Below are 57,671 nucleotides of genomic sequence, written 5' to 3'. Positions count from 1 at the left end.
CAGCAATAATCAGCCTAAGCACTTTGCAACCCAAGTCAAACAACACGGTGCGCTTCTTGCCAAGGGGCGCGTGATTAGTGTGCAGTTTGATCAATTCTTTACGAATAATCTTTATCTCAAGATTGGTCAAGAAGCCCTTAATTATGCAGAACAGCTTAAAACTATACTGAGAGAAAAAGGTTATCAGTTCTATTATGAATCACCAACTAATCAGCAGTTTGTCATTGTGGAAAATGAGCAGCTTAAGACCTTAGCAAAAAAAGTGGTCTATAGCTTTTGGGAAAAATATGACGATGATCACACGGTAATTCGCCTGGCAACCAGCTGGTCAACGACGCAAGAAGATATTGACCGATTAAAAGAAATTTTATAGAAAAAATGGGTGACTGACTCAGCCACTCTTTTTAAATTTGAAATAGGGGAAAGGCTTGTATCAAAATAGAAGAAAAAGCAGCCGCTAGGGCTGCAAAGGGTTAAATAAGAAGAATTATGAGATAATTATAATCAAAATCACTAAAAGCATACTTAAGAAAAACTGTTAGAAAACTTAATATCATACTTGTTTAAGAAGGTAGTCATACTGTTCTCTAGTAGTGGGGACTACCGGCAACCCAACCGGTACAGAGGGCAGCAGTGATGTTAAAGCCTCCAGTATGAGCATTGATATCGAGAACTTCTCCAGCAAAGTGTAGTCCTGCTACTTTTTTGCTTTCAAGGGTTTTAGGACTAATCTCTTTGAGGTTTACCCCGCCTTTGGTGACAAAGGATTTGGTTAGGGACATTTTACCCGTTATTTTGATGGGCATATCCTTGATAGATGTCAATAAGGATTCTAGTTTTTTAGGGTTGAGCTGTTTAACTTTGTCTGGCTGATCCTGTGCTAGAAATTCTGCTAGTCGCTCAGGGAGTAGTAGTTTAAGAGCATTTTTAATGGTTTTTTCACGATTTTTCTCAAGAAAGGCGCTCAGCTGCTCTTGATTCATAGCTGGCAAAAGATCCAAGTGGGCGGTTTCGCCACCCGAGACAAAGCTCGAGAGTCTCAAGGCGGCTGGGCCAGATAAACCAAAGTGAGTGAAGAGTAAATCATGGGTGATACTGTGCTTGTCATAGGTGAGATTGACATCGTCCAGAGAAATCCCCTGCAGTAGTTTGTGAGGAAAATCAGTTAATAGCGGACTTTCAGCTGCTTCTAAGGGCGTAACCTCCAGCTTAAAGTGTCTGGCAATGTCGTGACCAAACCCAGTCGATCCTGTTGACGGATAGGATTTACCTCCCGTTGTGACGATGAGTTTATCGCAAGTAAGGGACTGATCGGCTGATTTAAGTACAAAGCGATCATGATCCTTTTTGACAGATACGACCTCAGTTTCAGTCAAAATGCGGCCGCCTAACTCCTTTATTTTATCCTCCAAGGCTTGGATGATGGTGCGTGACTTATTGGTCGTAGGGAACATCCGACCGTGGTCCTCCTCCTTGAGGGCAACCCCATTATCTTTGAAAAAGTTAATAATATCGTGATTATCAAACTGGGCAAAGACGCTGTAGAGGAAGCGGCCATTGCCTGGGATACCAGCCATGAGATCATCTAGGTTTCCACTATTAGTAACGTTGCAGCGGCCGCCACCAGTTCCTGCTAATTTTTTACCCAAGCGCTTATTCTTTTCAATCAGGAGGGTGGAGAAGCCGTAGTAACTGCTGGCAATGGCTGCCATCATACCGGCTGGTCCCCCTCCGATAATAATTGTGTGATAATGTGTCATAGCTTTATTATAGCATGGGATTGTTGCTGGAACCAGTTTTGATGATTACTGTTAATGTTAATAGTTGGATGAGTTGTTATCTAAATTTTAGTAAAATTGCTGAAAAGGAGCAACTAGTTCAAATCTATCAACTACCCATATTATCCTATCTTACAGAGGTAAGCATAGTTAAGTAGATAGAAATAAAAATACTAGAGACTAACTTTTCAGAAAACAACCTTTTATTTTGTCCATTAATTTTCACGCTGAAATGCGCACAATGACATCTTATGATGTCTATTTTCTTTGCGTACTTGTGGGGGGATTCCCTGTAGATTGACAGCAAAGGCCTATTATGATACTATTTTATAAGAATTTTCGGATAAAAAGAGGACTTTATGGCTATTGAAAAGACTGTCAGCGAATTAGCTGAAATTCTTGGTGTCAGTCGCCAAGCAGTAAATAATCGTGTCAAGACTCTGCCTGAGGAGTTTGTCGATAAAAATGAGAAGGGCGTTACAGTTGTCAATCGCGACGGTTTAATTAAGCTCGAGGAAATCTATAAGAAGACGATTTTTGAAGATGAACCTGTTAGTGAAGAAACTAAGCAGCGCGAGTTAATGGAAATCTTGGTTGATGAGAAGAATGCTGAAATTGAGCGTCTCTATAATCAGCTTAAAGCCAAAGATGTTCAGCTGTCTTCTATGAATGAGCAGCTCAGTATCAAGGATGTCCAGATTGCCCAGAAAGATAAGCAGCTGGATCAGCAGCAACAGCTGACTTTAACGGCTATGCAGGACAGTGAAAATCTTAAATTGGAATTGGATGAGGCTCGTACACAAGTTGAAGAGATTCAAATTCAGCAAGCTCGTGCACAAAAGAAAGGATTTTTTGCTCGGGTGTTTGGTGGCAAGTAATTGAAAATACAGAGGCTGTCTTAGGACAGTTTTTTTATTGAAAAGAAGGATATATCATGAAAAAATTAGACGCTTATATTGCTTTTGATCTAGAATTTAATAGGGTAGAGGATGTCAGTCATATTATTCAAATATCGGCCGTGAGGATCCTAAATCATGAGGAGGTCAGTCATTTTGATCGTTATGTGTATACGGATGTACCTTTGCAAAGTTTTATTAATGGTTTAACAGGGATTACAGCAGATAAGATTGCCTCAGCACCAAAGTTAGAAGTAGTTCTGGCTGAATTTAAATCATTTATCGGTGAGCTCCCCTTGATCGGCTATAATGCTGAAAAATCAGACCTGCCCATTCTGGCTGAGAATGATTTGGATTTGAGTAAGCAGTATGCCCTTGATATTTTTGATGAGGCTTATGAGCGCCGTTCGACTGATTTAAACGGTATTGTCAACCTTAAATTAACAAGTGTAGCTGACTTTTTGGGTATCAAGGGACGTGGGCATGATAGCTTAGAGGATGCTCGAATGACAGCGCGTGTTTACGAAGCCTTTTTAGAACTGGATAGTAACAAGGATTACCTTAGTCAGCAGGAAGAAGCGCATGGCGACAATCCGTTTGCAGCTTTGGGGGATTTATTCGATTAATAAATACTAAAAAAGTGATGTTTTGGCTTGCATGTAACGCAGCGTCATTTGCTAGGATATAGGAGAACAGGGGGTAAATGGAAGAAAGTTCAGCTTGGCTTGATCCGCGGTCGCCCCTTGTATCTTAGTAACTTAAACACGGGCCTAATTTCCTCGGGAAAAAGATCGACCTCCTCGTGTGTTAAGCACATGTCGTCGATCTCCTATGAGATTTTGGTCCAGCGAACCGGCCCTTTGTATCTTATATAAGGAGATAAAAGAGATGTCTCAGACTTATTCGACTGGTGAATTAGCTAAGTTGGTTGGTGTTTCGGTGCGGACAGTGCAATATTACGATCAACGTGGTATTTTGAAACCGTCGCAATTAACCGAAGGTGGGCGTCGCATCTACACAGAACATGATGCTGAACAGCTCAAACTGATTTGTTTTCTAAGGGAGATGGATTTTTCCATTGAAGACATTAAAAAGGTTTTGGTTGAAGATAATGTCAGTCAGATCTTGCAGATGCTATTAAACGACCGTATTACAGAGCTAAAGGCAGAAATCAGCGATAGACAGGGCAAACTTGACACTGCTGTCAATTTGCTTGACAGGCTTAAGAAGAAACAGGATAATCAGTCTCTTAAAGCTCTTTCAGACATTTCGCTAAGCATGAAAAATCAAAAACACTGGCGTCGATTGCAATGGCAATTATGGGGCAGTCTAGTGCTGATGATGGCAGTTACCATTGTCTATGCAAGTTTTGTTGATGGTAGCAACTATGAATGGACGATTGTGCTTGCTTTACCAATCATTTTTTTCATCGTGACAGGGATTATGTACGGATATCATCGACGCGTCATTTATCTATGCCCGAACTGTCATCGAATCTTTAATGTTTCGCTTAAAGCCTTTATTTTCGCTTCGCATACGCCGAGGACACGAAAACTAACCTGCCCTCATTGCCAGCAAAAATCGTTTTGCTTAGAATTAGCTAAGGAGGTGGACCAATGATAAAACCCATTTTAAGCTGTCAACAAGTAACAAAAAATTTCAAACATAAGTCGGTACTTAAGGGTGTTGAATTAAATATAGAAGCGGGTCGCATTGTTGCCCTCTTAGGTCCTAATGGGACAGGGAAAACTACCTTGATACGGACTATTTTAGGAATGCTAAAAGCAGATAGCGGAAGGATTGAGCTTTTTGGGGAATCACTAACAACAAGGAATCGTGCTGATTTATTAAAGCATATTGGGGTTCAAAATGATGGTAATCTTTATGAGCAGCTATCTGTCAAAGAAAATCTAAGAATCTGGGGTCAGCTTTATGGTCTTGATGATTCTGATATTGAACAAGCGATCAGTGAAGTGGTGGAACGCTTGGATTTAGAGACTTATCTGGACGAACCAGTTGGGAAACTCAGCAAAGGAAATCGCCAGAAAGCTGCTCTAGCTAGAGCGATTTTACATCAGCCAAAGCTTTTGATTTTGGATGAACCTACTACAGGATTAGATCCGCAAATGGTAGAATCTTTCCTCAGTTACTTAAAGGAACTCGTTGCCAGTCGTGGAACGACCGTTTTGATGTGTACACACCAGTTACACGGCTTAGAGGAGATAGTAGATGAGGTGGCTATTATGTCAGAAGGAAAGATTTTATTAGCTGGGGACTTGCAACCCCTACTAGCTAGTTATGATGATGGGCAGCCCTTGCACTTGGAAGTGGAACCATTAGCAATAGGGAAGACACTAGCTCAACTATATGGTGAAGCATCTGCTGAAAAGGGCTATCTCCTTGTTAAAAACATCACACGTCAGGGGATTCCTCACCTAGTGCGAGATTTGACGACTCAAGGCTGTCAAATCTATAGCCTAGTCCGTGAATCTGTTAGTTTAACCGACCTTTATTTAGAGGTCATAGGAGGTGCAAAAGATGAATAAGAGACAAATTCTAGTAATTGTCCGTAAGGATTTGCAGGATTTTTTCTCAGATAAGAGTATTCTAGGGCTTTTCATTTTTCTCCCTCTACTCTTTAGCCTTATCCTTCCCGGATTATTGTTATCGCTTGGAACCAACGAAGCTCTCCTTAGCTCTATCAATGGTATGAAGAGTTTCATTGATCATCTCCCGATGTCAATTCTTCCCAAGACTATTGATAGTCAGCTAGCACCACTTTATGCCATCTTGGTATTTTTTATGCTTCCTCTTTTTATGATGCTACCGATTATTTTTTCCAATTTGATGGCTAGTTTTAGCTTTATTGGAGAAAAGGAACATAAGACCTTGGAAGGCTTGCTCAGCACCCCTATCAGTACCCGTAATCTTATCATTGGGAAAATGCTAGCCTCTATGATTCCAGCTATTTTAGTGACTTGGATGGCCATGTTCGTTTATGCTGTGGTTGTCGATGTGATGGGCTATCATATCTTTAAGCAGTTGCTTTTTCCTAATATGACTTGGTTAATGAGCGGACTCTTGGTTTCTCCTTTGCTTGTGATGTTATCGAGTTTTTTGGTCTTAGGGGTCTCCCAGTATATCAAAACCAGCAAGTCAGCTCAGTCAGTTTCTATGTTATTGGTTCTGCCCTTAGTGACTCTAATGATTTCACAGAGTACAGGTGTGATGTTAATTGGTGTTGAATTAACGCTGATGATCGTGGGAGCGCTGGTTTTGCTCAATGGACTTACTTTTTATATCCTAACTAAGATTTTTAATATGGAGATCTATATCACCCAATAAAATCGGTTGATAAGATTAAAAAAGCGCTTGGAAAAATATCCAAGCGATTCTTTTTAAAACGGCAATTTACCAGCGAAAGCTCCCATAGATTTCTTGGTTGCTTCTTCAATTTGAGTCAGCGCATCATTGACAGCTTGGGTTGTCATATCAGATAGGGTTTCAAGATCTTCCGGATCAACGACGGCTTCTTGAAAGTCAATAGAGACTAATTTTTTATCGCCTGTAAAAGTTGCAACAACTAGATCTTGAGCTGACTTGCCGATAAATTCTTGGGCAGCTAGCTCGCCTTGTTTTTGTTCCATCTGTTTTTGCAGTTTTTGGGCTTGCTTCATCATGTTTTGCATATTCATCATAGGTCTAGATGTCTCCTTAAATATAGTACATTGTCATTATATCACGTTTATCAATGATTTAAAAATGCTACTGCAGTCATGTTTATTAGTTTTACAGTATTCGTTGTTCTCTATTTTTTTTTGGTTTTATCACAATTTGCAAATTCTCAGACAAGTATTATAATGAAGTGTAGAAGAGTAAATTAGAAGGAAGTACCCTATGTCAAAAATTGATCAAGCTTTTACAGATAAATTATTTGAGAATTATCAAGCCAATGCTAAATATCGCGCACTTGAAAATGCTATCACTCACGCTGGTTTGCTAAAAAGTTTAGAAGATCGTCAGCTTGCAAGCCGCCACGATTTCTCCTTTTCTATTGATCTAACTGAGGATGAGGTGTCTAATCAAAAGCAGTCGGGACGATGCTGGATGTTTGCCGCCCTCAATACCTTTCGTCACAAATTAATTTCTGAGTTTAAACTGGAAAATTTTGAATTATCACAAGCTCACACTTTTTTCTGGGATAAGTATGAGAAATCCAATTGGTTTTTAGAGCAGATTATTGCAACGGCCGATCAGGAGTTGGGTAGTCGCAAAGTGAAATTTCTACTGGATGTTCCTCAGCAAGATGGCGGCCAATGGGATATGGTTGTAGCCCTCTTTGAAAAATATGGAGTTGTTCCAAAATCGGTTTATCCGGAATCTGTTTCATCTAGTAGTAGTCGGGAGTTAAACCAGTATTTGAATAAACTTCTACGGCAGGACGCTCAAATTTTGCGAGAGTTAGTGGCTTCTGGTGCCGGTGATAAGACTGTTCAGGACAAGAAGGCAGAGTTGCTGCAAGAGGTCTTTAATTTCTTGGCGGTTAATCTGGGACTGCCTCCTCGTCACTTTGATTTTGCTTATCGCGATGAGGACAATCACTATCACAAGGATAGTCAAATTAGTCCTCAGGCCTTCTATGAAAAGTATGTAGGCTTGAAATTGGAGGACTATGTGTCTATTATTAATGCACCAACGACAGATAAACCCTATGGTAAATCCTATACTGTTGAATTGCTTGGTAATGTTGTTGGCAGCCGCCCCGTGCGTTATCTTAATCTCGATATGAAACGATTTAAAGAATTAGCGATTGCTCAGATGCAGGCAGGAGAAACTGTTTGGTTCGGGTCAGATGTTGGTCAGTCCAGTAATCGTCAGTCGGGTGTTATGGCGGCTAAGCTTTATGATTTTGAGACTGCGTTAGATATCGCTCTGACGCAAGATAAGGCTAGTCGCTTGGATTATAGTGAAAGCCTCATGACTCACGCGATGGTATTGACTGGTGTTGACTTAGATGAACAAGGTCAACCAATTAGATGGAAAGTTGAGAATTCTTGGGGGGACAAAGTCGGTAAAGATGGTTATTTTGTAGCCTCTGATGACTGGATGGATGAATATACCTACCAAATTGTTGTTCGTAAGGACTTTTTAACTCAGGAAGAACTGGCGGCCTATGAGGCAGACCCCATTATCTTGGCACCTTGGGATCCGATGGGAGCTCTGGCATCTAAATAGTCAGACTTTCCAAGAAGCTTAAAACAGGTCGCTGATAGTAGCTTTACATAAAGAATTATTATTGTTGACATCATCTTAGTAATTCTTAATTTGTTATACCGCAGATTTTTATCAGTCTGTTGAACTTGCCAGCCATTGCACTAACTAAGAGGGCTTTTCGCCAATACCGTTGTGTTTTTTGGGATTTCCTATGCTATACTTAAGGGGAGATTAGGAGATGAACACGCCCATACTCTAGCGGAATTCGGCAAATGCTCTTATTTTTAGTGAATCGTTTTCATTTCCTAAATTCTTTTGGAGGACTTAAGACTTTGTATCTTGACTACGAGGAGGACGACCATGATTGATGTAGAAGATATCTTATCTCGAATGAACCCTAATCAGAAGGTAAATTATGATCGTGTGATGCAGCAAATGGTCAAAAAATGGCAATCAGAACAAACACGCCCACGTGTTTTGATGCATGTTTGCTGTGCTCCTTGCAGTACTTACACTCTTGAGTACATAACCCAGTACTGCGATGTAACTATTTATTTTGCCAACTCTAATATTCACCCCAAGGCTGAATATGAACGCCGCAGCTATGTAACACAGAAGTTTGTTCATGACTTTAATGAAAATACTGGGGCTCAGGTGGAATTTTTAGCAGCGCCGTATGAGCCGAGTGAATTTTTCAGGACTGTTCATGGTTTGGAAGATGAGCCGGAAGGTGGTGATCGCTGCCGTGTTTGCTATGATTATCGCCTTGATAAGACAGCGCAAAAAGCTGTGGAATTGGATTTTGACTACTTTGGCAGTGCCTTAACCATCAGTCCGCATAAAAACTCACAAACCATCAATGCTGTTGGCCTCGAGGTCCAAAAAATTTATGATGCTCAGTATTTACCAAGTGATTTTAAGAAGAATAGCGGTTACCAACGTTCTGTTGAAATGTGTGAGGAATATGACATCTATAGACAGTGTTATTGCGGCTGTGTTTTCGGAGCACAGGCTCAGGGTATTGATCTTACTCAGGTGCGTAAGGAAGCTAAGGCTTTTATGCAAGGTAAGGATTTAGAACACGATTATCCCCATATTCGTTTTGTCTATAATGGAAAAGAAGCCTAAATAGGGGCAATAGCGATTGCTAGAAATATAAGTACCCTGTTCATATTGAAGCCAGTTAAAAAGTTGATTAGGGATTGACATGAACTAACCTTCATAGAATTGGATACCCTCCAACAGTTTCCCGAACTGTTGGGGCTATCGCTTGCGTGGTCGTTAAACAGTCCAGTGGACTGTTTAAGGGGGCGCCTAAAGATAGGAAAGTGCCCCAAGATAAGTAGAACCGCCAATCAGCAGTGGTTCATTGGTGCTAAAGCACCTAATGAACTGTTCAGGGGTAAGACTTCTTGGCTTAGCCAACAAGTTTTACTCCCAATCACTGCGCTTCGATCTGGTAAATCTAGAATAATGCTAACGAGTCTGGACTTTTGTCCCAGACTCTTTTTGATGCAGTGACCACCTTTTATATTATAGTCGAATGCCACACTACAGAAAAAGAACTTCGGAATTTTGATCCGAAGTTCTTTTGACTTGTTGAATTATTCACTATCATCTTCATCGGGCTCGTCATCTTGGTCATCCTGTCCATTAGCAGAGGAGGCACCAGGTTGGCTATTGCCGCTGCCATTAGAATCTTGAATTTGGCTATCCGAACTGCTTGATGCACCGTAAGCAGATGATGATGAACTACTGCTGTAACTATAATTTGCACTATAACCGCTCTTAGCTAGATAAGAGCCCTTGCGATATACGCCGTCAGGCATCGTCCAATCTGTAGAACCACTGCCATTAGATTGAAGAAGGTAACTACTCATAGCCTGATAAACTTCAGCTGCGACATCAAGTCCTGTACCATAAACAGGAGTTAGACGGCTCTTATAGCCTGTCCAAACAGCCATTGAGTACATTGGTGTAATACCGACGAAGGACTCATCTGGAGCCATGGTGCCGACTGAACTATTGTAGAGACCCGTATTGGCTTCTACTTGGGTTAGTTCATCATCAGCATAGTTAGATGTCCCAGTCTTACCAGCGTTGAAGGCACCTGAAACAGCAGCTTTAGTGCCTGTCCCAGAAGCTAAGACGGATTTCAGCATATCTACCATCATATAAGCAGTTTCTGGAGACATAGCCTGCTTACCAGAAGATGAGAATGTTTGATCTGTACCGTTACTAAATTCTACTTTATTAATATAAAGAGGCTCATAATAGGTACCACCGTTGGCAAAGGCTGCATAAGCTGCGGCCATTTTTTCAGAGCTAGCACCATATTTTTTATCAGAACTGCTGGTATTGCTTGAGATAGCATTGGAGTACTGCAGTTCTGGGTAATTGATGCCCAGGCCACTGAGGAAGCTTTGGGCCTTTTCTAGTCCAACGGCTGCTAAGGATTTAACAGCTGGGACATTACGTGACTGCTGGATAGCAGTCTGAATTGACATACCACCCATGTATTTTCTGTCCCAGTTATAAACAGGAGTTGAAGTACCAGGGAAGCTGTAAGGAGCATCGGTTACTGGATCTCCTGTTGAGTTGTAAACTCCGTTTTCGAGAGCAGGGGCATAATCGGTAATAGGTTTCATGGTTGAACCCCAGTCACGGTCAGTCAGAGTGGCTTGGTTGGTCCCCATAGAAACTCCGTCATCCTGATGGCGGACTCCAATTTGGGCAATAACATTACCATTAGTGACGTCAATAACAGTTGTTGCTACCTGCATTTGATCATCAGGATAGGGTACGTAGTCATCAGAATTAACAATATTGAACAATTGTTGTTGAGCTGCTGAGTCGACGTTGGTGTAGACTTTCAGGCCTGCACTGTAAACATCAGCTCCAGTCTTTTCAGAAACTTGAGCGACAACCTCTTTGATGTAGTTATCAAGGTAGGCATCGTAGCTTGATTTCTCAGTTTGCGGGATTAGTCCATCAGCTACGTCGGTTGCTACAGCATCGTCGTAAGTTTTCTTATCAATGCTGCCAACTTCGTACATTTCTGAAAGGACGGTATCGCGCCGTTTTTTAGCTTGCTCAGGGTTGGTATAAGGATCGTAAAGGGTTGGGGCATTTGGAAGTCCAGCTAAGAGAGCCAGCTGGGGGATAGACAAATCCGTCAAGGTTTTGCCGTAATACCCTTGGGCTGCTGTCTGCATGCCGTAATAACCATTGCCCATATAGACCTTATTGACATAGAAGGTCATGATTTCTTCTTTACTGTATTTTTTCTCTAATTGAATGGCCAGCCAGGCCTCTTGCGCTTTACGCTTTAAAGTTTTATCGGAGTTATTGGTTGAAAAATAGGCTAACTTGATCAGCTGCTGATCAAGAGTAGATCCCCCTTGCGTGCTAGAACGCGTCAGGTTGTGCCAAGCAGCCCCAATAATCCGGTAGACATCAACTCCACGGTGTTTGTAGAAGCGGTGGTCTTCGATGGCCGTAACAGCATTAACCAAGTTGACTGGGATAGAATCTGTCTTGGCACTGATACGCTTTTCTGCACCCAAGTCAGCGATTTCAGTACCATTCTTATCATAAAGAATACTCGAATTTGTAGCCACCAGCTGCTTCTCATTAAGACTAGGCGAGCTGCTGACATAATAAGCAAATAAAAGGCCGCCAGCAATCAAACCGACAATCATGAGGGAGGCCAAAACAGCCAAGAAATATTTGAAGAATTTCCAAGCCCTCTGCTTGGGAGTTAACTTTTGTCCGTGCTCGCCGGTACTTTGTCGAAATGATTTGAAGCGGTCGGATAGTTTGTTACCCATGCCCTTCCAATCAGGAGATTTGAAATTAAAATTTTTCATAAGTTTTTACTTCCGTTCAGAAAATGATAGTCAATAACATCTAAATAAGGAACTTGCGGATAGGCACTCTCTTCAATTCTAATGCCGTTTTTTTTGATATAATGAAGAGGCATAGATTTGCCCCCTTTATCAATCTGATAGAAATCAATCAGCGCTCTTGCGGGTAAGAGGTAGGTCTCTTTTAAGCTGGAAAAATGTAAGAGAACAAAGCAGATACCGCTTTGGCCGAGGACCTGCTCCATGTGTTCAACCTGATGCGCATGGAAATTTTTCATGGGCATTGCTGTCTTCTGGCGGGTTTCCTTAGCTTCAAAATCGATATAATGTCCTTTGTAAACACCAGAGTAATCTGTTGTAGAAGCTTGCCTAAAATAGGCCTCTACAATCTTGGCGCGGCTACGTTTAGGATAGTCTACCTTGACAATTTGGACCGGTGTTGGTTTTTTGTGAATGACAGCCATATGATGTGACAAATAATATTCGTTTGTTTTGTTGATAGCTGCTTCGAAAGACATCCCCCGATTGGCAAAGTCGATTTTTTTCTGCGACTGTCCTATCTTTGGAGAGGGTCTTCGAATAAGGTTATGTGGGTACTTAACCATATTTCTCCTAACTTAAATGGACTTATTTCCATAAGCCATCCCATTATACCATAAATTAAAAAAGGAATACAGTCTATGACGTCGATTCTCATAACGGGTTATAAAAATTTTGAATTAGGAATATTTAAGGACAAGGATCCCAAGGTAGCTATTATTAAAAAGGTCATAGAAAAAGCTATCCGACGTTACTGTGAGGAAGGTTTGGATTGGCTGATTTTTACTGGTAATTTAGGATTTGAGTTTTGGGCTTTTGAGGTTGCAAGGTCGCTAAAGGGAGAGTATGGTTTCCAAACCGCTGTTGTATTTCCCTTTCAGACGCATGGGCAAAATTGGAATGAGTCTAATCAAAATAAGCTTGCCCATTTTAAGCAGGCAGATTTTGTTAAATACTGTTATGAGGAATATGACAATCCCAGTCAATTCAGGCATTATCAGCAATTTTTGATCGATAATACGGACAGTGCCTATGTTTTTTACGATCCAGAAGCCGAAACGAATTTGAAATATTTTATTAGCCAAATGACCTCAAATCCACATTATTCTGTTGACTTCTTAACCTTTGAAAAACTGAATGAAATTTTATCAGATGACGAGTGGTAAAGACTTGATTTTTGATATTTTTGTCTGTATAATTATTATTTGCTAGGGCTTGGCCCTGACAAGAATTACAGATAGGTATGGAGAATAGAATGGCAAGTATTATTTTTAGTCCTAAGGACATTTACGAACAAGATTTTAAAACTAGCATGCGTGGTTACGACAAGAATGAAGTTGATGAGTTTTTGGATGATGTCATCAAAGATTATGAGACCTATGCGGCTCAGATCTCAGCCTTGCGTAAGGAAAATGAAAAACTCAAGGCTGACGTTAAAAAGGCAGCTTCTCAGCCTAGCAGTGTAGCCCCTTCTTATGGTAGTGACGGTGTGCGTACGGCTAGTGTAGCTTCTGCTCAGGCTAGTAATATCGATCTTTTGAAGCGTGTTAGTCGCTTAGAAAAAGAGGTCTTCGGCAAGCAGCTTGCGGACTAACCGAGAGTCAGTATGCAATTTTTGGATAATCGCATGTTGCCAAGAGCAGCATGAGGAAAGTCCATGCTAGCACTGGCTGTGATGCCAGTAGTGTTTGTGCTAGGTGAATTCATAAGCCTAGGGATGTTTAATTGACATTACGGCGGATAAGGAGAGCTAAGTCCTGTGATAAGCTCTCTGATCCTGAAAGTGCCACAGTGACGGAGCTCTTGCGGAAACGCAAGAGGTGGAACGCGGTAAACCCCTCAAGCTAGCAACCCAAATTTTGGTCGGGGCATGGGATAGCTGGAAAACGAACGGACTATCCCGACTGTACAAACAGTAGACAGATGATTATCGAAGGGGGCAGCACCTAGTGTCTCTGGAACAAAACATGGCTTATAGAAAATTGCATAATAGGTTTTAGAGCTAGCTCAGGCTAGCTTTTATTTTATAGTAGGAAGTCCATAAGGAGATAGAGAAGTTGAGCCTTCCTTTTTCTGCATGGAAATGAGTAAGGATGAAACAAAAATTTAATTTACTAGCAACAGCAGCGGCTGGTCTAGAGGCTGTGGTCGGACGTGAAATTAGAGATTTAGGACTTGACTGTCAGGTCGAAAATGGTAGGGTGCGCTTGCAAGGAGATATCCGCACAATCGCGGAAACAAACCTCTGGCTTCGAGCAGCTGACCGTATTAAAATTGTCGTTGGGGAATTCCCGGTACGAACGTTTGAAGAGCTTTTTCAGGGCGTTTTTGCTCTCGATTGGGAAAATTATCTACCTTTAGATGCCGCCTTTCCTGTTACCAAAGCGAAATGCGTACGCTCAAAACTGCATAATGAACCCAGTGTTCAAGCTGTTACTAAAAAGGCTATTGTAAAGAAATTGCAGCAGCATTTTCACCGTCCAGACAGTGTCCCTTTGCAGGAAACTGGAGCAACTTTTGCGATTGAAATAGCGATTCGTAAGGATAAGGCTATGGTCATGATTGATACGACAGGCGAAAGTCTTTTTAAACGTGGTTATAGGACTGATAAAGGCGGGGCTCCTATTAAGGAAAATATGGCGGCAGCGATTATTATGTTGTCCAATTGGTATCCTGATAAACCTTTTGTCGATCCAACCTGCGGCTCTGGGACTTTTTGTATTGAAGCCGCAATGATTGGCATGAATATTGCACCAGGATTTAATCGGGATTTTGCCTTTGAAGCTTGGCCCTGGGTTGATAAAGAGCTGGTTGAGGCTGTCCGTGAGGAAGCTGACAGTAAGGCTAACTACGATATAGAATTGGATATTATGGGGACAGATATTGACTCCCGCATGATTGAAGTTGCTAAAAATAACGCCTTAGAGGCTGGCCTTGCAGATGTTATCAAATTGAAACAAATGCGCCTGCAAGACCTAAAAACAGATAAAATCAATGGTGTCATCATTTCAAATCCGCCTTATGGGGAGCGACTGCTGGATGACAAAGCGGTGGACATCTTGTATAATGAGATGGGTAAAAGCTTTGAATCGCTCAAAACGTGGAGTAAATTTATTTTGACGAGCGATGAAGCATTTGAAAGTAAGTATGGGCGACCTGCTGATAAGAAGCGCAAACTTTACAATGGAACCTTACGGGTTGATTTATATCAGTACTTTGGTCAGCGTGTCAAACGATCAGAAATGTAGAGAGGACTTTTATGGCTAAGGAAAATGAAAACGGGAAGCTGGATTTTGAAGATGCTAAAGATTTAACTGTTCAGGAAGCCTTGCGCAAGCATAAGGAAATTGAAGCGGGTGTTACTGATGATGATGGCGTCCTTGATAAATATATTAAGCAGCACCGCGATCAAGTGGTAGCTGAAAAATATGAGACACAGACGTCTGACTTTGAAAATATTGATACGTCATCTTTGGACAGTTTCATCCAAAAACAAAGGGAAGAATTGGCTAATCAAGGCTTATTAGCTAAGGATGAGGAAACTCCAGAAGCATCTGAAACATCGCAGGAAGGCAGTGAAAGTCAAACTGAAGATGAATTTGTTGATGAAACCCGTGTTTTTGCGCCTGTTAAGAATGATAACTTAAAATCTGATATTGATCTGGCTATTGAGGAAGAGGAGCCGTCCTCACCTGTTGAAAGTGTCGCAGAAGATGAAGAGGCGGTAGATGATCTTGCTCCTTCAAAAAAGCATAGGTCTCTGATTATTGGGAGTTTAGTCGCACTTCTAGTCTTGATTTTGGGGGTTGGTTTTGGTATCAACCACTGGACAAAGCAATCGCGGACGACTGTTTCATCGAAGGCTCCTTCTAAGTCAGCAAAATCTGGGAAGTCTGATTACCAAGCTTTTGAAAAATTGTATAAGGCTTTCTTCATTGATAAAAAGCGAACGCAGCTTAAAAATAGTCAATTTTCTAAGTTGTCTGATCTTAATACTAGTTTGAAAAAGCTGGATGGTACTAGTTATTACAAGACAGCTAAAAGGGATTATAATAGTTTGAACAAACAGATTACAGCTATTCAGACAGTAAATAAACTCTTTGAAAAAGCCGTTATTGTAGATGGTAAGTTAGTTAGCGATGCTAAGGCTAAAAAAGACGCTGACTTTGATAAGTTGACAGATGATACCCTGAAAACAGGTAATGCGACTCTGGATAAGCTGATTCAAGAAGCTATTTCTAAGGGAAAAGCGCAACAAGAAACAGATAAATCGTCATCAAGTAATGAAGCGTCATCGGATGATAACTCTGATAACTCTGATAACGCTGGTGGAGATACCAATGCTGGTTCATCCGCTAATACTGGTGCGATTCCATCTGGGGGGAATATTCGTCAAGCAGGAATTACCAATTATGATCCAGGTACCCTGCAAAGAGATCGAAGCCGTGTTCCTTATGATGCTGCAAAGGTTCAAGATGTTAATAATTCTGCTTGGGTCTTTGGTGATGGCATCTTGGAGAAGGTGGTTTCGACATCGCAGTCACGTGGGTATTTCTCTGGTGATGATTATATTTTGGAGCCAGTTAATATCATTAATGGTAATGGCTACTATAATATGTATAAGTCAGATGGAACTTATCTCTTTTCTATCAATTGTAAGACGGGTTACTTCTTTGGAAATGCTTCCGGACGTCCGACAGATTTTTAAGACATAAAAAATAAGCTGGGCAGGAACTGTTTAAAAATATAAAAATCACACAATCATTCTTAACTTGAAACGAATCAAGATGAGAAAAAATTGTGTGGTTTTTATTATGGACTCGTTCTTGCTCAGCCCGGATTTTTATGATTTAAACAATATGGCGTTCAAAAGCATTGTCTGAGATCCCTTGGGAAAGGATCAGTTTAGCCCACTCCTTAGCCGAATGCAGGCTGTGGTCTTTATAGTTTCCGCAGGACTCAATAGTTGTTCCTGGAACGTCGTTCCAAGTAATGCTGCTAACAATCTCTTCAAGACTGGACTTGACAGCTTTCGCGATTTCTGTCGGATTTTGCTTACCCCAAAAAATCATATGAAATCCTGTTCTGCAGCCAAAAGGCGAACAATCAATAAGGCCATCAACGCGCTGGCGAATGAGTTTAGCTAGCAGGTGTTCAATAGTGTGAAGGCCTGCTGTATCAATAGCATTTTCGTTAGGCTGAACTAGACGGAGGTCGAAGTTGGTAATGATGTCTCCGACAGGGCCTTGTTCTTCAGAAATCAAGCGGACGTAAGGTGCTTTGACTATGGTATGATCCAATTCAAAACTTTCTACTACAACATCTTTTGGCATAGGTAAACCTCCCTTTCAAAAGTTTTACTAGTCTTATCATACCATAAATGTTAGGAATAAATAAAAACAAATGATAACTGTTCTGTAAAATGCAGCGTGTCGGGGATTTGTCATGTAAGAAATATAATTGAGATATTCTTTAAAATATGCTAGACTTAAAGTTAGCCTTTTGGTAAAAAGGGTATTAGATTTGAGGTGAAACATGCTAGATATTATTTTAGTGATTGTTGCTATCCTCATTGGTTTAGGTATCGGTTATGGAGCCATGGTTGCTAAGACAAAAGCTGACCGTGAAGCTGCAGAACTAGCGCTTTTAAATGCTGAACAAGAAGCGGTTACGATTCGGGAAAAGGCTCAAGATGATGCTGTCCATATCAAAAAGACGGCTGAGTTAGATATGAAGGCTGAGCGTAAGGAGATGCTTCTTGAGGCTAAGGAAGACGCCAGAAAATATCGCGAAGAAGTTGATAAAGAATTTAAGTCTGAAAAACAAGAATTGAAGCAGATGGAGACGCGTTTAACCGAACGTGCTTCAAGTCTTGATCGTAAAGATGAGAATTTATCAAGTAAGGAAAAAACACTTGATAGTAAAGAACAAAGTCTTTCTGATAAATCTAAACACATTGATGAGCGAGAAGCAAAGATCGCACAGTTAGAAGAAGAAAAACATGCCGAGTTGCAACGAGTTGCCAACATGACTATTGCTGAGGCGCGTGATGTTATTTTGACAGAGACTGAAAGTGATTTGAGTCAGGACATCGCCAATCGGATTAAGGATGCTGATGACGAGGTCAAGCGAACGGTCGATAAGAGGGCCAAGAACTTGTTGGCTCAGGCCATGCAGCGCTTGGCTGGTGATTACGTTACCGAGCAGACCATTACGACTGTTCATTTACCTGATGACAGTATGAAGGGGCGGATTATTGGACGCGAGGGGCGTAATATCCGTACTTTAGAAAGCTTAACTGGGATTGATATCATCATTGATGACACGCCAGAGGTTGTTGTCCTTTCCGGTTTTGATCCCATCCGCCGTGAGATTGCCCGCATGACTCTGGAAGCCTTGATTCAAGACGGTCGTATTCATCCAGCTCGCATTGAGGAATTGGTTGAAAAGAACCGACAGGAAATTGACAATCGCATTCGTGAGGCTGGTGAAGCAGCTGCTTACGAAATTGGTGCTCCTAATCTTCATCCCGATTTGATTAAGATTATGGGTCGCTTGCAGTATCGGACGTCTTATGGCCAAAACGTTTTGCGTCACTCGGTTGAGGTCGGTAAACTAGCAGGTATTTTAGCTGGTGAGGTTGGCGAAAATGTTGCTTTAGCCCGCAGGGCAGGTTTTCTCCACGATATGGGGAAGGCGCTCGACCGCGATGTTGAAGGCAGCCACGTTGAAATCGGTACAGAATTTGCTCGTAAGTATAAGGAGCACCCTGTAGTCGTTAATACGATTGCTAGCCACCATGGTGATGTAGAGCCAGAGAGCGTCATTGCTGTTCTGGTTGCGGCGGCTGACGCTCTCAGTTCAGCGCGTCCGGGAGCTCGTAATGAATCTATTGAGAATTATATCAAGCGTCTGCGCGATCTGGAAGAGATTGCTTCCGGTTTCGATGGTGTTCAGAATAGTTTTGCTCTGCAGGCGGGTCGTGAGATCCGTATCATGGTACAGCCTCAGAAAATTTCTGATGATCAGGTAACTATTTTGGCTCACAAGGTTCGTAAAAAAATTGAAGATAATCTAGATTACCCAGGGAATATCAAGGTAACAGTTATCCGTGAACTGCGTGCCATTGATTATGCCAAATAAAAGTTATAAAGTCGCTAGGCAACTTAGCGGCTTTTTTGGTGCACTTTTTGTTAGCGGCCGTGACAGAAGTTGTACCTAAAAAACATTGAAACGCTTATATTTCTTGCTTATAATGATGGTAACAAGGAAATAAGGAAGGAGGCCCGTATGATATCGCGATTCTTAACCCGGGATTGTGTACGCTTTTCTGATAAAAAAATATCTTGGGAAGATGCTATAAGGTTGTCTGCCCAGCCGCTGCTTGATCAAGGTAAAATTGACGAAGTTTACATTGAGGCCATGGTCAATAAGGTAAAAGAGTTTGGTCCTTTTATTAATTTGGGGCAGGGAGTGGCTCTCCCACATGCTCGACCGGAGGAAGGTGTCAAGGATTTTGGAATGTCCGTTTTAAAATTGCAAGAGCCGGTGTTTTTATTGAATGATGAACAGCAAAAAGTGGATTTACTTTTTTGTTTAGCGGCTAGTGATAATGACAAGCACTTAGAAGCTTTGTCCTCTTTAACGAAACTTTTGTCCAATAAACAGACCTTGAAGCGGTTAAAAGAGGCCAAAACTAGTCAGGAATTTATTGCTATTATAAAGATGGAGGAAGGATCATGAAAATTTATGCTGTATGCCAAAGTGGTTTAGGAACTAGTTTTATGGTTCAAATGAATATTGAAGCAGCTTTAGAAGCAGCTGGGGTTGATAGGAATGATTTTCAGGTTGATCATGCCGATTCTGGTAGTATCAGTGGAGATATGGCAGATTATTTCTTTGCGGAAAAAACACTGGTACCAGCTTTAAATAATCTACCAGATGAAAAAATAATCCCTCTGGATTCTATTATTGATGCTGACGAAATTAAAGAAAAAGTTTTGCAGCTCTTAGACGATAATGGGATTGCGCACAGTTAATTCTGGAGATTAAAGGAGGGTCTCGGTTATGGAAAGTATCCTGAATTTATTTGTTTCGATTGTTACGCAGCCGGCGATTCTTGTTGCGCTGATTGCTCTGATTGGTTTGATTTTGCAGAAGAAAAAGATTTCTGATGTTGTTTCGGGAACGATTAAAACAGCTGTCGGTTTCCTTGTTCTGACAGGCGGAGCTGGCATTCTTCAATCAGCATTGGAACCTTTCGCGAAAATGTTTCAAGTTGCTCTTCAAGCTCAAGGAGTCGTTCCGAGTAATGAAGCTGTTGTGGCTATTGCCTTAAAAGATTATGGCAGCCAGACTGCCCTGATTATGCTGGTAGGGATGATCGTCAATATATTATTAGCCCGCTTTACAAGATTTAAATATATCTTTTTGACAGGACAAGCAATGATGTATGTTTCCTGTATTACCGCCGTTATTCTGATTAGCTCTGGTATGAAGACCAGTCCTCTGATGATTATTTTAGGCGGCATTTTTGAAGGGACACTTTTAACAATTACACCAGCCCTTTGTCAGCCATTCATGAGAAAGATAACTGGCAATGATAAGGTAGCAATGGGGCACACTGGCAATATTGGCTATGCAGTCTCTGGCTGGATTGGAAAATTTTTTGGTGATGAAACAAAGTCAACAGAGGATTTAAATGTTCCATCATCGTTTGGTTTTTTGAGGGACTCGACTGTTTCTATTATGATTCTAATGAGCTTGGTTTATTTAGTTTTAACCTTCTTTACAGGTCTTGGTTATGTGGAAAATAAATTAAGTGATGGAACCAGTGCTATCGTCTTTGCTCTTGTTCAAGCCGGAACTTTTACAGCTGGCTTTGTCGTTGTTCTCCAAGGTGTTCGGATGGTTTTGGCTGAAATTGTTCCAGCCTTTCAAGGGATCGCTAAAAAGTGGGTTCCTGATTCTAAGCCAGCCTTGGATGTTCCGATCATTTTCTCATATGCTCCCAATGCTGTGCTGATTGGCTTCTTCGTTAGCTTTATCGTGGGTACCCTATCGATGTTTGTCATGATTGCTCTTCACACGACAGTGATTATTCCGGGGGTTGTCGGACACTTCTTCTGTGGAGCAGCAGCGGGCATCTATGGGAATGCTACAGGAGGTCGCCGAGGAGCTGTCTTAGGCTCGGCAGTCAATAGTCTCTTACTCAGCTGGTTGCCCCTAACTATTTTGCCGCTTCTAGGCTCTTTAAAATTGGCGGCTTCAACCTTTGCCGATACGGACTACTTAATTCCAGGATGGATTTTAGGTACGTTGGGTCAAGCCGGTCCTGTGGTTTTAGTAGCTAGCATTGTTGCTTTTGTACTACTTGTTATCATGGCTAGTTTTCTTTTGGGAAGGAAGGTAAGATCTGTCAGCGGTGAATAAATAAGTCAACTATCGTCCTAACCAATTCGGGCGGTAGTTTTTGATTTCGAAATAAGGTATCAGTAGGTTAGAATGATTATATATACTGACTAGTACTAATGATTGATTTGCACCAAAGGTTGGAGGACAAGTATGCTTGATAAGCGGTTAAGAGATCTGGCTAATTTTTTTATCAGGGAGAGACGAAGCAGCCTAGCTGTTTTAGAAAATTATTTAGGCTTGTCGCGTCGGCAAATTACATACGTACTCGATCGCTTAAATGAACTCTTTCGAGAAAATCAAATTTCACCGATTTCTTATCTAGGACGGGAGCTCGAACTCACAGATAGGCAGTTGGATTTTCTGTCACAACTGCTTACTACCTCTCAAACGAAGAATTATATTATGAACACTGAAGAGAGGCAGAAGTTCCTTTATTTGATGCTAGTTGCCGTTGATTTGGACTACATTTCTTTAGCAGATATTGTAGACGACTTACGGGTTAGTAAAACAACTGCTCTGGCTGATTTAAAGAATTTGGAAAAGTATTTAAAGATCAAGGGTGTCACTTTGGCTTATTCCAGAGATAAGGGCTACCATCTCTTGGGTGATGAATTAGTTTTGAGAAACCTACTTTTGGAGTGGTTAACACAAGATATTGAAGAGGATAATAGTATTATCTACGATGTCTACATTTCAATATTTAAGGCGGAGAATGTTGAAACCCTTGTCCAAAAAATCCGTTTATTGAAGCAGTCCTATCGTCTCCAGTTGGTAGAAAGCCGGATGGTTGAGCTGTCCTATTTTATTGTTTTGACTTTGAATCGTTTAAAAGGGAGATTTTATCGAGGGGACGATTTTTCAGAGATTGAGCTCTCAGATTTTGAGGAATACCATTTTGTTCAAGCCTTGCTAAAAAGTCTGAACATAAATAGTAGCAAAGAAAGTTCATTTTTATCCGCCTTAGTTTTGGGAGAATCAGTAGGCGATATTAATTGTGCTTCACCAGATAGGGCAAAAATTTCAAAACTAACAGAGGCAATGGTCACTCATTTTAAGACCTTATCTGGAATTTACTTTACGGAAGGGTACGATATCGTAGGGCAAATTTATAGCCATTTAAGGCCAACTTATTACCGCCTACTGTTTCATCTACCCATCAATAATATATTAGTTGATAAGGTAAAGTCGGAGTACCCTAGTATTTTTTATCTCGTTGAAAAGGCTTTGCAAGAGACAGAAGGTCTAAAAATGTTTGTGGTTCCAGATGAAGAATTAGCCTTTTTGACGATGCACTTTGCCTCCATCTTGACGAAGAACCAGCAAAGGGGTCCTCATCGATCAGTCAGAGCGTTGGTTGTTTGTACGAATGGTGTAGGCAGTTCGGCTATCCTGTTTGAAGAATTAGACCATTTATTTACCGAAATAGATTTGCTGGGGCCGATGACTATGGAGAAAATGATGACAATGGCTGATGATGATTTTGATATTATTTTTTCTACAGCTAGTAACCTTTCGATTTATCAAATGCATAAGCCTGTTTTTATTGTTAATCCTGTTATGACTGCCGATGAAGAGTATCGTCTGGTCAAGCGGGTTTATGAGACTGTAGGAAATTCTTATTTTAAGCTGCCTAATGTAGACGACTTGATGGCGATTATCGAAAAATATACGATTATTCAAAACAACTCATCTTTGCGGCAGGAACTGTCTCAATACCTTTCTCCTCAATCGAGAGATAGCAAGCGTCTTTCCGAAGAATTAGGTTTAAATGATGTGTTAAAAAAGGAGTTTATAGCTGTTCTTGAGAATGTATCCAGTTTGCATGAGGCAGTTGAAATGGTGGCTCAGCCATTAGTGGAAAAAAATGTCATTGAGGTGAGTTACACTAATCAGGTTTTAGAAAATCTGGATCAAAACTTGCAAAATTTTTTAATCGCTCCAGAAGTGTTATTGCCCCATGCCTATCCTAATGGTGTTAATGCTATAGGGGTAGGTTTAGCTGCATTGCCGAAGCCACTTGAGACGACTTTTGGTCAGATTAACCTGATTATTTTTCTTGCCGCTGTAGATAATGAGAGCCATCTGCAGGTCATGAAAGACCTGCTTAAGCTCCTTTCAAATCAAACACTTATCAGTGAGCTGAAGGGATTAAGGTCTCAGGAAGAAATTTATGACTTGCTTCAAAAGACGTTCAAGTAAACATAGCTGGTTTTAGGTTAGCCAATCCAATGTTATTAAGTTAAGTAAATCCTAGATTGTATGCCCCATCTGAGTGTAGGAAATTTTGCAGTTTCAGCACTCAGATGGTTTTTTGTGTGCACTAAACGCCATGTTTGAGCAATTTTAGCAGTAAGGACCCGAGGATATTCATAGAAAGTCTCAGACTAGATTGTTGTTTTTGAATAAAGGCTATATTGGAGACCGACAGGATTTGACTAAGAATTTTCTTAGGTAAGAGGCTTCTACTCATGCTAAGGATGGTGGAACTAGCAGTCTTTATAGATGAACCTCGCGTACGGGTAAGGGGAAGTTTAGAATGGCAATTTACCAGTATTTTGACTAGTTAGGATATCTAAAAAGTGAGTTTTTAGAGCTGCTCTTTATAGTGATTATTAAGGTTATGATTTTGCAGCAACATTACATAGCTAATAGAAACTTGTTGCAAGAAGATGTTATTTTCAAAGGTAATTTTTCTCTATATAATGTAAGCGTAAACAATCGAGAGCTAGAAAGGAGGGATAAGGTGTTAAATAAGCGTCAAGAAGATATTCTCCACTATATTGAAGACGGCAGGGAATACGTAACAATCGAAACAATTGCTAATAATTGTGGCTTATCCAAGCGGACAATCCATTCAGAGTTGCAAGCTGTTTCGAATTATCTTGAACAAGAAGGAAGGCATCTAGAGAAAAAACGCGGTGTCGGAATCACTATAAAAGATAATCTGGAAAAAAGTTTTGACCGAAAAAGTGAGACTATTTCGCCTGATGTTAGTGATGTCTTGGAACGCCGTATGGAAATCATGCGATGTCTGCTTTTTGATAATAAATATCTTACTTATCAATACCTGTCTGATTTATTTTTCGTCAGTAAAACCTCTATTGTCAAAGATTTTGAATTTATTATGTCAGTTTTAGGTGCAGACTCGGCAGTTTCTTTGACCAGCAATCGCCATGGTACCAAGTTACAGGGTACAGAAGCTGATTTTCAAACGGCTATGCTTCAGTTTAATCGCTTTGTCATGTCACATGCTGAAATTTATGCAGACGACATGCTGCATAAAAATATTGATATTTTGTCCATCTACTATGGCGATGATATTGTAAAAACTTGTAAAAATATTTTCTATTCCTATATCAGGAAGTACTCAAACGTTATATCTGATCACTATGTTCAAAATGTTTTGAGTATCTTTATTATCTTAACTTACCGCAGCAGTGAGGATAATCATCACTTGGCAGCGGACAATCCCAACAAAGTATCCGAAAAATTTTTTGAAGACAGTGCAGAGGCTATTTTAGATAAGGTGACACTGAGACTGGGGATTCATTTTACGAGCGAGGATAAGCAATTCTTTTCTAAACATTTAGTTTTAAATCGTTTTGAAGGAGTAACAGGCGGTTCGCAGTTTGCGGAGTTTGCAGATAGATTATTGCAAAGAATGACCGATAGCCTAAAAATCGATTTTTTAAGCGATGAAAAACTAGTCAAACAGTTAAAGGATCACATTCCGGCCATGATGTACCGCCTGCAGTCTAATATGACAGTGGAAAACCCATTTACTTCTCAGATTAAACGAGAATTCTCTTTGATGTTTAATCTTATTTCGATGGTGATTGTTGAGATTGAAAGTGATTATCAGGTTGTTTTTAATGAAAATGAAATTGCTTTTTTGACAACTTACTTCCAATCGGCTATTGAGCGAGCCAAAATCAACAAAAGAATTTTAGTTGTCTGCCAGATGGGGATTGCCACATCGGAATTGCTAGTCAATAGAATCAAGAAGGCTTTACCTTCTATAGATACGATTGAACTATCTTCTGTAGCAGAATTGGAGTATCTTGATATTACTGTCTATGATTTTGTCATCTCCACGGTGCATTTGGACATTCCTGATAAGAATATTATCTTCGTCTCACCCTTTTTAACAAAAAATGATATTGAAAGAATTAAGGGAGCGGGGTATACGCCAAGCCTTCTTCCCTACAGTCAGGCTGTTAGTCAGTTTCATCATCTATTTGGAAAGTTATCAGAAGACAGCATTCTATTGAATACAGCTTTTGAAGACCGAAAGGGCCTTTTTAAAGAGTTTGGTCGTTATCTGGTAGAGAAGGGATACGTAGCTCCAGAATTTATTGGGGATTTATTTCATAGAGAGCAATTAGGTGCTACGGATTTACCTGTTGGTGTCGCTATTCCTCACGGAAACCCTCAACATATTAAACAAACCCAGATTTTCCTGCTGCGAAATAAGAAAAAAATTAGGTGGGATAAGTATCAAGTAGATATTATTTTTATGATTTGCGTGTGTAAAGATGATCTTATACTAACAAGGGGAATCTTGACTGATATTTATAACATTATTGATAATCCCAAATTATTAAAATTAATTCGGCATGAGAATCAGTCATCTAAATTATTGAAACATTTGCAGGGAGGACATTAAAATGAGTGAAATTCAAGCATCTTTAAAAGATGTTGTCAGTAAAAATCTAATCTTTTTAGATGATGATTTTCAAAAACCATATCAGGTTTTAGATTATATTAGTACTCAGGCAAAAAAACATGGTTATATTGATAACCGAGACAGCTTTTTGACAGCTGTTCAAGAGCGAGAAAGAGAAGTCGCAACAGCGATTGGTTATCTTGTTGCAATCCCGCACGGGAAAACCAGTGCAGTCACCTCTCCCTTTATTGCCTTTATGCGTTTAAAGCACATGATCCATTGGGGAGATGAGCCAGTCAGATTAGTTTTCTTGATTGGAGTGCCTGAATCTGAGGCAGGCAAGCTTCATTTAAGATTTATCTCTCAGCTGAGTAAAAGGTTATTGGATGAGGAATTTAGAAATCGGTTGCTTGAGCAAGATACATTGGAAAATGTATATAAGCAATTAACATCTATTGATATTTAAGGAGGTGGTCCATATGAAAGTTGTGGCCGTAACAGCTTGTCCAACAGGTGTCGCTCATACCTATATGGCTCAAGAGGCTATTGAAAAAGAGTGTAGAAAACGTGGTTATGATGTCAAGGTTGAGACGCAAGGCAGTATGGGGATAGAAAACGAACTTGATCAGGATGACGTAGCCAATGCTGATGTTGTTATTTTGGCAGTAGCTATTGGGATTGATGGACTGGAACGTTTTGAAGAAAAGGAGGATAAGGGGAAAGTTCTTAATATTGATCCAAGTGAGGTCATTAAACATCCTGCTGAAGCGCTTGATACCGCAGAAAAACTATAAAAGTACTAGGAGGAGGCTAGTATGAGTAAAGAAAACAAATTGTGGAAGGACTTACAAAAAGCTTTTAATACTGGGGTGTCCTACATGTTACCTGCGGTAGTCGTAGGCGGTATTTTCTTAGCTATTGCTCTTGGGACAGGGAAAACCGGAGATTCTGGGATAGAAGTGTCTAATCAATTTATGAAGAATCTCAATGATCTAGGTAGTGCAGGTTTTGCCATGATGATTCCGATTTTATCAGGCTATATTGCTTATTCTATTGCGGGAAAGCCTGGTCTAGCTCCGGCTATGATCCTAGGTTATGTGGCTAATAATCCTATCGGGTCGGAACAGGTCCAAACGGGATTCTTAGGAGCTATGCTAATGGGGGTAGCTTCGGGTTATTTTGTCAAATGGTGTAAAACGTGGAAGGTACCAAGTACGATAAAAACTATTATGCCCATTTTGATTGTTCCCGTTATTACAACCTTTGTATTGGGGATGATTTATATCTACATTGTTTCAGTGCCTATAGGTATAGCAATGGATTGGCTGGTTGATACTTTAAGTAGTCTTCAGGGGGGCAGTGCCCTTATCCTTGGGCTAATCCTTGGCGCCATGACAGCAGTGGATATGGGCGGACCAATCAATAAGACAGCGACTGCTTTCACCCTCGCTCTTATGGCAGAAGGTGTGTACGCACCCAATGGTGCTCACCGCATAGCAGTGGCCATTCCACCCTTGGCTTTGGCGATCTCAACTATTGTCGATCGTAAAAAATATACAGCTGAGGATAAAGATCTTGGTATTTCTGCCTTGTTCATGGGAGTAATTGGTATCACTGAAGGTGCCATTCCTTTTGCTATTAAAGACATTAAGCGTGTTTTACCTGCTATTATTGCGGGGAGCGCTGTAGGAGGTGCTCTTGGAATGGTCAATGGTGTTGAAGCTTTAGTGCCTCACGGTGGCCTTATCATTTTACCTGTTGTCAATGGGAAGCTTTGGTATGTGCTTGCTATGTTGATTGGAACTTTGGTATCAGTTCTTATCTTACATTTTGTGAAACCCAATTTAGAAGAAACGGAGAAGAAAAATGGATAAATTACCTATTAAAACAGTTGTTCAAGGACTTTTAGACTTACAAGCTACTGGTGATAGTGCCACAATTTTAGGAGTTGGCCCAATGTCAAAAAATTGTGTACAGGCGACTCTTGAACTCTCACAGGAAGATGACTACCCGGTTATGTTTATTGCTAGTCGTAATCAGGTAGATGCAGATGCGCTGGGAGGAGGCTATGTTAATGGCTGGAATCAGTTTACATTTGCTCAAGCAGTGGCCGAAGTAGCTGAGGAAATAAAATATGACAATCTTTATTATCTTTGCCGTGATCATGGTGGACCATGGCAGCGAGATAAAGAGCGTAATGATCATCTTCCCGTTGATGAAGCTATGGAACTTGGTAAAAAATCATATATAGCTGATATTGAAGCAGGTTTTGATCTTCTGATGACTGATCCTACTAAGGATCCATTTGAAATCGGTAAGGTCATCCCACTTGATGTTGTTTTGAAACGAACAGTTGAACTTATTGAATTCTGCGAACAGGAACGAAAGGCTCGCCATTTGCCAGAAATCGGTTATGAGGTTGGTACTGAAGAGACAAATGGAGGTTTGACCTCTACGGAAACATATGAAACTTTTATCATTCAGCTTCGCGAAGAATTGAATAAGCGCCAATTACCGATGCCTACCTTTATAGTTGGTCAAACTGGGACCCTAACACGTAAAACAGAACAGGTTGGTCACTTCAACTTTAAAAATGCTGTTGATCTATCACAGATGGCCAAAAAGTACGGCGTAGGATTGAAGGAACATAACGGAGACTACCTTGACGATGTCACTCTTCTTGAACATATTCCTTCTCATGTGACAGCTACCAATGTTGCGCCACAATACGGGACAGAAGAAACACGCGCTTATTTGAATTTGGCTAAAGTTGAAGCAAAATTAGTTGAGTATGGCCTAGTTAAGGAAGCTTCTAATACCCGTGAAGTTCTTCTTGTTCATGCTATTAAGAGCGAACGTTGGAGAAAATGGATGGTTGGGGATCAAACAAAGTTAACTGTTGACGAAATCTTAAAAGGTGATAAGGAGCTTCAAGAGGAGATTCTTGATATTGCGGGACACTATACCTTTAATGATGATGAAGTTAAGGCTGAGATTGATAAATTATATGCTAATTTATCGGCCCATGATATTGATGGCAAGCGCTATGTTATCGATCATATTAAACGTCCAATACGGGACTATGCAGAATGTTACAATCTAAAAGGTGTAACAAGCCGTATTAGAAATTTGTCAAAATAGTGGGGGAAGATTATGAAGTTTTTCCTAGATACTGCGAATGTTGAACAGATCAAACAGATTGATGAGCTTGGTGTTGTTGATGGTGTCACAACCAATCCAACTATTATTTCGCGAGAAGGTCGTGATTTTGAAGAAGTTATTAAGGAAATTTGTGGTATCGTTTCTGGTCCAGTAAGTGCCGAAGTCACAAGTATAAGAGCTGATGACATGATTTTAGAAGCCAGGACCCTCTCCCAGTGGGCTCCTAATGTGGTTGTTAAAATACCGATGACGGCAGAAGGACTAAAAGCGGCTAAAGTTTTGTCCAAAGAGAAGATCAAAACTAATCTTACTCTGATTTTCACAGTTTCACAAGGATTGATGGCTATGAAAGCGGGGGCAACTTTTATTAGTCCTTTTGTCGGACGTTTAGAAGATACCGGAGCCGACGCCTATCAGTTAATCGCTGATTTACGCTCCATTATTGATCGTTACGATTTTAAAACTGAGATTATTGCGGCTAGTATTAGGAATACCAAGCATGTGGAATCAGTAGCAAAATTGGGGGCTCATATAGCGACTATTCCAGATAATTTGTTTATAAAAATGACGGAGCATCCTTTAACTAAGAGCGGACTTGAAACGTTTTTGAATGATTGGAAATTATTTAAAAGGAAGTAAGACCATGCTCGCTTTGTATTTTGATGTAGATGATACTTTATATGATCAGTCTGTCCCTTTTCAGCGTGCCTTTTGTAAAAATTTTTCCTTTGATATTTCAATTGAAAGCTTGTATAAAGTCAGCCGAAGGTTAAGTGATACTGTTTTTGAACTATCAGAAAACGGGCAAATATCAATGCAAGAGATGCATATTTATCGTATCAAAGAGGCTCTAAAGAAATTTGGCTATCGTATTTCAGATGAAGAGGCGCTTAGATTTCAAAAAGATTATGAAAATTATCAAAAAAAGATTACGCTCTCTCCTCAAATCAAAGCTATGCTGGCTCAGTTAGCTGAAAGTGGTGTCACACTTGGGGTTATTACAAATGGTCCTAAAGGGCATCAGCAACAAAAGATTAAACAATTGGGCCTACAAGAATGGTTTTTATCGGAGCATATTATTATTTCGTCAGACGTGGGTGTTGCAAAACCTGATCAGGCTATTTTTGCTTTAGCTTATCATGCCATTTCTTTGCCCCTATCTCAATGTTATTATATTGGGGATTCTTTTGAAAATGATGTTAAAGGAGCCAAGGGGGCTGGCTGGAAATCGATCTGGTTTAACAGAAGGGACAATTCTTTTTCTGAAGGTGACCTAAGACCTGATAAGATTGTTTCAAGTGAGGAAGAATTGGCTAAAACAATCCTAGGATTGGTGCTATAGCAGCCTTTTGAAGTTTTTTACAACCGTTTTCAGAATATTTGATTTATTTATGATACAATAACGATATAGATTCTTATTCTTTTTTATATAGAAAGGTCGTTCCAGTCATGTCGTTTGATAATATTGATCAATTGGCGGTCAATACCGTCCGTTCACTGTCGATTGAAGCTATCCAAGCTGCTAATTCAGGTCACCCTGGTCTGCCAATGGGTGCTGCACCAATGGCTTATGTTTTGTGGAATCGCGTGATGAATGTTAATCCTAAGACCAGCCGTTCATGGAGCAATCGCGACCGCTTTGTTTTATCTGCTGGTCACGGTAGCGCCCTACTCTACAGTCTCTTGCACTTATCCGGTTATGATGTCAGCATGGATGATCTGAAAAATTTCCGACAATGGGGTTCTAAGACGCCAGGTCACCCAGAAGTGGGACATACCGATGGTGTTGAAGCGACCACCGGTCCGCTCGGTCAGGGGATTGCTAACGCTGTTGGTATGGCTATGGCAGAAGCCCATCTAGCTGCTAAATTTAATAAGCCTGATTTTGATATTGTTGATCATTACACCTATGCTCTTAATGGTGATGGCTGCCTGATGGAAGGGGTTAGTCAGGAAGCAGCAAGTTTGGCAGGTCACCTCAAACTAGGTAAGCTGATCTTGCTCTACGATTCCAATGATATTTCTCTCGATGGCCCAACTTCAATGACTTTTACGGATGATATTAAGGGCAAATTTGAAGCTTATGGCTGGCAGCATATTTTAGTAGAAGATGGCAATGATCTTGAAGCTATCGCGACTGCTATTGAAGCTGCTAAGGCTGAAAAGGATAAGCCATCAATCATTGAAGTCAAAACAGTTATCGGGTTCGGTGCTGAAAAACAAGGAACGTCAGCTGTACATGGGGCACCGCTAGGACAAGAAGGTATTGACTATGCTAAGAAAGCATGGGGCTATGATTATCCTGCCTTTACTGTACCTGATGAGGTTAAACGTCGCTTTGAAGTTGGAATCCAATTCCGCGGTGAAGCGGCTGAAAATGCTTGGGCTACCAAGTTCAGTGAATATGAAAAAGCTTATCCAGAACTGGCAGCTGAGTATAAGGCAGCTTTTGCCGGTCAGCCAGAGTCCGTTGAGCTGGAAGCTCATGAGCTTGGTACAGCAGTGGCTAGCCGGGTTTCTAGTCAGTCCGCAATTCAGCAAATCTCAGCGCAGCTTCCTAATTTCTGGGGTGGTTCGGCTGATTTATCGGCTTCTAACAATACCATGGTTAAGGTTGAAACTGATTTTCAGGTAGATAACTATGCTGGTCGGAACATCTGGTTTGGTGTACGGGAATTTGCCATGGCGGCAGCTATGAATGGGATTGCTCTGCATGGCGGTACGCGTGTTTATGGCGGCACTTTCTTTGTCTTCTCAAACTATCTCCTGCCTGCTGTTCGGATGGCGGCCCTACAAAACCTGCCGACTGTCTATGTGATGACGCATGATTCAGTTGCCGTTGGTGAAGATGGCCCTACCCATGAGCCAGTTGAACAATTGGCTAGTGTCCGCTCCATGCCAAATCTCAATGTGATCCGGCCAGCTGATGGTAACGAGACCAACGCTGCTTGGCAGCGAGCTTTGGCTGAAACTGACCGTCCAACCATGTTGGTTCTGACCCGTCAAGGCTTGCCTGTCTTAGAGGGTACCAAAGAAAAGGCAGCAGACGGTATCAACAAGGGGGCTTATGTTCTGTCAGAAGCCAAGGGTGATTTGGATGGTATCATCATTGCGACAGGTTCTGAAGTGAAGTTGGCTTTGGATACACAGGCAGCTCTAGAAGCTGAAGGCAAACACGTGCGTGTGGTTTCCATGCCGGTACAAAATATTTTTGATGAACAAGATGCCATCTACAAAGAAAGTGTTCTCCCAGCGGCTGTAACCAAACGTTTGGCGATTGAAGCTGGTGCGAGCTTGGGCTGGGGTAAATATGTCGGCCTAGCAGGCAAGACCTTGACCATTGATACTTGGGGAGCTTCGGCACCAGGTGGCAAAATCTTTGAGGAGTATGGTTTTACAGTTGATAATGCCAAAAAACTCTACGATTCCTTGTAAAATAAGCTTTTTATCCTAACATATGGTAAAAAACTAATATTTGAAAGAGAGTGGGACTTAATCAGTAAATCGTGGTAAAATCACGATTTTGATTTTCCTCACTCTCTTATTTTAAGGCTCAGGCCTCTGCCACTTTCTTGATTTTAGGTGGCAGGCTTTGGCAGTCTATCCCCAGACTGCCAAAGTCCACTGGAGCAGGAGCATTTTGACCCTTGTTTTACAAGCTTTATTTCTCAGTTAAACAGGTCTACTAGACCTGTTTAACCTACCTCCGAACAGCTCCAAAGGTCTGGGAGACCTTTGGAGGTTGGAGATAAGATGAACCGCGTTCATCACATAAGGTCTGGGAGACCTTTGGAGGTTGGAAATAAGATGACCTAACGTTCATAGAATTGGCTATCCAACCAACCACTGCGCCTAGCAAATAAAATTGACCAAATAAATAAGGCTGAGAACTTTTGTCTCAACCTCTTTTTTGGTTGACAAAAATCTGTAACGAATTATAATAGATATTGTAATATTTCTATAGTACAATATTTGAAGTGTAAAATTAACTTGGTCAAATTCTTAAAAGTCTGAGGGAAAAACTATGACTATGTGACTGGCTTTAATGAGACTATAGGGGTGATTGATCTGCAGTAGACACTGTTTTATCTGCAAATGGATTGCCCTTGTATTGTTATAGATTTAGCATCAAAAGGAGACTGTTATGATTGAATTCCAGCATGTATCAAAAGTATATGGTGATAAAGAAGCATTGGGTGACTTGAACTTGACCATCAATAATGGCGAAATTTTTGGTCTAATCGGCCATAATGGAGCGGGAAAAACAACGACAATCAGTATTTTAACCTCTATTATTGAAGCAAGCTATGGTGATGTCCTAGTAGATGGGCAGCTTTTGTCGGCAAACCGTGATGCTATCAAGCGTAAGATTGCCTATGTTCCAGATTCACCGGATATCTTTCTCAACCTCTCGGCCAAGGAATACTGGCATTTTTTAGGTAAAGTCTATGGATTGGAGTATGCTCAGGTAGAAGAGAGAATTGCTGAATTAGCGCAGTTATTTGACTTGACTGAGCAGCAAAATGATATTATTGATAGCTTTTCACACGGTATGCGTCAGAAGGTCATTGTTATAGGGGCTCTGGTTGTTCGTCCGGAGATTTGGATTTTAGATGAGCCTCTGACAGGTCTCGATCCGCAGGCATCTTTTGATCTTAAAGAGATGATGAAAAAGCATGCGACTGATGGGAAGACAGTCCTCTTTTCAACCCATGTCTTGCAGGTAGCTGAACAGCTGTGCGATCGTATCGGCATTCTTAAGCAGGGTAAGCTTATCTTTGTTGGAACCTTGGATGAGCTCAAAGCTAACCATCCCGATAAGAATTTGGAGACGATTTATTTAGAGATGGCTGGCCGTCATACAGAAGAGGAGGAATAGGGATGTCTTGGTCAACAATATGGGAACTGATAAAAATCAATATTCTTTATTCTAATCCGCAATCTATGACCCAGATTAAAAAGAAGCGGGAGAAAAATCCAAATAAAACTTACTCTTCTTACAAAACGGTAATTCGCCAGCAGTTGCTTTTGATAGTAGTTTTTACTTTTATTTTTCTTCTCAATTTTGCGACGGTCAATTTCAAGGATTATCCGGGCCTTTTTAGCCAATATGTAGCTTCCTTTTTTGTCATGGCTGTTTTCTATGGCTTTTCAGCTATGTATTCCATCTTTTATGACAGCAAGGATTTGGTGCTCTATGCGCCGTTGCCTATCAGACAATCCGAGATTTATGTTGCCAAGGTTATCTCGTCATTGGGCATGGGAGGTATGTTTTTGGTGCCTATGCTGGCCTTGTTTGGCATTGCCTATTGGGAAATAATAGGTCCCTTGGGGATTATTTTAGCCTTATGTAATTTTTTACTTTTATTTGCTAGCTGTATCACTCTTTCTCTTGTTATCAATCATTTGATAGGACGTTTAGCTGTTCGAAGTGCTCGCCGCAAACTCTTTTCGAGCCTACTAATGGTTATTACAACGGTTGGTTGGCTGGCCATCTGGATTTTTCTAAACTTTAGCTCAACTCATTACGAGGTAGGCTCTAGTCGATCGGACAGTTCCTTGTGGCCATATTTTCGGGGATTTTATGATATTGCTGTCCGGCCATTCAGTTTGGAGAGCTTTTTAAATTTTTATCTGCCAATCGTGTTGGTCTTGCTTTTGCTCTTAGGTCTTGTCAAGGTAATGGTTCCGCGCTTTTATCAGGAAACTCTCTATAGCGGTGCTATTCAGGCTTCCAGTCGCAAGAAAAAAGCTTATCAGGATCGTAGTCTGACCAAACTGCTTGTGAGGCATCATTTAGCTACCTTGCAAAATGGTCCTTTAATTATCCAGACTTATCTTTTGCCCCTGCTCTATCCTCTTATGCTACTAGTTCCGATGATGATTAGTGGCAAGGGGCCTCTGCGTCATATCCCTCTGACTTTTTTTGGTGTTGTTTGGCTGGCTGGAATGATTATGGGCTTGATGTCAGTTAATCCCACAAGTTTTATAGGAGTTGCTCTGTCTTTGGAAAAGGAAGATTATTTTATGTTTAGGGCTCTGCCTTTAAATTTCAAGGCTTTTGCTAGGCAAAAGTATTTGGTTCTGGCAGCCGTGCAAGTCTGCCTGCCAGCTTTCGTCCTCCTTGTTGTTAGTTTGTTAGCTGGTCTTTCTCTAGGGCTATTGCTCAGTTTTCTTGCGGCTTACCTCCTGACAGCTTTTGTTGCGGGACAAATTTTTTACAGCAGGGATTACAGGTTACTGGTCTTGAACTGGCAAGACATCACCCAGCTTTTTCAGCGTGGAGGCGGACAGATTTTGGTCGCTACCTTGATTTTTGGTGCTATACTGCTAGGTATTCCTTTGGTAATTATAGCTTATATCCTAGCACAGTACACCAATCCAGCCATCGTTAGTCTGATATTGGTTATTATTGGTTTAGGCCTGCTGGGAATTGCACAGTTGATTATGAATCGTAGATTTTGGAAAAACTTAACTTAGTTTATTAAAAAATAAAGAGAAGCCTTGGTTCAGGGCTTCTTTTTGGCTTTTTCTATCACTTGTCGAGACTACCAATCTTTTTCAAAAAATATTTTCTAAGGTAACTATTAATTTAGAGGAAGGCTTTGATTTTCTTGGTGTATGAGAGGGGGTGGCGTGCTCGATATGTGAGATTTGTGGATGAATGGACTGAAGCCACTATGTCAGACAACAAAAGATTATTGGGGCACATCTGTGTAATTTATGGTAAAATAAAAGTTATGACAAATGAATTTCATCATGTGACGGTACTCCTTCATGAAGCCGTAGATATGTTAGATATTAAACCTGACGGGATTTATGTCGATGCAACCTTGGGTGGCGCTGGACACAGTTCTTACTTGCTGTCAAAGTTAAGCTCCAAGGGACATCTCTACTGTTTTGATCAGGACCAAAAGGCAATTAATCATGCTAAAACCAGTCTGAAAGAGTACACTGAGAAGGGCATGGTGACTTTCATCAAAGATAATTTCCGTCATTTAAAAACTCGCTTAAATCAGCAAGGGGTGGAAGAAATTGACGGAATTTTATATGACCTAGGGGTTTCCAGTCCTCAACTTGACGAGCGTGAGCGTGGCTTTTCCTATAAGAAGGCAGCGCCTCTGGACATGCGGATGAATCAGGAAGCCAGTCTCACAGCTTATGATGTGGTTAATACCTATGATTATCGAGAGCTGGTGCGAATCTTTTTTCGATATGGTGAAGATAAATTCTCTAAACAAGTTGCCCGTAAGATTGAACAAGCGCGTGCAATCAAGCCCATAGAGACCACGACTGAGCTGGCTGAGGTGATTAGATCAGCCAAACCAGCTAAGGAACTGAAAAAAAAGGGACATCCGGCCAAGCAAATTTTTCAGGCCATTCGCATTGAGGTCAATGATGAGCTGGGGGCGGCTGAAGAGTCACTTCAAGCGGCACTAGAACTCTTGAGTGTTGGTGGAAGAATTTCAGTGATTACTTTCCATTCTTTAGAAGATCGTCTGACTAAGCAGCTTTTTAAAGAGGCGGCGACGGTAGACGTCCCTAAGGGACTGCCCTTTATTCCGGATGACTTGCAGCCCACTGTCGAGTTGGTTAATCGCAAGCCTATTTTACCGTCAAAGGCAGAGATGACTGATAATAATCGTGCGCATTCGGCTAAGCTACGAGTTGCTCAAAAAATTCGAAAGTAGAGAGATAAATATGGCTAATAACAATCAGGAAGAAAGGGCTGTCAAAGAGGCTTTTCAGCGGCGTTTTCGTAAATTTTCCCGTCTAGAGGTTGCTTTTTACGGCTCTATCATTTTGACAGCTGTTTTGATGGCAGTGGGGATTATTTATTTGCAAAGCCGCAATCTCCAAGTCAAACAGCAGATCACTGAAATCAACAGTCAGATTAGTGATGCTGAAACTGATTTAAATAATGCCAAACAGGAAGTTAATGAATTGACCCGTTCAGAGCGGATTTCAGAGATTGCACAAAAGGCAGGTCTGACTATTGATAATTCTAATCTTGGGAATGTTGGGAGTAACGAATAGGACATGAAAAATCTGATCAATCGATTTCTGTCTTTTGTAACCAGGGATCGCCGTGGCCCTAGGGCTAATCGTGAGCGTGTCGGTCAAAATTTGATGATTACGACAGTTTTCATCTTTTTTGTCTTTATTATTAATTTTGCCATTATTATTGGAACGGATCGAAAGTTTGGTGTCGACCTGTCCAAAAAGGCTAGGGATGTCTACCAGATGACAGTGACGAAGGCAGCTAAACGCGGGACTATCTATGACCGTAATGGCAATGTCATTGCCGAAAATTCGACGACCTATACGGTCTATGCTATTATTGATAAGAAATATGTCTCGGCTTCTGATGAAAAGCTTTATGTCCAAGATGATAAATTTGATGCTTTGGCTGACATATTGAATCAGCAGATTGGCATTGATAAAGACTATGTTGAAAAGCAACTGAATCAGAAAGATCTTACTCAGGTCTATTTTGGTTCCAAGGGAAGTAATCTTTCCTACAGTACTATGAAAGCTATCCAAGATGAGGCTAAAAAAGCAGGTATTAAAGGAATTGATTTTGATTCTAGTGCCAGTCGCCTTTACCCGAATGGAACTTTCGCTTCGGAGTTCATTGGAATTGCACAGAGCCATAATGGTAATAAGGGTGACGCGACCTTGGTAGGAACCACTGGTCTGGAAGCTTCGATGAATGATATTTTGTCAGGGACAGATGGCAAGGTTACCTATGAAAAGGACGAGAATGGTAATATCTTGTTTGGAACTGGTAAAAATGTCAAAAAGACAGTCGATGGGCGTGATGTTTATACAACGCTGGACGCTACCTTGCAAAACTATCTAGAAACCCAGATGAATACCTTTATGGATGAGGTTGGACATGCGACTGATGCCGGTGCGACCTTGGTCAATGCTGAGACTGGTGAGATTTTAGCGACTACTCAGCGCCCCACTTATAATGCAGATACTCTACAGGGAATGAGTAAAGATGAGGGGTATAATTGGCTTAACTTGCTCTATGGTACTAACTATGAGCCAGGCTCGACGATGAAGGTTATGCTATTGGCTTCGGCGCTCAATGAAGGAGCTTTCAATCCTAATCAAACCTACTATAATGGTGATGGAATTACTATCGCTGATACAACTATTAATGACTGGGCTGTCAATAATGGAACATCAGCTGGTCAGACCATGACCTTAGCACAAGGCTTTTCTTACTCCTCTAACGTTGGTATGACAATTTTGGAGCAGCAATTAGGAAATTCAACCTGGGGAAGTTATCTTTCTAAGTTCCGTTTTGGTCTACCGACACGGTTTGGAATGGCTGATGAGGAGTCAGGTTCTGTTTCATTGAATAATGAGGTGACAGCAGCTATGTCGGCCTTTGGTCAAGGGGTTTCGGTAACTGAAACCCAGATGCTACGGGCTTTTTCGGCAGTGGCTAATGATGGGGTCATGTTAGAGCCGCGTTTTATCAGTCAAATTTATAATTCGGATAACAATACTAGTCGAGTTGGTTCAACTGAAGTTGTTGGGAATCCTGTATCCGCTGAGGCTGCTAGTCAAACACGTGATTATATGGTTAATGTTGGAACGGATCCAGACTATGGTACGCTTTATTCAGCTACAACTGGCGGACCGGTGATTAAGGTCGGTGATTATCCTGTAGCTGTGAAATCAGGTACCGCTCAATATGCTGCTGAAAACGGTGGTTATGAACAAGGGGAATTTAGTTATATTTACTCCGTTGTAGCCATGGTGCCATCGGATAATCCTAAATTTATCATGTATGTTACCCTGAAAAAGCCAGAAAGATTTAGCGCAGTTTACTGGGCAGATGTGGTGAATCCAGTATTAGAACAGGCCATGCTTATGCAGGACGAATTAGCTTCTCCATCAATGACTTCTCAAGCCCCTAAAGAAACGGGTTATAAAATGCCCAATTTCAACGGCAAAAATGCTGGTGATGCAGCAGTGACCCTGAGGCAGAACCTTGTCCATGTTGTGTCATTAGGAACGGGCAGCAAGGTCAAGAAGACCTCGGCAAGTACTGGCGCCAGCCTTGATGCCGGCAGTCAGGTGCTTATTTTGACTGATAAGATTAAGGAACTGCCCGATATGTATGGTTGGACTAAAGAAAATGTAAAAACCTTTGCCGACTGGATGGGGATCAAGGTGTCCTTTAAAGGCTCAGATTCGGGCACAGTGACTCAGCAGAACATTGATACTGGAACTAAGCTAAAAAAAGTTAAAAAATTAACCATTACACTAGGAGACTAATATGTTAACCATTTTATTAGCAGGCCTTATCGCTTTTGTCTTGACAGTGATTGCCATGCCCTTCTTTATTAAATTTTATCAAGCCAAGAAGATTGCCGGTCAGCAGATGCATGAGGATGTTAAGCAGCATTTAGCTAAGGCTGGAACCCCGACTATGGGTGGAACGGTTTTTATCGTGACAGCGACACTGGTCACCCTGTGTTTTTCAAGTATCAGTCCCTTTAAGGAAGCTCCCTTTGGGGCGACAGCTGGTATTCTATCAGTAGTTGTTATTTATGGTATTATCGGTTTTTTAGACGATTTTTTGAAGATCTTTAAAAAAATTAATGAGGGACTAACTCCTTGGCAAAAGATGGCCTTGCAAATTATTGCTGGTTTGATTTTCTATTTCGTTCATGTCCGTCCGAGCGGTACGAATGCTATCAATATTTTTGGCTATCACCTCCATGTTGGTATCCTCTACTTAGCTTTTGTTCTCTTTTGGGTTGTTGGCTTCTCTAATGCAGTCAACCTCACTGACGGTATTGATGGTTTAGCTTCCGTATCGGTTGCTATCAGTTTAGCAGCGTATGGTGTAATTGCTTATGTCCAAAGACAGCCAGATATTCTTCTCCTAATTGTGGTTATGATTGGAGCCTTAATTGGTTTCTTCGTTTTCAATCATAAGCCGGCCAAGGTCTTTATGGGAGATGTAGGCAGTTTGGCCCTCGGCGCTATGCTGGCATCTATTTCTATCGCTTTGCGTCAAGAGTGGACCCTGTTGTTGATCGGTTTTGTTTATGTATTTGAAACCGCCTCTGTGATGTTGCAAGTAGCTTATTTCAAATACACTAAGAAGAAATACGGTGAAGGCCGCCGAATTTTTCGTATGACTCCGTTCCATCATCATCTAGAGCTTGGCGGTCTTTCTGGCAAGTCAGGTCAGTGGAGTGAATGGAAGGTTGATGCCTTCTTATGGAGTGTTGGTGCCTGCTTCAGTCTAGCAGCCCTTTTGATCTGGCTGGTGATTAAATGATATCAGAGATTTGTTATATAACTGCAGTTTATTACTGGAGTGAGTTGCTGAGCTAAAATCAAATTTTTGTTTTAGATAGTATGAAATCCTTGCTTGCAAATATTGATTTCATGCTATTTTTTTGCTATGAATTTTATTTTTAAGATGGAGGATAGATAAAATATTACAAAAAAATGACAAAATTACAATTATATATTGAAAACGTTTTCCCTTATTGTTATAATAAACCTAGATATTGACCTAGAATACTAATGGAGGCATATCTTAGTAAGAAAGGAGATTAATCCATGAAAAGGAATTCAATTTGGAATGAAAGACAGCGCTTTTCCATTCGTAAATATTCCTTTGGTACGGCCTCGGTCCTAATCGGTATCAGTTTATTCTTCGGCGGCCAAGTACTGGCCGATGAACAAGCAGTGCCAGCGGGCCAGCCACAAGACCAAACGGTTCAAACGCTTGCTACTGATCAGCCGGTTCAAAATGGGAATAACGCACTCTCTCCGGAAGCAGTCGGTGGCACTGCAGTCCTTTCGGACAAGGCCCCTGTGTCTCAGCAAGCCGGTCAGGATTCAGCTCAGGCTACGGCAGAAACATCTGATGTGACCCCAACAGATGCTAGGACAAGTGCTGCTGTGGCTTCAGCTATGGTTGACACTGCTACTCAGACGGATGCCGCACTCGATAAAGTTGAAACACAATCAACGGTTCAAATGGTTAGTGTCACCCCTCAACAGAGTGAAAGTCCAGCACCGGCTCAAGCAAGTTCAGTAGTGAGTAGGGCAACTGTGGTAACAACGGTTCAAGCAGTTAGCAAGGATATCCCAAGTTCGGGTTATTATACCTATCCAGAGCGTACAGAAGTCAAGAATAGTCCGTCTGCCAGCGCACCCATCGCCTTTTACGCCAATGCCGGTGACCGTGTTTACTATGACCAAGTGCTCACTCAAGATGGCTATCAATGGCTGAGCTACAAGTCTTACAGCGGCATTCGCCGTTATGCCAATATTGCTAAGCTAGAGGTTAAGGAAGTTCCGGCACCTAAGACAGACAATCAGTCAGCAGGAGACAGCGAAACTACTTTTTCAACCCTGCAGCGCTACACCTTCGATCGGGAAGTCGCGGTTAAAAACGAAGCCAGGGCAGCCGCTAAGACAGAGTTCACCTTTACCAAAGGAGAAGGGGTTAACTATGATAAGGAACTCAAGGCCGATGGCTACAAGTGGATTTCCTATGTCTCCTACAGCGGTATCCGCCGCTATGTCATGCTGGACAAGCTGTCTAATTCTCAGCCATCAGAATCCAAACTGACCGGACAAATCAGTGTTGAAAACCAAACCAACCAAGGCTTTGATGTCAGGATTTCCAATGTTTCAGACAGCAAGGGTATCCTAGCCGTCAAGGTGCCTATCTGGACGGACCGAAATGACCAAGATGATATCATCTGGTATGACGGCGTTAAGCAGGGAGATGGTACTTACAAGGTAGCGGTCAAACGGTCTGACCATAAGAATGAAACCGGCACCTACAATATCCACCTGTATTATGTTGAAACTGACGGAGCTATGAAAGGGGTTGCCGCTCAACAGGTTAAGGTGGCTGAGCCTCAAGTTACCAGAACCGGAACCCTCTCCTTTAGTAACAAGGATAACGGCGACTTCGATGTCATCGTTTCGACTGTTACCGACAGCCAAGGAGTTAAGGCGGTTAAGGTGCCCGTCTGGACAGATAGGAACGACCAAGACGATATCATCTGGTATGATGGCGTTAAACAAGCAGATGGGACCTACAAGATCACCGTCAGAGTGTCCGACCATAAAAATGAGACCGGGCTCTACAATATCCATCTCTATTACCTAGAAAATGATGGCAAGCTGGTCGGCATAACAGGTCAGCAACATCAGCCAGAAGCTAAGAATATGGACAAACAAGTGACTGGGACCCTTGCTATTCAAAATCAGACTCCCGATGGTTTTGATGTCCTGATTACCGATGTGTCGAACAGCAAGGGTATTTTAGCGGTCAAGGTTCCTGTTTGGACCAGTAATCGAGACCAGGATGATATTGTCTGGTATACAGCAGATAAACAGGCTGACAATAGTTATAAGGTGACTGTAAAATTGTCAGAACATCAGTATGAGACAGGTACCTATATGATTCATCTATACTATGTTGACAGTAATAATCAATTGGTCGGTGTCACCGGAACAACGTATGAGGTGCCAGCTAGTGAGAATAAGGAGCAGGTAATGGTAACCAGTACCTATAAGGGAACTGGAAATTACCTGATCACGGCTCACAATGTTCCCAGTGATGGTGATATACTAGTGGCTATTTGGTCGGATACCCATGATCAGGATGATATCATTTGGTATGAGATGAACCGTTCCAACCTAGAGGCTTCCTTGCAAGTCAATACTCAAAACCACAGTGGTACCGGCACCTATCATGCCCATGTTTATCAACGGCTTGGAGATAAGATGACTGTTTTGGTCGGTTATGATTTCCAAGTTGATAAGTCCAACTATGATACACCTTATTACAATCAAAGAGATGGCCGCTGGTCTGGTCTGAAATATGGCCGCGGTTATCTTGGCCCAACAGGCTGCGTTCCAACCGACTTAGCAATGGTCATCAGCTCACTCAAGGGCCAAGAGATTACCCCGAACCAAGTGGCTGACTACCTTTACAGCAGTACCAATGAATTCAACAAGAATTTTGACGGAACCAGTGGTCAGGGGATCCTACAAGCTGCTAGCCATTGGGGTCTGGTTGCGACACCTCTGGGAAGCTTAGGTCAGGTTCAAACAGCTCTATCGCAAGGCTATCATGTTCTGGCTGCTGTGCAGAGTAATGTCTTTGTCAGCAATGGTAGTCATGAGTTGGTCCTCAAGGGCTACAACAATGGCAGTACCCATGTATCTGATCCTTATACTTCTGGGCTTTCTGGTTGGTATTCAGTAAGTCAGCTTTGGAATGAACAAAGTCATGATCCGATTGATACTACTGGTATCGGTGCCCCGTTTATCAAGATTACAGATGCCTAGATTGTCAGGCTAAACGATATTCATCAACAGCAAAGAGCTTTGCTGCCCAGTCTTTTGAAAGATATCAGAAACAGGATTCTTTGCTAGTTGAGAGATAAGAAATGCTCGTCTTGTGAAAAAGATACGAGCATTTTTATTAGAAAAGAAGATGCAAAAAATTATTAGGAAAATATGGAGGCGAAGATGTGGTCTGAGCTGGGAGTCTATCTATATTCAGGTTCTTATGCTGAGTTCAATAAATCTTACACACCTGCCTTGTGATAGGAATATGCTATGACTAAAGCAATTAAAAGAGGAATCTCATCCTATAATATTATGTTAGGAGTGATAGGTAACTTTGATGGACAGACGAAGTACTAGAGTTTGAACAGAATTTTAATGGTGATGTTATACATAAATTTTCCAGTCTTATCATCCTAAATCATTCAAATATGGAGTAATAAAGAATTTTAAATTTCTCTTTGGTAGAAAGTAATTACTTCAAAATAAATTCACTCAATTATATTATGAGCTATATTCTAGATACTTTGTTACAGTACTTAGGCTTTTCTTCTGGTATAATGGGTTAAGCAAATAAGCAAAAGTAAGGTATAAAAAAGCTCGGGCAGAGTTAATGAGGTAAACATGAGTTTTAAAGATTATAATTTCAAGTCCTACATCAATCAGGCTTTGGAAGAAATAGGATTCAAAGAGCCGACAGAGGTTCAAACCAAGTTGATTCCTGTAGTTCGTTCGGGTCGGGATTTGGTCGGTGAATCAAAGACAGGGTCCGGAAAGACCCATACTTTTCTCCTGCCGATTTTTGACAAATTGGAAGAGACTGCCAGTAACGTTCAAGCAGTGATTACAGCGCCTAGTCGAGAGCTAGCAACTCAGATTTATGAAGCAGCTAAGCAGCTTGCTCAAGCGGCTCAACAAGATATTCGTCTGGCTAATTATGTGGGTGGTACAGATAAACTGCGCCAGATTGATAGGTTGACGACAGTTCAACCCCATATCGTAATCGGGACTCCAGGACGGATCTATGATCTGATTAAATCTGGACATTTGGATGTTCATAGAACTAAGACTTTTGTCGTTGATGAGGCTGATATGACTATGGATTTAGGCTTTTTGGATACGGTTGATAAGATTGCTGCCAGTCTGTCAAAGGATGTCCAATTTCTTGTCTTTTCGGCAACGATTCCGCAAAAATTACAGCCTTTTCTAAAGAAATATTTGGCTAACCCTGTTATTGAAAAAATCAAAAGCCAAACGGTTATCGCTGACAGTATTGAGAATTGGCTAATTTCTACTAAGGGGCGTGATAGGAATAGCCAAGTTTTGGCTGTCCTGAATGCCATTCGTCCCTACTTAGCTATGATCTTTGTCAATACGAAAGGACGTGCGGATGAACTTCATGCCTATCTAGTTGCGAACGGTCTGAAAGTGGCTAAAATTCATGGCGGTATCCCACCAAGAGAACGCAAGCGTATTATGAATCAAGTTAGGCGATTGGAATATGAATATATCGTTGCAACGGATTTAGCGGCTCGCGGCATTGATATTGAGGGGGTCAGCCATGTTATCAATGATGCTATACCGCAAGACTTATCTTTCTTTGTTCACCGGGTGGGCCGAACTGGTCGCAACGGTCTATCTGGAACAGCTATAACTCTCTATCAGCCTAGTGACGATTCGGACATAAGAGAATTGGAAAAGACAGGAATTGTTTTTCTACCGAAGGTGCTTAAAAATGGTGAATTTCAGGATACTTATGATCGTGACCGCCGTGTCAACCGCGAGAAGGGCTATCAAAAACTTGATACAGAGATGATTGGCCTGGTTAAGAAGAAGAAAAAGAAAGTTAAGCCAGGCTATAAGAAAAAAATTCAGTGGAAGGTTGATGAAAAGCGTAAACGCGAGCGCCGAGCAGCCGCAAGGGCTAAGGGACGTGCCCATCGCAAGGCTAAGAAGCAAGATTTTTAGTGAAAGGGTCAGAAAAAAGTGGTCGCTTTTTCTGATGATATGCCCTGCCTATCACCCGATAAAAATTTGCTATTATTCAAATAGTTGCTGGAATGGTAGACTGGTATTATATTAATAATGAGACGGGGAAACATTCTATGAAGTTTAAAAAAATATTGCTAGCCAGTCTGATTGTGGGAGCTAGTGTTCTGACGTTAGCAGCTTGCTCATCATCTAAGTCAAGCTCCACTAAGCAGGATATTATTGTGGCGACCGATTCGGATACAGCGCCTTTTACCTTTACTGGGGATGATAATAAGCAGACAGGCTACGATATTGAAGTTTTACAGACTGTCTTCAAGAATTCGGATAAATACAATTTAAAATTTGAAACGACTGAGTTTGATTCTATTTTACCGGGAATTGATTCGGATCGCTATCAAATTGCGGCTAATGACTTCAATTATAATGAGGATCGTGCTAAAAAGTATCATTTTTCTGATCCTGTCTCTGTCTCTAACTATGCGATTGTTACAAAATCTGGAACTAAATATGACCGGTTGGATCAGCTATCTGGAAAATCAACAGAAGCTCTAGCTGGTTCTAATTATGCTCAAACCCTAGAAGATTGGAATAAGAAGAATCCTGACAAGGAGCCGATCACCATTAATTATGTTTCGGGTCAAACCGGGTTTACATCACGTTTGCAGGATTTGGATCAAGGCAAGATTGATTTTATTTTCTATGATCAGATTTCTTCCTCCTATGCTGCTAAGGATCAGGGGTACGATTTTGAGGTGACTTCTTTGAAAGATAAGGTTGGCTCCAGCAAAGATGGTTTGGAATACTTCCTGTTTGCTAAGACTGATCAGGGTAAGGAGCTGCAATCATTTGTGAACAAGCGCCTGAAGGAACTTCAAAAAGATGGAACCCTAGTTAAGCTTAGTAAGAAATATTTTGGTGGAGATTATGTTTCTAGCCTGAAATGATAAAGATTACAGTTGAGGTGATCTTTAATGAAGTAGAAGATTTAGAGTAAGAGGCTGGGCAAAACTCGTCCAGTCTCCCTGTTTTTAAATAAAGTCTTAAGACAGTAATTGATAGCGACCAACCTCGCTGCCTTGATCAACAAGGTTCAACTGTCTACTAAACAGTTGAGCTCCCTTTATGCAAGGTTAAAGTCAGGAGGCTTGAAACAAGGAAACGAGCAGCTAACTGTGCTGGGCTCAGCCAGTCGAGGTCTGCTGTTTGAGATGCGAGCCCTAAAACAAGAAGGTAAGCAGTCAGTTTGGAGAGAGGCTAGACGTTTCTGGTCGCCGCCCAGAAACTAGGGAGTGGAGAGAACCAGAATTAACAGTTTTTGAGTTCCTTTCCACTCTTTTTCTTGAGTTTTTAAAATTAACTATTTTACATAAGCCGGTTCGGGTGGTAAAATGGGAAAATAATTACTATTTTCTGTGAAAATCAAAATGATCCCCACTAATGGAAATGATTATTTATAGTCAAGATAATTCTAATTTTCTTATTTTCCATTCCGATAGATAGGACACATTGATACTATAAGATCTTTTAAGTTAGGAGAATAATAGGAGTAAATATGGTAGAAAAAAATACAAAACCACAGGAAGTGGCTGAGACTAAGAAAGAGGTTCAAGCTTTCTTTAAAACAGCAAAGGGGAAGATGCTAGGCTTCTTTGTACTCGTTTTCCTAGTGATTCTAGTGCTGACTCAGATTTGGCGTTTTTTACTAGATTCGGGGGTCTATGATAAATTTGTTAAGTCGCTTCCTGATGGTATGCTTTTCAGTGTGCGTTCAGTTTTTAGCGCGATTCCTGATATTTTAAAGCATATGCCGATGACATTAGGCCTAACATTCTGGGGTTCTGTTTTTGGCCTCGCTTTAGCGCTCTTATTTGCCGTTGTAAAAATCAACCGTATACCGGTCATTTATCAGATTCAGGCCTTCTTTGTAAGCTTTTTACGGGGAACCCCTATTTTGGTTCAGCTGATGCTGACCTACTATGGTATTCCGCTTTTGCTGCGTTATCTCAAGATGGAATACCATCTTAATTGGAATGTCAATGATGTACCGCCAATCATTTTTGCGGTTGTAGCTTTTGCCTTCAATGAGGCAGCTTACACCAGTGAAACTATCCGGGCGGCTATTCAGGCAGTTGATTCTGGAGAAATTGAAGCAGCTAAAAGCTTGGGAATGACTAATCTGCAAATCTACCGCCGGGTAATTATTCCTAATGCGGCCGTTATTGCGACACCAACGCTGATCAATACCTTGATTAGTCTGACTAAGGGAACATCTTTGGCTTTCAGTGCAGGTATTATTGAAATGTTTGCTCAGGCTAAGATTATTGGCGGCCGTGACTACCGTTATTTTGAGCGTTATATTTCTGTAGCAATTATTTATTGGATTGTCAGTATTGTGATTGAAAATATTGGCCGTTACATTGAAAAGAGTATGGAGATTAAGTCGCCGGATAAACTTGCTGATAAGGAAGGGGAACTGCGCTAATGATTAAGATTACTAACTTGAGTAAAGAATTTTCGGGCCAAAAAGTTCTGGACGGTCTCAATTTGGAGATTCAAAAAGGCGATGTTATTGCCCTCGTTGGTGCTTCTGGTGCTGGGAAGTCTACTTTTCTGCGCAGTATGAACTACCTAGAAGAAGCAGATTCTGGAACTATTGAAATCGATGATTTTAAGGTCAATTTCGAGACCATCACCAAAGAAGAAATTTTAACGCTGCGGCGGAAATTAGCTATGGTCTTTCAACAGTTCAATCTCTTTGAGCGTCGGACAGCTTTGGACAATGTCAAAGAAGGGCTGAAAATTGTTAAAAAAATGCCGGATAGTGAAGCAACAGCTCTAGCTAAGGAGGAACTGCGTAAGGTTGGCTTGTCTGATCGTGAAAATCACTATCCGCGACATCTTTCAGGCGGACAAAAACAGCGGGTTGCTCTTGCACGGGCTTTGGCTATGAAACCGGATGTACTCTTGCTTGATGAACCAACTTCAGCTCTGGATCCTGAGTTGGTTGGCGAAGTAGAAAAATCTATTGCTGATGCGGCTAAATCTGGTCAAACCATGGTGCTGGTCAGTCATGATATGAATTTTGTTGCTCAGGTTGCTGACAGGGTTCTTTTCCTTGAAAAAGGCCATATCCTGGAGCAGGGAACACCTGATCAGCTTTTCAATCATCCTAAAGAGGAGCGGACCAAGGAATTTTTTGCTAGTTACAAAAAATCTTATGTTTGATATAATATGATTATCTTTGGGTGGGCTGCAATATTATATACTGCCCTCTGGTGATGGATAACTTATTGGTGGTGTATCGCAGTACACCTTTATTATTAAGGAATAAAGCAGAGGCTGGAAGTGTGCCAGTCTCTTATTTTGGATAAAAGGAAAGCACGCTTATTATGCTAACAGACATTTTTAAATTTTATCTACAGGGGCTTTTATTGGCTGTTGTGTTCGTTATTATTGCTGTTATTTATTGGTTAAGTTACCGAGCACTTAAGCTTAAGGATAAGACTATCAGGGAGCGTCAGAACGCCCTTTATGATGGGATAATGATGGCCTTGGTCTCTATCCCAATTTTGTCTTTTGCTTTTATGGCGATTATTCTCATGATTAAGTCGTCATAATTGACCATTGTTGACTTTTAGAGTAAACTAGGAGCACATACTGAAGTGAGGGGAGTAAAAACTATGTATGATACATTGATTATTGGCTCTGGTCCAGCAGGGATGACAGCGGCTCTTTATGCAGGACGCAGCAATTTAAAGGTTGGTGTTATTGAACAAGGGGCCCCAGGCGGTCAGATGAATAATACTTCAGATATAGAGAACTATCCAGGATTTGAAACTATTTCAGGTCCGGATTTGTCAATGAAGATGTATGAACCACTGGAAAAGTTCGGTGTTGAAAACATTTATGGTATTGTTGACAAGATTGAAGACCATGGTAATTTTAAACGCGTATTGACCAGTGATGACCATTTTGATGCTAAGACGATCATTCTAGCTACCGGTGCTAAGCACCGCCTGATTGGTGTCAAGGGTGAGCAGGAATTTAATAGCCGGGGTGTTTCTTACTGTGCGGTTTGTGACGGTGCTTTTTTCCGCGGTCAGGATCTCTTAGTTGTTGGCGGCGGCGATTCTGCTGTTGAAGAAGGACTTTATTTGACACAGTTTGCTAACAAGGTGACTATTGTGCATCGTCGCGATGAGCTGCGGGCACAAAAGATTTTGCAGGACCGTGCCTTTGCCAATGATAAGATTGATTTTATCTGGGATTCTGTTGTCGAAGAGATCAAGGGTGATGACGTCAAGGTCCGTTCGGTTGATATCAAAAATGTAAAGACCGGCCAAGTAACGAATCATGATTTTGGTGGCGTCTTTGTCTATGTTGGCCTTGATCCTGTTTCTAGTATGGCTGCTGATTTGGGAGTCACTGATGAAGCAGGCTGGGTGATCACCGATACAGATATGAAGACGAGTGTTGACGGTGTATTTGCTATCGGAGATGTCCGCCAGAAAGACTTACGCCAAATTACGACTTCCGTTGGGGATGGTGCGGTTGCTGGCCAGGAAGTCTATAAATATCTCACTGAACATGCTTAATGATCTTTTAAATCGAAGTTGGGAGGAAATCCCAACTTTTTAAATTATGTTATAATAGTCACAACTTTATACGCTTTTAGCATCAGAAGGAGACCTTCATGTACCAAGATGACAGTTTAACATTACATACAGATTTATACCAAATCAATATGATGCAGGTTTATTTTGAACAGGGCATTCATAATAAAAGAGCCGTGTTTGAGGTTTTTTTCCGCAAGGAGCCTTTTGCGAATGGCTATGCAATTTTTGCAGGTTTAGAAAGAATTATTCAATACCTAGAGCAGCTGCATTTTTCGGAGACAGATTTAGCCTATTTAAAAGATTTGGGTTATCCAGCAGATTTTTTAGCCTATCTAAAAAATCTGGAAATGACTTTAACCGTTAAGTCAGCAAGAGAAGGAGATTTAGTTTTTGCTAATGAGCCCATTGTTCAAATCGAAGGCCCTCTGGCTCAGTGTCAGTTAGTTGAAACAGCCATTTTAAATATTGTCAATTATCAAACATTGATTGCAACCAAGGCAGCTCGTATTCGTTCAGTTATTGAAGATGAGCCTCTCTTAGAGTTTGGGACACGCCGAGCTCAAGAAATGGATGCTGCCATCTGGGGAACACGAGCAGCAGTCATCGGTGGCGCTAATGCCACTTCTAATGTACGGGCGGGTAAAATGTTTGGCATTCCCGTCTCTGGCACCCATGCCCACGCTCTCGTACAGACTTATGGCAATGACTACGATGCTTTTATGGCTTATGCTAAAACCCACAGGGACTGTGTTTTTCTTGTTGACACCTATGATACTCTTCGCTTAGGGGTTCCGGCTGCTATCCGTGTTGCCAAAGAATTGGGGAATAAGATTAATTTTCTGGGTGTGCGTTTAGATTCAGGGGACTTAGCTTATCTATCTAAGAAAGTTCGTAAGCAACTAGATGAGGCTGGATTTACGGATGCCCATATTTACGCTTCTAATGATTTGGATGAAAATACCATTTTAAACCTTAAGATGCAAAAGGCTAAGATTGATGTCTGGGGCGTTGGCACAAAGCTCATTACAGCTTATGATCAGCCAGCTCTTGGTGCAGTTTATAAAATTGTTGCCCTAGAAGATGATAGAGGCGTAATGCAAAACACGATCAAACTCTCCAACAATGCTGAGAAAGTTTCCACACCCGGCAAGAAGCAGGTGTGGCGTATTACGAGTCGTGAAAAAGGCAAGTCGGAAGGGGATTACATCACCTATTATGATGTCGACGTCAATGAAGTAGAAGAGCTGCATATGTTCCACCCGACTTACACCTATATCAATAAAACAGTGAAAAATTTTGGTGCTGTTCCCCTTTTGGTTGATATTTTTGAGCAAGGGCGCTTGGTCTATAAGCAGCCGACTCTTGAGGAGATAAAGGCTTATGCCAAGGCAGAATTGGATGATCTCTGGGATGAATATAAACGAGTTCTCAATCCGCAGGATTATCCAGTTGATTTAGCACCAGATGTTTGGCAGGATAAGATGGATTTAATCGATCAGCTGCGTGATAAAGCTAAACAAACTGAGAATTTCTAAGGAGGAGAGTATGACCTTACAAGATACCATTATTCAAGAATTAGGAGTAAAACCGGTTATTCATGCTCAAGAAGAGATCCGCCGTTCTATTGACTTTCTCAAAGATTATATGAAAAAACACCCCTTCTTGAAATCATACGTATTAGGAATTTCAGGAGGCCAGGATTCAACCCTAGCAGGCCGCTTGGCTCAACTGGCCCTTGAGGAATTACGTGAAGAGACAGGTAAGGATTATCGCTTTATCGCTATCCGTCTTCCCTATGGTATTCAAACTGATGAGGCAGATGCCCAGCTTGCCTTGGAATTTATTCAGCCTGATCTTTCGCTTTCTATCAATATTAAGAAAGCTGTTGATGGGCAGGTTGCTGAATTAGCCAAGGCAGGTGTAAATGTATCAGATTTCAATAAAGGGAATATTAAGGCTCGGCAACGCATGATTACTCAGTATGCTGTTGCGGGTGAAAATGATGGGGCAGTTATTGGAACAGACCACGCTGCCGAGAATGTCACAGGATTTTTTACTAAATTTGGCGATGGTGGAGCTGATATTTTACCGCTCTATCGTCTGAATAAACGTCAAGGTAAACAGCTGCTGGCGGAGCTAGGGGCAAATAAGGCTCTCTACGAAAAAGTACCGACAGCTGATCTAGAGGAAGATAAACCGGGGATTGCTGATGAGCTTGCCTTAGGTGTCACCTATCAGGATATAGACGATTATTTGGAAGGTAAGAACGTCGGTCCCCAAGCTCAGCAAACGATTGAGAATTGGTGGAAGAAGGGCCAGCATAAACGCCATCTGCCTATTACAGTTTTTGACGACTTTTGGAAATAAAAAGGTCCAGTGGACCTTTTTATCCCGAGCCCAAAAATCAAAAAGCGAGGCTGGTCCAGTGATTATCGGTTTTCCATTTTTTAAATTTTAGAGTGGGACTCAATCAGTAAATCGTGATAAAATCATGATTTTGATTTTCGTCACTCTCTTATTTTAAGGCTCAGGTCTCTTCCGCTTTCCTGTTTTTAGGTGGCAGGCTTTGGCAGTCTATTCCCAGACTGCGGAGCATTTTGACACTTGTTTTACAAGCTTTATTTCTCAATTAAAAAGGTCTGGGGAGAGACCGTTTCAGATTACCACCTTAAAATCAGGGAGTGGTGAGAACCAAAATTTTCAAGTTTTGAGTTCTTTCCCACTCCCATTCGAATATCCTTAGGCTATTTTTGGATTTATTTTAGTAAATTTGGTTCTTGCTTCTTCCTTTGTTACATGGTATACTAATAGTAAGTTAAAAAACTAATTTTTTTGATAAAGCAATGCTGATCAGCTCAACTTGCTAGAGACAGAACTGATGAGCCGAATGTGTTTGTATTGGAGGATGAGATGTTTTCGGCAGAAAAATTAAAGAAACGTCGTCAGAAATTGGGTCTATCTCAGGCTGATCTCGCTCGTCAGCTAGGAATTTCCAGACCATCGTATTTTAACTGGGAAAATGGTTACACTAGACCTAATCAAAAAAATTGGGATAAACTCAGTCAGATTTTACAAGTAAGTCCATCCTACTTTTTATCTGAGCATGAGATAGTTGAGACCTATGTTCAGCTTAACCAGACGAATAAGAAAAAAACTTTAGATTTTGCCAATCACCTTTTAATCAGTCAAGGTAAAATGATATCGGAAGCTGGTAAGCAGCTATATCCTTACAAAGTTTATGAACGGCTATCTGCTGGTACTGGCTATACTTATTTTAATGATGGCAATTATGATGAAGTTTTTTACGATGAGGAATTAGACCATGATTTTGCTTCTTGGGTTTTTGGAAATTCTATGGAACCTACCTATCTCAATGGTGAAGTTGTATTGATTAAACAAACAGGATTTGATTATGACGGAGCTGTTTATGCGGTGGATTGGGACGGTCAAACCTATATCAAACGAGTCTATCGTGAAGAAGGTGGTCTACGTTTAGTATCGATTAACCAGCAGTATGCTGACAAGTTTGCTCCTTATGATGAGGAACCGCGGATCGTAGGAAAGATCGTAGGCAATTTTATGCCAATAGAAGCTCAAGGATAGTTAGGGTTTGAAGCAGGCCGCTAGAATTTATGAAGAAAACAAATACCTAGCCAAGCCCAAACTTGCTGGGGAGAGAGCTATTATGATTAATCCTAAGCGAGCAGAAGCTTGGAACTAATTAGCTCGGATTCATCGTCAGGCAGGCCAAGTTTATCAAGCCTCTGCTTGTGACTATATGGTCAAGGATTTGGAAGCCTATCCCAATTTTCTTTTTGTCTGCCAACCTACTTATGATTTTTGAATTTCTTGTGAGCTCTTAGAGTCTGGTATTGAGCTTAGTTGTATGGTTGAAGCTTGCCAGAGTTTTATCAGTTAATTTTAAGGAGATAAAAGAAACTTACCAAAACTATCTTTCTGATTTCATGCTTTATCTATGTCAGGAAGGTACCTAAAGACTAGAAGAAGACGGATTAATTTAGAATTTATAGAAAAAAGACTCTCTTACCTTATAGTGCGGGAGTCCTTCTTTTTTATTATATTTATAACTATTGGATCGCGAGAGGGTTTATTAACTGACTGGCATGATAAGCTGGGATTTCTCTAAATCAAGGCTTAGGGAATAATCACTGTTATCGCGCAGGGTATGTTCAAAATCAGTTGTATAGAGAATGAGGCGGAGGGTGTCTCCTTTGGATAATTGATAGATGCTAGGCTGTAAGTCCAATATTAGAGTCATCCATTGATCCGGCTCAATATCCTGTACCCTCAAAAGACTGCTTCTATTTTGGAGATTGATACTGGCTTTACTAATCACTCTGTAGGGTGTTTCAGCAAAGGGCAGTTCCATACAGTGTTCTCTAGCATAAAGGCAACCGTTATCAATACCTCGGGCTTCTTTAACAGCTGGGACATCCTTATGGCGTTTTTTCTTGCCGTAATCCAATAATTGAGCGGACAAGAGTCCCTTGTTTGCAGAGGATTTAATCCTAAGTTTTAAGCGTGGTCGACCATTCATCAGTAAGTCTTTCGTCAGGTTCAAATCAACTGTCACTTGCTGGGCTTTATTGTTAAAAAGCTGAGTCTTGAAATGATTAAAGTCTTTGCAATAGCTATCAAAAACCTCTTGTTGGTAATGATTTTGAATGATAGGCACATTATTCCCTAAGTTGAAAGTCTGCTGATATTGGCTATCGAATTGCTCCAGAATTTGCCAACTTTGTTCCTGGTGGTTATCCTGCCAGATAAGCTCAGGTAGTTCAAATTGGTTATCTACCCCCAGCAGTTTTTTGGTTAAGAGGGCATTCATACATTCTCGAAAATCAATAGACTGCCAATTGTTCATATAAACATGCATACCATTGTGGAAAAAGAGATGCTTTTTAACATGACTGGGCAAAGCTCTGAAAAATTGGTAGGTATGTATGGGTTTGACATTCCAATCCTGACTGCCGTGGGTCATAACGATTTCAGCTTTGATCTTATCGGTATGAATAAGGTAGTTACGATCGTGCCAGTATTGGTTGTAATTCCCGCTATCGCGCTCAAGTGCCTGGCTTTGCTGTTTGAGAAAGCCTTGATAGTTGTTATTGCTGCGTAAATATTCTCCGGCTAGAAGATTTCTGGAGTAGGTGTATTCTGTCAAAACGTCTAAATCTTCCCCAGGATAGCCGCCAGGACTGGACACTAAGCCATTTTCACGATAGTAGTCATACCAAGAGGAAATTCCCGCCTCAGCAATGATAACTTCTAAGCCATCTACTCCTGTAGTTGCTAGAGCATTTGACATGGTTCCCAGATAAGAGAGTCCGGTTGTGGCCACCTTGCCTGAGGCCCAGTCTGCTTTTACTTGGAGTTGCCGCTTGTGGGTGGTAAACGCATTAGCACGACCATTGAGCCAGTCAATAACCGCTCGAAAAGCGTTAACTTGCTGATAGTCCCCGCTGGTCATAAATCCTTGGGAGGCTAAGGTACCTATCCCAGATACATAAATATTAGCGAATCCGCGGGCAAGGAGATAATCATTAAGCGAATAATTGGCGATATGTGTAAAGGTCTCTTGCGCTGGGCTCGTCGGTTTCTGGGAGAGTCGGTAGTTAGGAGAAGGGATAGGTTTATCGACAAGTGTGATAGTTTCAGCTTTTTTGGGCTTGAGCTTTTCTTCCATTTGGTGCATCTTTTTATCATTAGCAGCAGGATTGGTACCTTGGTGGTAGGGACTGGCTGTCATGCTTGCTGGTAAGAGCTGGTTGGATTCTGGACGCATGATATGGACACGAATAAGATCGTTTTGGCCATCGTGGTCACTATCAACTGCTGTTTCGACATAGACAACTTCACGGATAATACGGTTAGTATCAAAAGTAGCCAAACTTTTTCCATTGAAAAAATGATAGTGATTGTCTGTGGGAATCAGCCCCTGACTGACCAATTTATCAATGAGGGTCATGCCGGTCTTCTGTCGTGTTGCTAGCAGCTGATGTAGAGTCTTGGGAAACTGTTCAGCTTGGTAAAGCACAGGAAAGTGAAGTTCAGTCAGAAAGGATTCTATATTTTTAAAATCAACATGAGGAATAAAATCTAGCAACTGTAGGGCTACGATATTAAAAATTTCTTCAGTGAGCGGCTGTCCCGATTGGAAAAAGGTCCATAAGTCCGTATCAAAATCGGCAATGAGATTAGAGATAGGAAAGTCTTTATCATGATATTGAAAAAAATACCTTTCAAGAAAATTTTTTAAATTATGCTTAGTAGAGTAATTTCGATCAATATCAAAACCCAAAGCCCGCAGTTCTGTCTCTGCTTGATCCAGCGAACTAGGGATGTAACTAAATTGGTTGTATCGCATAGTATTTCCTTCTTTTCCTTGCTAGTAAGCGTTTTAATTTCGTTAACATCTTTACTTTATCTATTATACTTGATAAAATGGTAACTGTCTAAAACTTGTAAGTAGAAGGGAAAGCTAGACAAATGAATGAATTTTTTAAAGAGGCCCTGACGCATGAATGGCTGCTTAAGTATGGAACAGAGGTCATTGCAACGGCGCTGATGGTTTTAATTGGTAATGGTTCTGTAGCTAATGTTGAATTAAAAGGCACTAAAGGAAACAAATCTGGCTGGTTGGTAATAGGGTTTGGGTATGGCTTTGCCGTAATGCTTCCAGCTCTTATGTTTGGTACAGTTTCAGGAAATCATATTAACCCAGCTTTTACACTGGGATTAGCTGTATCTGGCTTGTTCAAATGGACTTATGTACCAGGGTATTTGATTGCTCAGTTCTTAGGTGCTATGCTTGGGCAAGGCTTGCTTGTTCTTGGTCATGCAGCTTACTATCAAAAGACAGAGGATCCAAACGCTATCCTAGGTTCTTTCTCGACAATTTCAGCTTTGGATGATGGTACAGAAGAATCTCGACGTCCATCTACGATCAATGGCTTTATTAACGAATTTATTGGAACCTTTGTTCTAATTTTTGGGGCGCTTGCCTTGACAAAAAATTATTTTGGTACAGATATTCTTAAGCAAGCCGCTGAGCAAACTGGGATGACAGTAGAAGTGCTATCCCAACAAAGTCCTCAAATTCCATTGTTAACTAGTGGTTCTCTTGCTGTTGCGCATTTAGGACTAGGGTTCCTTGTGGCAGCATTGGTTATTTCTCTCGGTGGTCCGACTGGTCCAGCTCTTAACCCTGCTCGTGACCTAGGTCCTCGATTGCTTCACCATCTTCTTCCAGAAACGGTTCTTGGAGAAAACAAGGGAGATTCAAAATGGTGGTATGCTTGGGTACCGGTTGTAGCTCCAATTCTAGCAGGTATTATCGCCGCTGCAGCCTTCAAAGCCTTGTATCTGTGATAGATGAAAAAAACGCTCCAGTGGAGCGTTTTTTCACGAGCTTAGAAATGAGAGAGCGAGTCAGATTCGGCGGAGGAGTTTTCATGACTTCAAAATCAAGTAGGCAACTCTGCCTGTGTTTATATCCCAATTTGTAAAATTAAGCTAGACAGAAAAAAAGCCATTTATGTTAGGCTCAGATAAACACCACATTTGTCTGAGAGGAACTACCATAAATGACCTACACCCATCTTACCACAAACGAACTCGTAATGATAGAGGCTTACTACCAAGAAAAC

General features: G+C 41.2%; 48 protein-coding genes, 1 other RNA gene and 1 pseudogene (1 of these 50 running past the window's edge). 44 read left to right on the top strand and 6 right to left on the bottom strand.

All coding sequences use genetic code 11. The annotated features are described in order from the left end of the window. On the top strand, positions 1 to 373 hold the final stretch of the coding sequence (locus AC4HAO_RS06625) for a threonine aldolase family protein (RefSeq protein WP_491134947.1). 653 nt of this gene lie to the left of the window's left edge; only the last 373 of its 1,026 coding nucleotides appear in the window; its start codon lies off the left edge, out of view; its stop codon occupies positions 371 to 373. A gap of 214 nt (positions 374 to 587) precedes the next feature. Here AC4HAO_RS06625 and aao read toward each other — a convergent pair whose 3' ends face one another. Then, the gene (gene aao, locus AC4HAO_RS06620; RefSeq protein ID WP_491093714.1) at positions 588 to 1,760 is read right to left on the bottom strand and encodes an aminoacetone oxidase; all 1,173 of its coding nucleotides are present in this window, start codon (positions 1,758 to 1,760) and stop codon (positions 588 to 590) included. Between the two features lie 377 nt (positions 1,761 to 2,137). On the opposite strand from aao, the gene AC4HAO_RS06615 reads away from it, so the two are divergent. From AC4HAO_RS06615 to AC4HAO_RS06595, 5 genes are all read left to right on the top strand, one after another. Beyond that, complete coding sequence (locus AC4HAO_RS06615) at positions 2,138 to 2,656, top strand: DUF536 domain-containing protein (RefSeq protein ID WP_447451813.1); 519 nt, start codon at positions 2,138 to 2,140, stop codon at positions 2,654 to 2,656. Positions 2,657 to 2,712: 56 nt separating this feature from the next. After that, positions 2,713 to 3,300 (top strand): 3'-5' exonuclease, encoded by a 588-nt coding sequence (locus AC4HAO_RS06610; protein WP_491134946.1) that lies wholly within the window; start codon positions 2,713 to 2,715, stop codon positions 3,298 to 3,300. Between the two features lie 262 nt (positions 3,301 to 3,562). Beyond that, positions 3,563 to 4,294, top strand: a complete 732-nt coding sequence (locus AC4HAO_RS06605) for a MerR family transcriptional regulator (RefSeq protein WP_491134945.1) — start codon at positions 3,563 to 3,565, stop codon at positions 4,292 to 4,294. Next, complete coding sequence (locus AC4HAO_RS06600; RefSeq protein ID WP_491134944.1) at positions 4,291 to 5,220, top strand: ABC transporter ATP-binding protein; 930 nt, start codon at positions 4,291 to 4,293, stop codon at positions 5,218 to 5,220. Before AC4HAO_RS06605 ends, AC4HAO_RS06600 begins: the two co-directional genes overlap by 4 nt. Beyond that, positions 5,213 to 6,019, top strand: coding sequence for an ABC transporter permease subunit (locus AC4HAO_RS06595; protein WP_491093710.1), 807 nt, complete (start codon positions 5,213 to 5,215; stop codon positions 6,017 to 6,019). Before AC4HAO_RS06600 ends, AC4HAO_RS06595 begins: the two co-directional genes overlap by 8 nt. Positions 6,020 to 6,072: 53 nt before the next feature. On the opposite strand, the gene AC4HAO_RS06590 is transcribed toward AC4HAO_RS06595, so the two are convergent. Further along, positions 6,073 to 6,372: a YbaB/EbfC family nucleoid-associated protein gene (locus AC4HAO_RS06590; protein WP_491134943.1), complete on the bottom strand. Its 300-nt coding sequence runs from the start codon at positions 6,370 to 6,372 to the stop codon at positions 6,073 to 6,075. 199 nt (positions 6,373 to 6,571) lie between these two features. Here AC4HAO_RS06590 and pepC point away from each other — a divergent pair, with 199 nt between their 5' ends. Both pepC and AC4HAO_RS06580 read left to right on the top strand, forming a co-directional pair. Beyond that, the gene (gene pepC, locus AC4HAO_RS06585) at positions 6,572 to 7,909 is read left to right on the top strand and encodes an aminopeptidase C (RefSeq protein WP_491094083.1); all 1,338 of its coding nucleotides are present in this window, start codon (positions 6,572 to 6,574) and stop codon (positions 7,907 to 7,909) included. Positions 7,910 to 8,248: 339 nt separating this feature from the next. Beyond that, positions 8,249 to 9,016 (top strand): epoxyqueuosine reductase QueH, encoded by a 768-nt coding sequence (locus tag AC4HAO_RS06580; protein WP_447451820.1) that lies wholly within the window; start codon positions 8,249 to 8,251, stop codon positions 9,014 to 9,016. A 476-nt stretch (positions 9,017 to 9,492) separates the two neighbouring features. Here AC4HAO_RS06580 and pbp1a read toward each other — a convergent pair whose 3' ends face one another. Then, the gene (gene pbp1a, locus AC4HAO_RS06575; protein ID WP_447451821.1) at positions 9,493 to 11,757 is read right to left on the bottom strand and encodes a penicillin-binding protein PBP1A; all 2,265 of its coding nucleotides are present in this window, start codon (positions 11,755 to 11,757) and stop codon (positions 9,493 to 9,495) included. Beyond that, positions 11,754 to 12,359 (bottom strand): Holliday junction resolvase RecU, encoded by a 606-nt coding sequence (recU, locus tag AC4HAO_RS06570; RefSeq protein WP_447451822.1) that lies wholly within the window; start codon positions 12,357 to 12,359, stop codon positions 11,754 to 11,756. Before recU ends, pbp1a begins: the two co-directional genes overlap by 4 nt. Before the next feature lie 75 nt (positions 12,360 to 12,434). Here recU and AC4HAO_RS06565 point away from each other — a divergent pair, with 75 nt between their 5' ends. The 5 genes from AC4HAO_RS06565 (at position 12,435) to AC4HAO_RS06545 (ending at position 16,501) form a co-directional block, all read left to right on the top strand. Beyond that, the gene (locus tag AC4HAO_RS06565; RefSeq protein WP_491134942.1) at positions 12,435 to 12,959 is read left to right on the top strand and encodes an SLOG family protein; all 525 of its coding nucleotides are present in this window, start codon (positions 12,435 to 12,437) and stop codon (positions 12,957 to 12,959) included. Between the two features lie 89 nt (positions 12,960 to 13,048). Further along, the gene (gene gpsB, locus AC4HAO_RS06560) at positions 13,049 to 13,387 is read left to right on the top strand and encodes a cell division regulator GpsB (protein ID WP_491094081.1); all 339 of its coding nucleotides are present in this window, start codon (positions 13,049 to 13,051) and stop codon (positions 13,385 to 13,387) included. 17 nt (positions 13,388 to 13,404) lie between these two features. Further along, positions 13,405 to 13,773: RNase P RNA component class B (gene rnpB, locus AC4HAO_RS06555), an RNA gene on the top strand. Between the two features lie 113 nt (positions 13,774 to 13,886). After that, positions 13,887 to 15,041 carry a THUMP domain-containing class I SAM-dependent RNA methyltransferase gene (locus AC4HAO_RS06550; RefSeq protein WP_447451825.1) on the top strand — a complete coding sequence of 385 codons (1,155 nt, stop codon included), beginning with the start codon at positions 13,887 to 13,889 and terminating at the stop codon, positions 15,039 to 15,041. Positions 15,042 to 15,052: 11 nt separating this feature from the next. Beyond that, the gene (locus tag AC4HAO_RS06545; protein ID WP_491134941.1) at positions 15,053 to 16,501 is read left to right on the top strand and encodes a cell division site-positioning protein MapZ family protein; all 1,449 of its coding nucleotides are present in this window, start codon (positions 15,053 to 15,055) and stop codon (positions 16,499 to 16,501) included. 142 nt (positions 16,502 to 16,643) lie between these two features. On the opposite strand, the gene AC4HAO_RS06540 is transcribed toward AC4HAO_RS06545, so the two are convergent. Continuing rightward, positions 16,644 to 17,126, bottom strand: a complete 483-nt coding sequence (locus tag AC4HAO_RS06540) for an S-ribosylhomocysteine lyase (protein ID WP_491094079.1) — start codon at positions 17,124 to 17,126, stop codon at positions 16,644 to 16,646. 202 nt (positions 17,127 to 17,328) lie between these two features. Between AC4HAO_RS06540 and AC4HAO_RS06535 the strand changes: the two genes are divergently transcribed. From AC4HAO_RS06535 to AC4HAO_RS06390, 30 genes and pseudogenes are all read left to right on the top strand, one after another. After that, positions 17,329 to 18,936: a ribonuclease Y gene (locus AC4HAO_RS06535; protein WP_491134940.1), complete on the top strand. Its 1,608-nt coding sequence runs from the start codon at positions 17,329 to 17,331 to the stop codon at positions 18,934 to 18,936. A 147-nt stretch (positions 18,937 to 19,083) separates the two neighbouring features. Further along, on the top strand, positions 19,084 to 19,536 hold the full coding sequence (locus AC4HAO_RS06530) for a PTS sugar transporter subunit IIA (protein ID WP_491094077.1): 453 nt from the start codon (positions 19,084 to 19,086) through the stop codon (positions 19,534 to 19,536). Further along, complete coding sequence (locus AC4HAO_RS06525; RefSeq protein WP_165329306.1) at positions 19,533 to 19,832, top strand: PTS sugar transporter subunit IIB; 300 nt, start codon at positions 19,533 to 19,535, stop codon at positions 19,830 to 19,832. The genes AC4HAO_RS06530 and AC4HAO_RS06525 overlap by 4 nt, the downstream gene beginning before the upstream one ends. Positions 19,833 to 19,860: 28 nt before the next feature. Continuing rightward, positions 19,861 to 21,225, top strand: a complete 1,365-nt coding sequence (gene ulaA, locus AC4HAO_RS06520; RefSeq protein WP_491134939.1) for a PTS ascorbate transporter subunit IIC — start codon at positions 19,861 to 19,863, stop codon at positions 21,223 to 21,225. Positions 21,226 to 21,357: 132 nt separating this feature from the next. Continuing rightward, positions 21,358 to 23,406, top strand: coding sequence for a BglG family transcription antiterminator (locus AC4HAO_RS06515; protein ID WP_491134938.1), 2,049 nt, complete (start codon positions 21,358 to 21,360; stop codon positions 23,404 to 23,406). 544 nt (positions 23,407 to 23,950) lie between these two features. After that, a complete protein-coding gene (locus AC4HAO_RS06510) occupies positions 23,951 to 25,873 on the top strand; it encodes a BglG family transcription antiterminator (protein ID WP_491134937.1) in 1,923 nt (640 codons plus the stop codon). Position 25,874: 1 nt separating this feature from the next. Further along, entirely contained in the window at positions 25,875 to 26,339 is a 465-nt protein-coding gene (locus AC4HAO_RS06505) for a PTS sugar transporter subunit IIA (RefSeq protein WP_447451834.1), read from the top strand. A gap of 13 nt (positions 26,340 to 26,352) precedes the next feature. Further along, the gene (locus AC4HAO_RS06500) at positions 26,353 to 26,667 is read left to right on the top strand and encodes a PTS fructose transporter subunit IIB (protein ID WP_447451835.1); all 315 of its coding nucleotides are present in this window, start codon (positions 26,353 to 26,355) and stop codon (positions 26,665 to 26,667) included. A 21-nt stretch (positions 26,668 to 26,688) separates the two neighbouring features. Continuing rightward, entirely contained in the window at positions 26,689 to 27,747 is a 1,059-nt protein-coding gene (locus AC4HAO_RS06495) for a PTS fructose transporter subunit IIC (protein ID WP_447451836.1), read from the top strand. Continuing rightward, positions 27,740 to 29,014 (top strand): class II D-tagatose-bisphosphate aldolase non-catalytic subunit, encoded by a 1,275-nt coding sequence (locus AC4HAO_RS06490; RefSeq protein WP_491134936.1) that lies wholly within the window; start codon positions 27,740 to 27,742, stop codon positions 29,012 to 29,014. Before AC4HAO_RS06495 ends, AC4HAO_RS06490 begins: the two co-directional genes overlap by 8 nt. A 12-nt stretch (positions 29,015 to 29,026) precedes the next feature. After that, complete coding sequence (gene fsa, locus AC4HAO_RS06485; protein WP_491094071.1) at positions 29,027 to 29,674, top strand: fructose-6-phosphate aldolase; 648 nt, start codon at positions 29,027 to 29,029, stop codon at positions 29,672 to 29,674. Next, positions 29,646 to 30,377 carry an HAD family hydrolase gene (locus tag AC4HAO_RS06480; RefSeq protein ID WP_491134935.1) on the top strand — a complete coding sequence of 244 codons (732 nt, stop codon included), beginning with the start codon at positions 29,646 to 29,648 and terminating at the stop codon, positions 30,375 to 30,377. Before fsa ends, AC4HAO_RS06480 begins: the two co-directional genes overlap by 29 nt. 107 nt (positions 30,378 to 30,484) lie before the next feature. Further along, positions 30,485 to 32,470, top strand: coding sequence for a transketolase (gene tkt, locus AC4HAO_RS06475; protein ID WP_491134934.1), 1,986 nt, complete (start codon positions 30,485 to 30,487; stop codon positions 32,468 to 32,470). A gap of 709 nt (positions 32,471 to 33,179) precedes the next feature. Then, positions 33,180 to 33,914 (top strand): ABC transporter ATP-binding protein, encoded by a 735-nt coding sequence (locus tag AC4HAO_RS06470; protein WP_491093743.1) that lies wholly within the window; start codon positions 33,180 to 33,182, stop codon positions 33,912 to 33,914. Positions 33,915 to 33,916: 2 nt separating this feature from the next. Next, entirely contained in the window at positions 33,917 to 35,515 is a 1,599-nt protein-coding gene (locus tag AC4HAO_RS06465; RefSeq protein WP_491134933.1) for a hypothetical protein, read from the top strand. 260 nt (positions 35,516 to 35,775) lie between these two features. Then, the gene (gene rsmH, locus AC4HAO_RS06460) at positions 35,776 to 36,726 is read left to right on the top strand and encodes a 16S rRNA (cytosine(1402)-N(4))-methyltransferase RsmH (protein WP_491134932.1); all 951 of its coding nucleotides are present in this window, start codon (positions 35,776 to 35,778) and stop codon (positions 36,724 to 36,726) included. 10 nt (positions 36,727 to 36,736) lie between these two features. Further along, positions 36,737 to 37,072, top strand: a complete 336-nt coding sequence (gene ftsL, locus AC4HAO_RS06455) for a cell division protein FtsL (protein ID WP_447451844.1) — start codon at positions 36,737 to 36,739, stop codon at positions 37,070 to 37,072. 3 nt (positions 37,073 to 37,075) lie between these two features. Further along, entirely contained in the window at positions 37,076 to 39,334 is a 2,259-nt protein-coding gene (pbp2x, locus tag AC4HAO_RS06450) for a penicillin-binding protein PBP2X (protein WP_491134931.1), read from the top strand. Position 39,335: 1 nt separating this feature from the next. Continuing rightward, entirely contained in the window at positions 39,336 to 40,349 is a 1,014-nt protein-coding gene (mraY, locus tag AC4HAO_RS06445) for a phospho-N-acetylmuramoyl-pentapeptide-transferase (RefSeq protein WP_491134930.1), read from the top strand. A 287-nt stretch (positions 40,350 to 40,636) separates the two neighbouring features. Next, positions 40,637 to 42,556 (top strand): annotated as a pseudogene (locus AC4HAO_RS06440) (GBS Bsp-like repeat-containing protein); the annotation flags it as partial. Positions 42,557 to 42,595: 39 nt separating this feature from the next. Then, a complete protein-coding gene (locus AC4HAO_RS06435; RefSeq protein WP_491134964.1) occupies positions 42,596 to 43,393 on the top strand; it encodes a GBS Bsp-like repeat-containing protein in 798 nt (265 codons plus the stop codon). Between the two features lie 624 nt (positions 43,394 to 44,017). Further along, positions 44,018 to 45,361: a DEAD/DEAH box helicase gene (locus tag AC4HAO_RS06430; RefSeq protein ID WP_491134929.1), complete on the top strand. Its 1,344-nt coding sequence runs from the start codon at positions 44,018 to 44,020 to the stop codon at positions 45,359 to 45,361. Between the two features lie 137 nt (positions 45,362 to 45,498). After that, on the top strand, positions 45,499 to 46,329 hold the full coding sequence (locus AC4HAO_RS06425) for a transporter substrate-binding domain-containing protein (RefSeq protein ID WP_491093750.1): 831 nt from the start codon (positions 45,499 to 45,501) through the stop codon (positions 46,327 to 46,329). Between the two features lie 608 nt (positions 46,330 to 46,937). Continuing rightward, the gene (locus AC4HAO_RS06420) at positions 46,938 to 47,867 is read left to right on the top strand and encodes an amino acid ABC transporter permease (RefSeq protein ID WP_491093751.1); all 930 of its coding nucleotides are present in this window, start codon (positions 46,938 to 46,940) and stop codon (positions 47,865 to 47,867) included. Then, the gene (locus AC4HAO_RS06415; RefSeq protein ID WP_447451850.1) at positions 47,867 to 48,610 is read left to right on the top strand and encodes an amino acid ABC transporter ATP-binding protein; all 744 of its coding nucleotides are present in this window, start codon (positions 47,867 to 47,869) and stop codon (positions 48,608 to 48,610) included. Before AC4HAO_RS06420 ends, AC4HAO_RS06415 begins: the two co-directional genes overlap by 1 nt. Before the next feature lie 164 nt (positions 48,611 to 48,774). Further along, positions 48,775 to 49,002 (top strand): DUF4059 family protein, encoded by a 228-nt coding sequence (locus AC4HAO_RS06410; protein ID WP_447451851.1) that lies wholly within the window; start codon positions 48,775 to 48,777, stop codon positions 49,000 to 49,002. A 63-nt stretch (positions 49,003 to 49,065) separates the two neighbouring features. Further along, complete coding sequence (gene trxB / locus AC4HAO_RS06405) at positions 49,066 to 49,980, top strand: thioredoxin-disulfide reductase (RefSeq protein ID WP_447451852.1); 915 nt, start codon at positions 49,066 to 49,068, stop codon at positions 49,978 to 49,980. A gap of 98 nt (positions 49,981 to 50,078) precedes the next feature. Further along, the gene (locus tag AC4HAO_RS06400) at positions 50,079 to 51,536 is read left to right on the top strand and encodes a nicotinate phosphoribosyltransferase (RefSeq protein WP_491093753.1); all 1,458 of its coding nucleotides are present in this window, start codon (positions 50,079 to 50,081) and stop codon (positions 51,534 to 51,536) included. A 10-nt stretch (positions 51,537 to 51,546) separates the two neighbouring features. Further along, positions 51,547 to 52,368 (top strand): NAD(+) synthase, encoded by an 822-nt coding sequence (nadE, locus tag AC4HAO_RS06395; RefSeq protein WP_491093754.1) that lies wholly within the window; start codon positions 51,547 to 51,549, stop codon positions 52,366 to 52,368. Positions 52,369 to 52,911: 543 nt separating this feature from the next. After that, the gene (locus tag AC4HAO_RS06390) at positions 52,912 to 53,604 is read left to right on the top strand and encodes a LexA family transcriptional regulator (protein ID WP_491134928.1); all 693 of its coding nucleotides are present in this window, start codon (positions 52,912 to 52,914) and stop codon (positions 53,602 to 53,604) included. A 508-nt stretch (positions 53,605 to 54,112) separates the two neighbouring features. Here AC4HAO_RS06390 and AC4HAO_RS06385 read toward each other — a convergent pair. Beyond that, entirely contained in the window at positions 54,113 to 56,389 is a 2,277-nt protein-coding gene (locus AC4HAO_RS06385) for a Xaa-Pro dipeptidyl-peptidase (RefSeq protein ID WP_491134927.1), read from the bottom strand. Between the two features lie 122 nt (positions 56,390 to 56,511). On the opposite strand from AC4HAO_RS06385, the gene gla reads away from it, so the two are divergent. Next, the gene (gla, locus tag AC4HAO_RS06380) at positions 56,512 to 57,393 is read left to right on the top strand and encodes an aquaglyceroporin Gla (RefSeq protein ID WP_447451857.1); all 882 of its coding nucleotides are present in this window, start codon (positions 56,512 to 56,514) and stop codon (positions 57,391 to 57,393) included. Positions 57,394 to 57,671: the final 278 nt, after the last annotated feature.

It is taken from the genome of Streptococcus sp. ELY_137 (assembly GCF_058314515.1).
Note: the sequence above shows the minus strand (reverse complement) of the source record. Positions and strands in the feature narration are given on the sequence as shown.

Coding starts and splice junctions, on each gene's coding strand:
- aao (WP_491093714.1), bottom strand. CDS start 1,760: ATGACACATTATCACACAATTATTATCGGAGGGGGACCAGCCGGTATG.
- AC4HAO_RS06615 (WP_447451813.1), top strand. CDS start 2,138: ATGGCTATTGAAAAGACTGTCAGCGAATTAGCTGAAATTCTTGGTGTC.
- AC4HAO_RS06610 (WP_491134946.1), top strand. CDS start 2,713: ATGAAAAAATTAGACGCTTATATTGCTTTTGATCTAGAATTTAATAGG.
- AC4HAO_RS06605 (WP_491134945.1), top strand. CDS start 3,563: ATGTCTCAGACTTATTCGACTGGTGAATTAGCTAAGTTGGTTGGTGTT.
- AC4HAO_RS06600 (WP_491134944.1), top strand. CDS start 4,291: ATGATAAAACCCATTTTAAGCTGTCAACAAGTAACAAAAAATTTCAAA.
- AC4HAO_RS06595 (WP_491093710.1), top strand. CDS start 5,213: ATGAATAAGAGACAAATTCTAGTAATTGTCCGTAAGGATTTGCAGGAT.
- AC4HAO_RS06590 (WP_491134943.1), bottom strand. CDS start 6,372: ATGATGAATATGCAAAACATGATGAAGCAAGCCCAAAAACTGCAAAAA.
- pepC (WP_491094083.1), top strand. CDS start 6,572: ATGTCAAAAATTGATCAAGCTTTTACAGATAAATTATTTGAGAATTAT.
- AC4HAO_RS06580 (WP_447451820.1), top strand. CDS start 8,249: ATGATTGATGTAGAAGATATCTTATCTCGAATGAACCCTAATCAGAAG.
- pbp1a (WP_447451821.1), bottom strand. CDS start 11,757: ATGAAAAATTTTAATTTCAAATCTCCTGATTGGAAGGGCATGGGTAAC.
- recU (WP_447451822.1), bottom strand. CDS start 12,359: ATGGTTAAGTACCCACATAACCTTATTCGAAGACCCTCTCCAAAGATA.
- AC4HAO_RS06565 (WP_491134942.1), top strand. CDS start 12,435: ATGACGTCGATTCTCATAACGGGTTATAAAAATTTTGAATTAGGAATA.
- gpsB (WP_491094081.1), top strand. CDS start 13,049: ATGGCAAGTATTATTTTTAGTCCTAAGGACATTTACGAACAAGATTTT.
- AC4HAO_RS06550 (WP_447451825.1), top strand. CDS start 13,887: ATGAAACAAAAATTTAATTTACTAGCAACAGCAGCGGCTGGTCTAGAG.
- AC4HAO_RS06545 (WP_491134941.1), top strand. CDS start 15,053: ATGGCTAAGGAAAATGAAAACGGGAAGCTGGATTTTGAAGATGCTAAA.
- AC4HAO_RS06540 (WP_491094079.1), bottom strand. CDS start 17,126: ATGCCAAAAGATGTTGTAGTAGAAAGTTTTGAATTGGATCATACCATA.
- AC4HAO_RS06535 (WP_491134940.1), top strand. CDS start 17,329: ATGCTAGATATTATTTTAGTGATTGTTGCTATCCTCATTGGTTTAGGT.
- AC4HAO_RS06530 (WP_491094077.1), top strand. CDS start 19,084: ATGATATCGCGATTCTTAACCCGGGATTGTGTACGCTTTTCTGATAAA.
- AC4HAO_RS06525 (WP_165329306.1), top strand. CDS start 19,533: ATGAAAATTTATGCTGTATGCCAAAGTGGTTTAGGAACTAGTTTTATG.
- ulaA (WP_491134939.1), top strand. CDS start 19,861: ATGGAAAGTATCCTGAATTTATTTGTTTCGATTGTTACGCAGCCGGCG.
- AC4HAO_RS06515 (WP_491134938.1), top strand. CDS start 21,358: ATGCTTGATAAGCGGTTAAGAGATCTGGCTAATTTTTTTATCAGGGAG.
- AC4HAO_RS06505 (WP_447451834.1), top strand. CDS start 25,875: ATGAGTGAAATTCAAGCATCTTTAAAAGATGTTGTCAGTAAAAATCTA.
- AC4HAO_RS06500 (WP_447451835.1), top strand. CDS start 26,353: ATGAAAGTTGTGGCCGTAACAGCTTGTCCAACAGGTGTCGCTCATACC.
- AC4HAO_RS06495 (WP_447451836.1), top strand. CDS start 26,689: ATGAGTAAAGAAAACAAATTGTGGAAGGACTTACAAAAAGCTTTTAAT.
- AC4HAO_RS06490 (WP_491134936.1), top strand. CDS start 27,740: ATGGATAAATTACCTATTAAAACAGTTGTTCAAGGACTTTTAGACTTA.
- fsa (WP_491094071.1), top strand. CDS start 29,027: ATGAAGTTTTTCCTAGATACTGCGAATGTTGAACAGATCAAACAGATT.
- AC4HAO_RS06480 (WP_491134935.1), top strand. CDS start 29,646: ATGATTGGAAATTATTTAAAAGGAAGTAAGACCATGCTCGCTTTGTAT.
- tkt (WP_491134934.1), top strand. CDS start 30,485: ATGTCGTTTGATAATATTGATCAATTGGCGGTCAATACCGTCCGTTCA.
- AC4HAO_RS06470 (WP_491093743.1), top strand. CDS start 33,180: ATGATTGAATTCCAGCATGTATCAAAAGTATATGGTGATAAAGAAGCA.
- AC4HAO_RS06465 (WP_491134933.1), top strand. CDS start 33,917: ATGTCTTGGTCAACAATATGGGAACTGATAAAAATCAATATTCTTTAT.
- rsmH (WP_491134932.1), top strand. CDS start 35,776: ATGACAAATGAATTTCATCATGTGACGGTACTCCTTCATGAAGCCGTA.
- ftsL (WP_447451844.1), top strand. CDS start 36,737: ATGGCTAATAACAATCAGGAAGAAAGGGCTGTCAAAGAGGCTTTTCAG.
- pbp2x (WP_491134931.1), top strand. CDS start 37,076: ATGAAAAATCTGATCAATCGATTTCTGTCTTTTGTAACCAGGGATCGC.
- mraY (WP_491134930.1), top strand. CDS start 39,336: ATGTTAACCATTTTATTAGCAGGCCTTATCGCTTTTGTCTTGACAGTG.
- AC4HAO_RS06435 (WP_491134964.1), top strand. CDS start 42,596: ATGGTAACCAGTACCTATAAGGGAACTGGAAATTACCTGATCACGGCT.
- AC4HAO_RS06430 (WP_491134929.1), top strand. CDS start 44,018: ATGAGTTTTAAAGATTATAATTTCAAGTCCTACATCAATCAGGCTTTG.
- AC4HAO_RS06425 (WP_491093750.1), top strand. CDS start 45,499: ATGAAGTTTAAAAAAATATTGCTAGCCAGTCTGATTGTGGGAGCTAGT.
- AC4HAO_RS06420 (WP_491093751.1), top strand. CDS start 46,938: ATGGTAGAAAAAAATACAAAACCACAGGAAGTGGCTGAGACTAAGAAA.
- AC4HAO_RS06415 (WP_447451850.1), top strand. CDS start 47,867: ATGATTAAGATTACTAACTTGAGTAAAGAATTTTCGGGCCAAAAAGTT.
- AC4HAO_RS06410 (WP_447451851.1), top strand. CDS start 48,775: ATGCTAACAGACATTTTTAAATTTTATCTACAGGGGCTTTTATTGGCT.
- trxB (WP_447451852.1), top strand. CDS start 49,066: ATGTATGATACATTGATTATTGGCTCTGGTCCAGCAGGGATGACAGCG.
- AC4HAO_RS06400 (WP_491093753.1), top strand. CDS start 50,079: ATGTACCAAGATGACAGTTTAACATTACATACAGATTTATACCAAATC.
- nadE (WP_491093754.1), top strand. CDS start 51,547: ATGACCTTACAAGATACCATTATTCAAGAATTAGGAGTAAAACCGGTT.
- AC4HAO_RS06390 (WP_491134928.1), top strand. CDS start 52,912: ATGTTTTCGGCAGAAAAATTAAAGAAACGTCGTCAGAAATTGGGTCTA.
- AC4HAO_RS06385 (WP_491134927.1), bottom strand. CDS start 56,389: ATGCGATACAACCAATTTAGTTACATCCCTAGTTCGCTGGATCAAGCA.
- gla (WP_447451857.1), top strand. CDS start 56,512: ATGAATGAATTTTTTAAAGAGGCCCTGACGCATGAATGGCTGCTTAAG.